The sequence below is a fragment of the Acidimicrobiia bacterium genome, from assembly GCA_035471805.1.
GTDB lineage: Bacteria > Actinomycetota > Acidimicrobiia > Spongiisociales > JAHEDJ01 > JAHEDJ01.
Genome location: DATIPS010000017.1, coordinates 1 through 48,581, shown reverse-complemented (window position 1 = coordinate 48,581; position 48,581 = coordinate 1). Strand labels below are relative to the sequence as shown.

52 protein-coding genes and 1 pseudogene are annotated in these 48,581 nt (G+C 63.9%); 25 read left to right on the top strand and 28 right to left on the bottom strand.

Annotated features, from left to right (window positions below):
* Positions 1–66: 66 nt before the first annotated feature.
* Entirely contained in the window at positions 67–741 is a 675-nt protein-coding gene (locus VLT15_04000; GenBank protein ID HSR44379.1) for a haloacid dehalogenase type II, read from the top strand.
* Positions 742–798: 57 nt separating this feature from the next.
* Here the strand turns inward: VLT15_04000 and VLT15_03995 are convergent, their stop codons facing one another.
* On the bottom strand, positions 799–927 hold the full coding sequence (locus tag VLT15_03995) for a hypothetical protein (protein ID HSR44378.1): 129 nt from the start codon (positions 925–927) through the stop codon (positions 799–801).
* A 43-nt stretch (positions 928–970) separates the two neighbouring features.
* Positions 971–2,335 (bottom strand): annotated as a pseudogene (locus tag VLT15_03990) (OFA family MFS transporter).
* Between the two features lie 214 nt (positions 2,336–2,549).
* Between VLT15_03990 and VLT15_03985 the strand changes: the two are divergent.
* The gene (locus tag VLT15_03985) at positions 2,550–2,987 is read left to right on the top strand and encodes a CoA-binding protein (GenBank protein ID HSR44377.1); all 438 of its coding nucleotides are present in this window, start codon (positions 2,550–2,552) and stop codon (positions 2,985–2,987) included.
* A gap of 66 nt (positions 2,988–3,053) precedes the next feature.
* Here VLT15_03985 and VLT15_03980 read toward each other — a convergent pair whose 3' ends face one another.
* The 3 genes from VLT15_03980 to VLT15_03970 form a co-directional block, all read right to left on the bottom strand.
* Entirely contained in the window at positions 3,054–4,037 is a 984-nt protein-coding gene (locus tag VLT15_03980; GenBank protein ID HSR44376.1) for a Gfo/Idh/MocA family oxidoreductase, read from the bottom strand.
* A gap of 153 nt (positions 4,038–4,190) precedes the next feature.
* Positions 4,191–4,370: a hypothetical protein gene (locus VLT15_03975; GenBank protein HSR44375.1), complete on the bottom strand. Its 180-nt coding sequence runs from the start codon at positions 4,368–4,370 to the stop codon at positions 4,191–4,193.
* Between the two features lie 52 nt (positions 4,371–4,422).
* Positions 4,423–7,401 carry a hypothetical protein gene (locus VLT15_03970; GenBank protein ID HSR44374.1) on the bottom strand — a complete coding sequence of 993 codons (2,979 nt, stop codon included), beginning with the start codon at positions 7,399–7,401 and terminating at the stop codon, positions 4,423–4,425.
* A 39-nt stretch (positions 7,402–7,440) separates the two neighbouring features.
* Here VLT15_03970 and VLT15_03965 point away from each other — a divergent pair, with 39 nt between their 5' ends.
* Positions 7,441–8,007: a hypothetical protein gene (locus VLT15_03965; GenBank protein ID HSR44373.1), complete on the top strand. Its 567-nt coding sequence runs from the start codon at positions 7,441–7,443 to the stop codon at positions 8,005–8,007.
* Positions 8,008–8,358: 351 nt separating this feature from the next.
* On the opposite strand, the gene VLT15_03960 is transcribed toward VLT15_03965, so the two are convergent.
* Positions 8,359–8,784, bottom strand: coding sequence for a VOC family protein (locus VLT15_03960; protein HSR44372.1), 426 nt, complete (start codon positions 8,782–8,784; stop codon positions 8,359–8,361).
* Between the two features lie 126 nt (positions 8,785–8,910).
* Here VLT15_03960 and VLT15_03955 point away from each other — a divergent pair, with 126 nt between their 5' ends.
* Positions 8,911–9,363, top strand: a complete 453-nt coding sequence (locus VLT15_03955) for a nitroreductase/quinone reductase family protein (protein HSR44371.1) — start codon at positions 8,911–8,913, stop codon at positions 9,361–9,363.
* A 71-nt stretch (positions 9,364–9,434) separates the two neighbouring features.
* Here the strand turns inward: VLT15_03955 and VLT15_03950 are convergent, their stop codons facing one another.
* Positions 9,435–10,607 (bottom strand): MFS transporter, encoded by a 1,173-nt coding sequence (locus tag VLT15_03950; GenBank protein ID HSR44370.1) that lies wholly within the window; start codon positions 10,605–10,607, stop codon positions 9,435–9,437.
* Between the two features lie 89 nt (positions 10,608–10,696).
* On the opposite strand from VLT15_03950, the gene VLT15_03945 reads away from it, so the two are divergent.
* A complete protein-coding gene (locus VLT15_03945) occupies positions 10,697–11,200 on the top strand; it encodes a hypothetical protein (protein HSR44369.1) in 504 nt (167 codons plus the stop codon).
* A 67-nt stretch (positions 11,201–11,267) separates the two neighbouring features.
* Here the strand turns inward: VLT15_03945 and VLT15_03940 are convergent, their stop codons facing one another.
* The gene (locus VLT15_03940; protein HSR44368.1) at positions 11,268–11,600 is read right to left on the bottom strand and encodes a hypothetical protein; all 333 of its coding nucleotides are present in this window, start codon (positions 11,598–11,600) and stop codon (positions 11,268–11,270) included.
* Between the two features lie 183 nt (positions 11,601–11,783).
* Here VLT15_03940 and VLT15_03935 point away from each other — a divergent pair, with 183 nt between their 5' ends.
* Entirely contained in the window at positions 11,784–12,611 is an 828-nt protein-coding gene (locus tag VLT15_03935; protein HSR44367.1) for a nickel-binding protein, read from the top strand.
* A gap of 63 nt (positions 12,612–12,674) precedes the next feature.
* Here VLT15_03935 and VLT15_03930 read toward each other — a convergent pair whose 3' ends face one another.
* Positions 12,675–13,235 carry a hypothetical protein gene (locus tag VLT15_03930; protein HSR44366.1) on the bottom strand — a complete coding sequence of 187 codons (561 nt, stop codon included), beginning with the start codon at positions 13,233–13,235 and terminating at the stop codon, positions 12,675–12,677.
* Between the two features lie 146 nt (positions 13,236–13,381).
* The gene (locus tag VLT15_03925) at positions 13,382–14,020 is read right to left on the bottom strand and encodes a hypothetical protein (protein ID HSR44365.1); all 639 of its coding nucleotides are present in this window, start codon (positions 14,018–14,020) and stop codon (positions 13,382–13,384) included.
* A gap of 152 nt (positions 14,021–14,172) precedes the next feature.
* Between VLT15_03925 and VLT15_03920 the strand changes: the two genes are divergently transcribed.
* The gene (locus tag VLT15_03920; protein HSR44364.1) at positions 14,173–15,312 is read left to right on the top strand and encodes an acyl-CoA dehydrogenase family protein; all 1,140 of its coding nucleotides are present in this window, start codon (positions 14,173–14,175) and stop codon (positions 15,310–15,312) included.
* A 70-nt stretch (positions 15,313–15,382) separates the two neighbouring features.
* A complete protein-coding gene (locus VLT15_03915; GenBank protein ID HSR44363.1) occupies positions 15,383–16,855 on the top strand; it encodes a DUF2867 domain-containing protein in 1,473 nt (490 codons plus the stop codon).
* 51 nt (positions 16,856–16,906) lie between these two features.
* Here the strand turns inward: VLT15_03915 and VLT15_03910 are convergent, their stop codons facing one another.
* The 4 genes from VLT15_03910 to VLT15_03895 form a co-directional block, all read right to left on the bottom strand.
* A complete protein-coding gene (locus VLT15_03910; protein HSR44362.1) occupies positions 16,907–17,563 on the bottom strand; it encodes a GerMN domain-containing protein in 657 nt (218 codons plus the stop codon).
* 333 nt (positions 17,564–17,896) lie between these two features.
* Positions 17,897–18,859, bottom strand: coding sequence for a succinylglutamate desuccinylase/aspartoacylase family protein (locus tag VLT15_03905; GenBank protein HSR44361.1), 963 nt, complete (start codon positions 18,857–18,859; stop codon positions 17,897–17,899).
* Positions 18,859–20,064 (bottom strand): RimK family alpha-L-glutamate ligase, encoded by a 1,206-nt coding sequence (locus VLT15_03900; GenBank protein ID HSR44360.1) that lies wholly within the window; start codon positions 20,062–20,064, stop codon positions 18,859–18,861. Before VLT15_03900 ends, VLT15_03905 begins: the two co-directional genes overlap by 1 nt.
* Positions 20,065–20,173: 109 nt before the next feature.
* Positions 20,174–20,995: a hypothetical protein gene (locus VLT15_03895; GenBank protein HSR44359.1), complete on the bottom strand. Its 822-nt coding sequence runs from the start codon at positions 20,993–20,995 to the stop codon at positions 20,174–20,176.
* A 211-nt stretch (positions 20,996–21,206) separates the two neighbouring features.
* Between VLT15_03895 and VLT15_03890 the strand changes: the two genes are divergently transcribed.
* Entirely contained in the window at positions 21,207–21,812 is a 606-nt protein-coding gene (locus tag VLT15_03890) for a LuxR C-terminal-related transcriptional regulator (protein ID HSR44358.1), read from the top strand.
* A gap of 46 nt (positions 21,813–21,858) precedes the next feature.
* Here VLT15_03890 and VLT15_03885 read toward each other — a convergent pair whose 3' ends face one another.
* Positions 21,859–22,878: a methionine synthase gene (locus tag VLT15_03885; protein ID HSR44357.1), complete on the bottom strand. Its 1,020-nt coding sequence runs from the start codon at positions 22,876–22,878 to the stop codon at positions 21,859–21,861.
* 182 nt (positions 22,879–23,060) lie between these two features.
* Here VLT15_03885 and VLT15_03880 point away from each other — a divergent pair, with 182 nt between their 5' ends.
* The 3 genes from VLT15_03880 (at position 23,061) to VLT15_03870 (ending at position 25,079) form a co-directional block, all read left to right on the top strand.
* The gene (locus VLT15_03880; protein HSR44356.1) at positions 23,061–24,038 is read left to right on the top strand and encodes a permease; all 978 of its coding nucleotides are present in this window, start codon (positions 23,061–23,063) and stop codon (positions 24,036–24,038) included.
* Between the two features lie 28 nt (positions 24,039–24,066).
* Entirely contained in the window at positions 24,067–24,387 is a 321-nt protein-coding gene (locus VLT15_03875) for a metalloregulator ArsR/SmtB family transcription factor (GenBank protein HSR44355.1), read from the top strand.
* Positions 24,388–24,605: 218 nt separating this feature from the next.
* Positions 24,606–25,079 (top strand): hypothetical protein, encoded by a 474-nt coding sequence (locus tag VLT15_03870; protein HSR44354.1) that lies wholly within the window; start codon positions 24,606–24,608, stop codon positions 25,077–25,079.
* A gap of 76 nt (positions 25,080–25,155) precedes the next feature.
* Here VLT15_03870 and VLT15_03865 read toward each other — a convergent pair whose 3' ends face one another.
* The gene (locus tag VLT15_03865; protein ID HSR44353.1) at positions 25,156–25,974 is read right to left on the bottom strand and encodes a siderophore-interacting protein; all 819 of its coding nucleotides are present in this window, start codon (positions 25,972–25,974) and stop codon (positions 25,156–25,158) included.
* A complete protein-coding gene (locus tag VLT15_03860) occupies positions 25,971–27,266 on the bottom strand; it encodes an acyltransferase (GenBank protein ID HSR44352.1) in 1,296 nt (431 codons plus the stop codon). Before VLT15_03860 ends, VLT15_03865 begins: the two co-directional genes overlap by 4 nt.
* 123 nt (positions 27,267–27,389) lie before the next feature.
* Between VLT15_03860 and VLT15_03855 the strand changes: the two genes are divergently transcribed.
* Together VLT15_03855 and VLT15_03850 are read left to right on the top strand one after the other, a co-directional pair.
* Complete coding sequence (locus tag VLT15_03855) at positions 27,390–28,166, top strand: dienelactone hydrolase family protein (GenBank protein ID HSR44351.1); 777 nt, start codon at positions 27,390–27,392, stop codon at positions 28,164–28,166.
* Positions 28,167–28,346: 180 nt separating this feature from the next.
* Positions 28,347–29,816, top strand: coding sequence for a glycosyltransferase family 39 protein (locus VLT15_03850; GenBank protein ID HSR44350.1), 1,470 nt, complete (start codon positions 28,347–28,349; stop codon positions 29,814–29,816).
* Positions 29,817–29,838: 22 nt separating this feature from the next.
* On the opposite strand, the gene VLT15_03845 is transcribed toward VLT15_03850, so the two are convergent.
* The 4 genes from VLT15_03845 to VLT15_03830 all read right to left on the bottom strand — a co-directional run bounded on the left by VLT15_03845 (position 29,839) and on the right by VLT15_03830 (position 31,793).
* Positions 29,839–30,123 (bottom strand): hypothetical protein, encoded by a 285-nt coding sequence (locus tag VLT15_03845; protein ID HSR44349.1) that lies wholly within the window; start codon positions 30,121–30,123, stop codon positions 29,839–29,841.
* A 339-nt stretch (positions 30,124–30,462) separates the two neighbouring features.
* A complete protein-coding gene (locus VLT15_03840; GenBank protein HSR44348.1) occupies positions 30,463–30,969 on the bottom strand; it encodes a hypothetical protein in 507 nt (168 codons plus the stop codon).
* A gap of 93 nt (positions 30,970–31,062) precedes the next feature.
* A complete protein-coding gene (locus VLT15_03835; GenBank protein HSR44347.1) occupies positions 31,063–31,239 on the bottom strand; it encodes a hypothetical protein in 177 nt (58 codons plus the stop codon).
* A gap of 185 nt (positions 31,240–31,424) precedes the next feature.
* Positions 31,425–31,793: a hypothetical protein gene (locus VLT15_03830; protein HSR44346.1), complete on the bottom strand. Its 369-nt coding sequence runs from the start codon at positions 31,791–31,793 to the stop codon at positions 31,425–31,427.
* Positions 31,794–31,981: 188 nt separating this feature from the next.
* On the opposite strand from VLT15_03830, the gene VLT15_03825 reads away from it, so the two are divergent.
* The 6 genes from VLT15_03825 (at position 31,982) to VLT15_03800 (ending at position 37,622) form a co-directional block, all read left to right on the top strand.
* On the top strand, positions 31,982–32,392 hold the full coding sequence (locus tag VLT15_03825) for a YccF domain-containing protein (protein HSR44345.1): 411 nt from the start codon (positions 31,982–31,984) through the stop codon (positions 32,390–32,392).
* Positions 32,393–32,578: 186 nt separating this feature from the next.
* The gene (locus tag VLT15_03820) at positions 32,579–32,908 is read left to right on the top strand and encodes a GYD domain-containing protein (protein HSR44344.1); all 330 of its coding nucleotides are present in this window, start codon (positions 32,579–32,581) and stop codon (positions 32,906–32,908) included.
* A 542-nt stretch (positions 32,909–33,450) separates the two neighbouring features.
* Positions 33,451–33,939 carry an RNA polymerase sigma factor gene (locus VLT15_03815; protein HSR44343.1) on the top strand — a complete coding sequence of 163 codons (489 nt, stop codon included), beginning with the start codon at positions 33,451–33,453 and terminating at the stop codon, positions 33,937–33,939.
* Positions 33,936–35,051 carry a zf-HC2 domain-containing protein gene (locus VLT15_03810; protein HSR44342.1) on the top strand — a complete coding sequence of 372 codons (1,116 nt, stop codon included), beginning with the start codon at positions 33,936–33,938 and terminating at the stop codon, positions 35,049–35,051. The genes VLT15_03815 and VLT15_03810 overlap by 4 nt, the downstream gene beginning before the upstream one ends.
* A 152-nt stretch (positions 35,052–35,203) precedes the next feature.
* Positions 35,204–36,334 carry an aminotransferase class V-fold PLP-dependent enzyme gene (locus VLT15_03805; GenBank protein HSR44341.1) on the top strand — a complete coding sequence of 377 codons (1,131 nt, stop codon included), beginning with the start codon at positions 35,204–35,206 and terminating at the stop codon, positions 36,332–36,334.
* A gap of 46 nt (positions 36,335–36,380) precedes the next feature.
* A complete protein-coding gene (locus VLT15_03800; GenBank protein HSR44340.1) occupies positions 36,381–37,622 on the top strand; it encodes an NAD(P)/FAD-dependent oxidoreductase in 1,242 nt (413 codons plus the stop codon).
* A gap of 85 nt (positions 37,623–37,707) precedes the next feature.
* Here the strand turns inward: VLT15_03800 and VLT15_03795 are convergent, their stop codons facing one another.
* From VLT15_03795 to VLT15_03780, 4 genes are read right to left on the bottom strand one after another with little or no spacing between them, the layout of a single operon-like run.
* Positions 37,708–38,106 (bottom strand): hypothetical protein, encoded by a 399-nt coding sequence (locus tag VLT15_03795; GenBank protein HSR44339.1) that lies wholly within the window; start codon positions 38,104–38,106, stop codon positions 37,708–37,710.
* Between the two features lie 5 nt (positions 38,107–38,111).
* A complete protein-coding gene (locus VLT15_03790) occupies positions 38,112–39,821 on the bottom strand; it encodes a VWA domain-containing protein (GenBank protein ID HSR44338.1) in 1,710 nt (569 codons plus the stop codon).
* Positions 39,818–41,017, bottom strand: a complete 1,200-nt coding sequence (locus tag VLT15_03785; protein ID HSR44337.1) for a toxic anion resistance protein — start codon at positions 41,015–41,017, stop codon at positions 39,818–39,820. Before VLT15_03785 ends, VLT15_03790 begins: the two co-directional genes overlap by 4 nt.
* 50 nt (positions 41,018–41,067) lie before the next feature.
* On the bottom strand, positions 41,068–41,823 hold the full coding sequence (locus tag VLT15_03780) for a hypothetical protein (GenBank protein ID HSR44336.1): 756 nt from the start codon (positions 41,821–41,823) through the stop codon (positions 41,068–41,070).
* A gap of 330 nt (positions 41,824–42,153) precedes the next feature.
* Between VLT15_03780 and VLT15_03775 the strand changes: the two genes are divergently transcribed.
* Positions 42,154–42,744: a YdeI/OmpD-associated family protein gene (locus VLT15_03775; protein ID HSR44335.1), complete on the top strand. Its 591-nt coding sequence runs from the start codon at positions 42,154–42,156 to the stop codon at positions 42,742–42,744.
* A 92-nt stretch (positions 42,745–42,836) separates the two neighbouring features.
* Here VLT15_03775 and VLT15_03770 read toward each other — a convergent pair whose 3' ends face one another.
* Complete coding sequence (locus VLT15_03770) at positions 42,837–43,322, bottom strand: pyridoxamine 5'-phosphate oxidase family protein (GenBank protein HSR44334.1); 486 nt, start codon at positions 43,320–43,322, stop codon at positions 42,837–42,839.
* Entirely contained in the window at positions 43,309–43,827 is a 519-nt protein-coding gene (locus VLT15_03765) for a hypothetical protein (GenBank protein ID HSR44333.1), read from the bottom strand. Before VLT15_03765 ends, VLT15_03770 begins: the two co-directional genes overlap by 14 nt.
* Positions 43,828–44,005: 178 nt before the next feature.
* Between VLT15_03765 and VLT15_03760 the strand changes: the two genes are divergently transcribed.
* Both VLT15_03760 and VLT15_03755 read left to right on the top strand, forming a co-directional pair.
* A complete protein-coding gene (locus VLT15_03760; protein ID HSR44332.1) occupies positions 44,006–45,841 on the top strand; it encodes a S8 family serine peptidase in 1,836 nt (611 codons plus the stop codon).
* A gap of 279 nt (positions 45,842–46,120) precedes the next feature.
* Positions 46,121–46,702: a hypothetical protein gene (locus VLT15_03755; protein HSR44331.1), complete on the top strand. Its 582-nt coding sequence runs from the start codon at positions 46,121–46,123 to the stop codon at positions 46,700–46,702.
* 32 nt (positions 46,703–46,734) lie between these two features.
* Here the strand turns inward: VLT15_03755 and VLT15_03750 are convergent, their stop codons facing one another.
* Positions 46,735–47,355 (bottom strand): site-specific integrase, encoded by a 621-nt coding sequence (locus VLT15_03750; protein ID HSR44330.1) that lies wholly within the window; start codon positions 47,353–47,355, stop codon positions 46,735–46,737.
* Positions 47,356–47,439: 84 nt separating this feature from the next.
* Between VLT15_03750 and VLT15_03745 the strand changes: the two genes are divergently transcribed.
* Entirely contained in the window at positions 47,440–47,646 is a 207-nt protein-coding gene (locus VLT15_03745) for a hypothetical protein (protein HSR44329.1), read from the top strand.
* Between the two features lie 196 nt (positions 47,647–47,842).
* The gene (locus tag VLT15_03740; GenBank protein HSR44328.1) at positions 47,843–48,343 is read left to right on the top strand and encodes a DUF805 domain-containing protein; all 501 of its coding nucleotides are present in this window, start codon (positions 47,843–47,845) and stop codon (positions 48,341–48,343) included.
* Positions 48,344–48,581 lie beyond the last annotated feature (238 nt).

Sequence of the window (48,581 nt, the reverse complement as noted above, 5' to 3'; positions counted from 1 at the left end):
GGTACCCATAGGGTCCGAATGTCGCGCGAAAACGGATAGAGGCGGGGGTCGTTACGATGGGGCCCAATGGCGCACACCCTTGTCTTCGACGTCAACGAGACACTGCTGGACTTGAGTTTTCTCGACGGCCCCTTCGAGGAGGTCTTCGGCGAGGCGAGCGTCCGGCGCGAATGGTTCACGCAGCTCCTCCAACTCAGCATGGTCGTCTCCACGACCGACACCTACCGGGACTTCCGGGTACTCGCCGGAGAGGCGCTCGAGGTCGTGGCAGGTCGGCGTGGGGTCAACCTGAACGACCGGTCCAGATCATCGATCCTGGGCATGATCGTGCAACTGCCCGCTCATCCCGACGTTGCGGCCTCGCTCGATAGGCTGAAATCCGCCGGAATCACGCTGGCCGCATTGACGAACTCTCCTCCGGACACGGTGCACGCCCAGCTCACCAACACGGGCCTCATCGACCGGTTCGATCGAGTGATGTCGGTCGAACCGACCCGGCGTTTCAAGCCGCACCCCGCACCGTACGAGATGGCAGCCGACGAGCTCGGCATAGGTCCGTCGAGGTTGTGGATGGTCGCCGCCCACGACTGGGATATCGCCGGAGCGATGCGCGTCGGATACAAAGGGGCTTTCTTGGCCAGGCCGGGTCAGTGGTTTTCACCGGGCCACCGCCCGCCCGATGTGACCGGGGCCGACCTGACCGAAGTCACGGACCGGCTGCTGGAGCGACTGGCGGACTGACGAAACCGACGAGGGCGGACCGGGGTTGGCAACCCGGGTCCGGACAGCATCAAACGGTCACTCGAAGAGCTGGGCGGCCGTCTTCAGGGTCTGGAATATCCCCCACAACAGGGGCGCCCCGACCGCCGTCCAGGCGAGGACCGCCACCCAGTTGCGGCACAACTTCGATCCCCACTCACGAAGCACCGCCGGTACCTCCTTCCGGATTGTCTGCAAGGAGAGCCGGAGATTCGTCTTCCACCATGAAATGGCGATCGGCCACCGGCTTGACGAACAGGTTGCAGATGAGGCCGATCACGAGCAACCCGGCGAGCACATACATCGTCTTGTTGTAGGCATCGGCGGCAGGAACGCCGGCGTCGATCTGACTCTGGCGCAAACGATTGATCAAGAGCGGGCCGATCACCCCGGCGGTCGACCAGGCGGTCAGAAGCCGCCCGTGAATGGCGCCGACGTACTGGGTCCCGAACAGGTCCGCCAGATAGGCCGGAATGGTCGCAAACCCGCCTCCGTACATCGTCAGGATGACGAAGAAGATCGCGACAAACAACGGCACGCTCTCGATTCGACCGGCCGCCGGAGCCGCGCAGTAGAGCGCTATGCCCAGGGCGAAGAACGTGAAGTAGGTCGGCTTGCGGCCTATCCGATCCGAAAGACTCGCCCACCCGATCCGGCCGCCGATGTTGGCCAGCGAGAGGATGCCCACGAACCCTGCCGCCGCCGAGGCGCCGACGCCCCCTTCGAACACTTCCTGGATCATCGGCGAGGCCTGCTCCAGCACCCCGATGCCGGCGCTGACATTCGTGCAGAGGACCACCCATAGGAGAGCGAACTGAGGGGTCTTCCAGGCTTCCCGAACGTGAACATTCCGTGTGGTGACCATGGCGGCTCGCTTCTCATCGGGCTTCCATCCGGGAGGCATCCAGCCGGGGGGCGGCACCCGATAGGCAAAGGCCCCGGCAAGCATGGCGAGGAAGTAGACCAAGCCCATCACCACGAAGGTTTGCCAGACTCCGACCGAGGTCGGTGTGGAGAATCTGTTCATCAATCCATCGGCCAGAGGCGCACCGATCAACGCCCCACCGCCGAATCCCATGATCGCCATACCCGTTGCCATGCCCCGTCGGTCGGGGAACCATTTGATGAGCGTCGAGACGGGCGAGATGTATCCGAGCCCCAGCCCGCAGCCACCGATTACGCCGTTGCCGAGATAGAGGAGCCACAACTGATGGGTCGCCACGCCGAGCGCCGCGATCAGGTACCCCCCACCCCAGCACATTGCCGCCACGACCCCCGCCCAGCGCGGACCCACCCTTTCGAGCCAGTGCCCGAAAACGGCGGCCGAGAGGCCCAGAAACACGATGAAGATCGTGAACACCACGGCGATCTGGGTCTGCGTCCAGTCGCCCGCCGCCGGTTCGGAAACTCCGATTGCCCTGGTGAGAGGCAGTTTGAACACGCTGTATGCGTACGCCTGGCCGATGGACAGATGAATCGCCAGAGCGGCCGGTGGCACCAGCCACCGGTTGAACCCGGGGCGGGCGACTATGTGCTCCCTATCGAGAAAGGCCAAGCGGCGGGACAAAGGCGGCATGATCGTTGGGGTTGAAGCCCCGGTCACCGGATACCTCCACTCCCGAATCTACTCTCCGGTAACCTCGTTTGATCTTGCCTCGAGACCGTGTCCCGCTCGGATGCAAACCACTCGACGATGAGCCCGGTGCTGAAGGCTGCAGCCCGCCCGCCGCCCCTTCAGATGGAGCCTGAGAGGCAGCGCCGGGACACGACTCACTAGGATCCGGCCCACTATGGCGACCCAGGCAACCCTCCGTGACCTTCAGCGAATCTATGCAGAGGCGAAGACAATCGCCGTCGTCGGCGCATCGCCCGACACCAACAAGGCGGCCGGGTTCGTCCCCAGATACCTGAAGGAACAGGGGTATCGAGTAATTCCCGTCAATCCGAACCGTCCCGAGGTACTCGGCGAGACCTCCTATGCCACACTGCGCGACATACCCGACCCGGTCGACGTGGTCGAAGTGTTCCGACCGTCGGAGGAAGCTCCGGACATCGCCCGCGACGCAGTTGCCGTTGGTGCAAGCGTCTTCTGGATGCAGATCGGCGTGATCTCGGAGGAAGCCGCCGCCGTGGCCGCCGGGGCCGGCATGACCGTCGTCATGGATCGTTGCATGGGACAGATGCACGCCAAACTCGGCTTGGGCCCGGGGCCGCGCCACGGAGACTGACCGCTGCGGCGAGAGCGCCGGCGCCTGCCGTCCGTTGTATCCGCTGCGACCGCTCCACCCAGCGCTCTAGCCGGCTGCCGCGAAGATCCGTTCGACCACCTTCATGTTCTCGACACCATCTTCGGGAGGGGTCGGAACCGATGAGTCGTCGAGGATCGCGCGGGCAAACAACTCAGCCTGGATCGTGTACTGATCGACTGCCGGGAATGTGATCGTTACGGTGTCGGGATCCGCCGGAGGATCGCCGCCCGCCGTTACGAAGATCCGCGTCTCGCGGTCCGGCGGGATGTTGAACGGTATCTCCACTTCGATACGTCCGGAGGTCCCCATCAAGTGGACCCGCTGATCGGGTTCTGCCTGGGTGGAAACGGTGAAAGCCGCCTGGCCGTCACCGAACTCGAGCAGTGCGGAAGTGACGATATCGACGCCGAGGCGAGGGTCGCGAAGGACGGCAGAGGAGACAGAGGTCGGCTCACTCCCGTAGAGCATGCGCGCCAGGTTCACCGCGTAACAGCCGATGTCCATCAGGGCACCGCCACCCGTCTCCAGCCGATTGCGGATGTTGGCAGCATCGTCGTTGAAGTAGGCGAAACGAGTTTGGATCGCCCGCAGGTCTCCGATCGCCCCGGAGGCCACCAGGTCCCTCACCTTCACCCAAGAGGGATGCAGCCGGTACATGAAGGCCTCCATGAACTTCACATCCGCAGCTGCGCACGCGTCGACCATCCGCCGGGCGTCGGCTGCGGTGAGCGCCAGCGGCTTCTCGCACAGGACATGCTTTCCCGCGCCGGCGGCGCGGATGGTCCACTCGAGATGGAGGTGGTTCGGGAGCGGTATGTAGACGGCATCGACGTCAGTCGCCCCGATCAGCTCCTCGTAGGAACCGTATGCCTGCGGAATCCCCAACTCGGAGGCGGCTGCCGTCGCCCGGCCCTGAGCGCGGGAGGCGATCGCCACCACCTCACTGTTGGCGGCCCGCTGGATGGCAGGAATGACCTTGCCGGTTCCGATGCGGGCGGTGCTGAGGATGCCCCAGCGCACTGTTTTCATGTCAACTCCTCATCCGGCCGCTCGGGACGGGAAGCCGCCGGCCCGCACTCTTTCGACGGGCGGCCACCGTCAGGGTCCGTCCCGGCACACCGAGGGTAAGTCGTGCAGGCGTTACACCGGTTGAGAGTCTACGTGTGCAGATTCCGGCAAGTTCTAGAGCCGATTGAAGAGGTTGCCGAGCAGCAGCAGAACCGACCCTGCCGCGGTCAACCAGAACGCCGCGTCGGGGGAGATTCCCATATCCAGTACGTCTACCCAGGCCAGAATTCCCAGGACGATGGCGGGCCCGGCAATCGCAAAAGTCTTCCTGGTTGGTGCGCTCAGGCGCAACATGTCTACTCCTTCTGTCTACTGATTCGATCAGGGGGAAAAGATCGTCGGCCTCTCAACTGCGACCTCGTCTCCGCACGACTGTGCTCGCCCAGACTGCGGCTGCCAGCAGGAGGGCGGCGAGGCCGGCAAGCAGCGGACCCAGTGCGGATCCGCCATCCGACCCGGTGGAGGCCAGGGGAACGATGACCGGATCAACACTCAGGTCGGGGTTCCCGTCGAATCCGGGACCGATATCGAGGCCACCACCGTCACCGGCGACGGGTTCCGAGCCGACGTCGATCGGGACAATGGGATCAAGTGCCGGAGGAGGGTCCAGGGTCGGATCGGGTTCAGACGGCGCCGAATCGATGGTCACTTGCGTTGAGTTGTCCCAGCTGGCATTGCCGAGAGCGTCGATAGCGGTGATCGAGAGGATGTAGGAGCCGGGAACGAATCCAAACGTGGGAACCACCGTCCCGGGTTCGACGACGAGGTCACCGAACGTTGCGTAGAGCACTTCCACACCGGAACCTGTTCCGTCGTCCGCCGAGAAATCGAAGGTCACCGTGGTGTCGGTGCCCAGAACGGCGCCGTCGACCGGATCGGCAACAGAGATCTGCGGTGGCGTATTGTCCAACCGATAGCCGAGAGTACGCGGCGACTCGGCATTGCAGAGGCCGCGGTCATCGACAGAGAAGAACTCGAGGGTCCACTCGAAGTCGCCGCCCAGAATGCTGAAGGGAACGGGACCCCGATCGGGTTCGTTTCCCGCCAGATGGAAGTCCGGCTTGTCTCCTGCGAGCGTATCGGCCGGGTACAGGCGCAGCCAGGTAACGATCTCACTCCCCGGATAGTGGTTATCGGAAGCGATCGGAACGAACTCGGTTCCGGACGTCACGTATACAACTCCATCCACGATGCGCTGCGGAGCGCCGTACAGGATCTCGGTTACGGGCGGGATCGCGTCAGCGATGCCCGTGGGCGGGTCCTCAACGCTCCACGGCGGAGGGGTATCGGGGGGCGGGCCGATGAAGTCCATGAATCCGGGGGCACCGGGAACCGGCTCGCGGAACAGTCGCCGGAACACGGCCTCTCTTGCCACACAGTCTTCCCACAGCCACATTTCACCCGTGCCGTATGAACGCCCATCGTTGGGCGACGTTGTGCGCCACTGATACTCGCCGTCGATGGACTTCGGCCAACCGAGCATCACGTTGCCTGGGATCCTCATGGGCGTTTCGAGCACCGGGTGATAGACGTCGGCCAGACTCTGATCGCCGGCCATGTCCCGGACGAGCTGGTTGAGGCCGACGTCGTCGAGCATACCGAGCTTGGCCAGCGTGATCGTGTTGGCCAGGGGACCGAACAGTGCGGGGTCGTAGTCACAGAACGCCTCTCGAGCGGTTCCCGCGCCGTCGAAGTCTGCGCACTTGGGGGCCAGATTCATCGCCTCATCGATCATCGCACGGGTGCCCACAACGAAAAGGGCGCGATCCTCGATGAACTCCTCCGGCTCGGAGAAGACCCTGAAGATCTCACTTGGAAGCAGTATCCCGTTTTGGTCGCCGTCCATTGCGTTGAAGACTTCATCCGAGAGACAGAATCGTGCCGGGTCTTGAACCAAACCGTATTCCTCCCCCAGCTCCGCAGCCGGACAGGCGATTCCGAGAGCACCGGTGACCAGGAGCCCGGTTATCCGATCGGCGACCTTGAGGAGGCCGTCCTTCAGCTTCTCGATTCCCAGGTTGATCTGCTCGCGCAACCAGTGAACGAGATCGCCGATGCCCGGGATCTTCTCGGCCTGGTCCCACAACCAGCCCATCACGGAGCTCCACAAACCTAAGAGGTACTCGACGCCTTTGATCCCCAGGTAGATACCGCCCCCCACGAAGTCGGGCAAGCCGATCATGGAGAGGAAGTGCTTGAACACCCACTCCTTGATGTGCTCTTTGACAACCCTGAACTCGGGTTTCTGACCGGCGAACGTTTCACGGGCTATATCGTCCCAGATACCCACCCATTCCTCGAGCCCGGTATGGATGTCTTTGAGCCAGGCTTTCGAATACTCGAGGCGCAGTTTGAGCGAGGCAAGTTCTATCAAGTCGATGGGAGCGTCCGTCGGGTCGGGAGCGCACGGTTGCCGCTTGCAGACGAATCCGGTTTCGCCGTCGCCACCCGGTATCTCTTCCTCGACGCAGTTCTCGCCCTCTTTGGTGAGCTTGATGCAGTCCTGGGTTCGAATGTCGTATTCGAAGCGTTCGATCCGGTTTTCGATCCTCTCGGCCATCTTCCCGAACATGCCGATCACCAGCATCGGGTCGGCATGTTCGCGTGCGAAGTCGGAGAAGATCAGCTGATCGGCAATGAACTTCTCAGGAGCGTCCACACCGAACCCCGCATCTGATTCGAACCCCGGCCGGTGTTTGTCGGTGTAGCCCTCGACGATGACGTGCCGGATCGAGATGTCCGCGTTGCCCAGATCGGTGAAGTCGGGAAACACACCGCCGGCAAGGGAGTTGACCCAGGTGTGGGCCCACACGTCACCGTTGTAATGCCCGGCTGCGTAACCGAGCGCGAAGGCGATATTGGTGAGGGCGCTCGTCCGAGCTTGCTCTGTTCGGGCCGACTCGAAGGAGACCCAGGCCGCTTTCCAGAGATGGTCGGCCCACATGTAGCTCTGAGAAGTCTGCGGTGGTGGGGCAGCTTCGAGTTGGGGGTGATCGCCGTTGTGGGTGAGAGTGTCGGGGTGAATGAGGCCCTGACCGAAGAGCATGTCTGGATAGGCGTCCGGGCCGATCGCGCCGGCGTAGAACGCCGGGAGATTCGCCTTCAGGGCTTCCTCGATCACCGGGTTGGCGGGGATTGTGTACACGGCGCCGTCGGAGGCTTGCAGATCGAGCGCTCCGTCGTCGAGCAGATCCTGAACCGCCAGCCATACCCCGTACAGGTGAGTCGGTGGTTTCCAGGCTTCTGCGGGCGCCGGCGTCACGACCACGAAACCGGACGCCATGATGAGCACGGCCAAGAAGGCCGTAGCGAATCTGCTCGCCAAAGTTCCTCCCGAGGTTGTCCTCCGGCGGGAATACTCACATTGACTTTTCGCGGTCGGCAGGGCCGAAAGCCCTATATGCGCTCGGATCATCTGGACGTCAGGGCAAGCCTGTGCGATCGTGAGTTCGTGCCCGGCAGATGGACCCTGGAGAGGGACGGCGAGATCCCACGACGTGCGATCCTGACGGTTTGGGTTGTCGTGAACCTGGTGAACCTCCTTCAGGCGGTCGGCTTCGTCAGTCGTGTTCAGGGCAATGAGATACAGCGGGCCGCCGGCATCGCGATCGCCGGCCTTGCTGTTCCTGCCACATTTGCACTGGTCGAGTTCGCCCGCCGCGGTACCGACCGGCGCTTTCTGATCGGCCCGGCCGTCTTCGACGCCTTCGTGGTCATGCAGCTCGTGGTGGAGTACTGGCTCGAAGTTGAGTTTCGATCTCCTGCGGTGCCCGCCGTCCTTGTTCCGTACGTGAGTCTTTTCTTCGGCAGCATCATCCTGATGGGGGCGCCGATGTTCCGAATCAATCGCCGTTTGTGGTTGGTGACGGTCGCGACCAGTGCAGCTCTGCTTTCTGCGATGCTGTTCGCCATGGGCCGGGGGGTCGGCTGACGGCCGAGACCGTGACCGGCCCGCCCGCCCGATTGTCGCCTATATCCAGTTTCGTCGTAGCATTTCCCGGGTACAACCGAAGCCGAGTGAGTAGCTCACGTCTGGTCTTGTCCGCATCGAAAGACGGGACCTTTCATCCGGGAACCTCCCGGTTCGGCGTGAATCGAAGGAAGTAACCGTGAACGGGATAGAGATAGTTGCCGCAGTCTTTGCCGCCGCCGCAGGCGGAGCAGGCGGATTCTTGGTGCTCCGTCGCCTGGGACGTCGATAGCCACGGACATGTTCGGCCGTTGAGCCCCTCCCGCCCGGGAGGGGCTCAACCATATTCAAACCCCGTCTGAAAAGGGGGGCTCAGGTCGATCGGTACTGCGAGTCCGGCGGCAGCGGGATCTCCTCGTAGAGTTCGACGCGATTGCCGTCCAGGTCCCGCATCCAGCCGTGCTTGCCGCCTTCCCACACCACAGTCCGGTCTTCCACATCCAGCCCTGCAGCAGTCAGCCGCTCCAGGACCGCCTCGAGGTCGCCGACCCGGAGGTTGAAAGTGAGTCCGCGCTCCTCCGGTGGAGCGAGCCGGCCCGCCGCCGGTTCAATGGCGAATACCGGATTCTCTCTCACCTCCCCGGACTGGACGTCACGCGTCTGAAACACGACGTAGTAGGAGCCTCCATCAGGATGCTCTTCGAACTGAATCCCCAGGTGGCTTTCATACCAGTGGGCGAGCGCTCCCGGGTCCGCACTCTGAATGAACAAACCTCCGAGTCCCTCAACGATCGACAAGAGACACCTCCCTTTCGCTCGAGTCTGTCAGACTCATCCCCGAAAGTGGCGACACGGGGTGGCTGTGGATTCGGTAGGGAATCAAAGCACCCCGGCTTGCCTTGATACAGCCAACGAGGAGAGTCAATGCACGATATCGAGTCGCAGGCCGTCGACAGCCCGTCAGAGTACGTTGCCAACCAGGCACAGCGATATGTTGCCAGTGACGGATCCGATGTGGAGCACCCGTTCGCCGACAACCTGATCATTCTCTACGTGCGCGGGAGGAGATCCGGACGAATCAGGAGAGTTCCCCTCGTATCGGTGCGCGACGGTGGCAACCTTCTCATTGTCGGTTCGAAAGGGGGTGCTGCTTCCCACCCCGCCTGGTATTCGAACCTGGCAGCCGACCCGAACGTCTGGGTGCGGGACAAGGCCGAGTTCCACGCCGCGACCGCCGTGACACTCGAAGGCGAGGAACGATCGGCAGCCTGGTCCAAGCTGGTCGCCGCAATGCCGTTCTTTGGTGAGTATGAACGGAAGACCGACAGGGTCATGCCGGTCATCCGCCTGGTACCAGATGGCAACTTGGAGCCGTAGAGCTCGAACGGGGGCCTGATCGTCAGGGACGTGGCCGAACGAGCGCCGGGACTCTCCGGGACCTGCGACGCCTAGGCTCGGTCCCGGGGCAGGAGCCAGATCAGCGGGACTCCTCCAAAGACGGCGATCGCGGCGACGACCATGGCGGTGGAGAGTCCGAAAGCATCGCCAACTGCTCCGTAGACGACGGCGGCAACGGACCGAATGGCGAAGTTCACCGACAGGAACACGCCGTTCGCCAGCGCTCTCGAATCGGGGAACTGTTCCTGCACCAGAGCCATCAGAACCGGCGGAATCGCCAGCAGCGTGAACCCGATGATGGGCAGCAACGCGATCCGCACCCAGCCCTCCGCGACGAGAAACAGCAGCAAGGCGGCCGGTGCGGCCAGGTGCCCGAATAGGAGGATGGTCCTCCTGCCGAGCCGATCGCTCATCCATCCGCCGGCAAAGGCGCCGGCCACACCCGCCCCTTCGACGATGGACAGGGCGGCGCCGGCCAGCCACAGGTTCGTTCCTTCATCCGTGAGGAAAACGGGCAGGAAGATCGTGACCGCCATCATCATCATGCTGCGAACTGCGACGAGGGCTGCCAGGAGCCCCATCACACCCCGCATCGCCAGCACGGCCGTCTTCCAATGGATCTGCTCACCGTCGCTCTTGGTGCGGAGCGGCACATCACGGAGACGGAAGTGGAGGATCGCCGAAGTTGCAACACCGGCGATCGCCAGAAACGCCATCGATTGGAGGGACATCAAAGCGAGGGCGCTGACCACCACGATCGGCCCGAGAGTGCGGCCCAACTCGCCACCCACCATCCAGAGCCCCATGCCGCGCCCGAGTTTCGTTCCGGACAGATAGCCCACGGCAACGGGCGCAGTGGCATGGAAAGCGGCAACGCTAAGCCCGGCGACCAGGAGAAGGAGGGCAAGCAGGGTGTAACCGGGCGCCCAGCCGAGAATGCTCATGGCGGTCGCGGTGACTCCGGGGGCCAGAACCACGATCCACCGCAAGGTCGTCCGGTCGGCGAGATGCCCGATGAACGGCTGGAGAAGTGAAGGGATCTGCAGAAACGCCGACAGCGCCCCGGCAGCTGTGTTTGAGATAGAGAGCTTTTCGATGAAGCGGGGAAGCAACGGTGGCAGAAAAGCAGTGAAAGTGTCGTGGAGGGCGTGCCCGGCGGCGATCGTCACGACCCGGCCGGTCTGGAACTCGTCGTCATCCGTTGTGGCTGGTTCAACGGTCACCATCCGACGCTAACCGGCCGTGGCTCGATCCGTGGGAACCTGGAGTGGGGCCCGTACGTCTCAAGACCATGAGATACCTTCTTTTGGCAGTGACATTTTCCCTGTTCGCTGCCGCATGCGGCTCCGGCGAGTCCGATGCTCGCCCGGACGAGAGCCCTCAGATCCTCGCCGCGGCGGTACACGAACTGATAACCGAGAACCACACGTTCGGGGACGGTCCCCCGCCGTTCACGGAATACCTGATCCAATCGAGCCTCGACCCGTTCGCCGGTAACCCGACCGCGGACGGCGGTGCAGAGGCCCGCCAACTGACCGACGAAGAACGGGCGGCGGTCGAGCTTGCGGTCGAGCCATTCGGTCCGGTCCGCTGGATCGACGACCCCCGCGACTTCCAGACCGAAGACCTCTCTCCGACGATCGAAGGCGCAGTGATCATCGGTGTCGGCGAGGTGTCGTTCGACGGTGACGACGCACTGGTGCCCGTCTCGCTCTGGTGCGGTGGCGTGTGCGGAACCTGGCTGACCTACCGGCTCACTTTGTCCGATGCCGGTTGGGCGGTCACCGGCACTGAGGGTCCCATCGCCGTCTCATAACGACGATGACGGGCAGGTCGACGGCTGAAGCGAAACCCGAGTCTCGGCACGCCGGACTCTCAGAGGTCTAGTGACCCAGGCCCATCGACCGGTTGATGGCGAGCTGCGCGGTCGTCAGACCCTCCAGAAAAGTCGCATACAGAGGCAGCCGGACCGGCGTGCAACATCCCACCTGGAGTCTCCCCACCTGCGCGCCGGCATCCTCGAGGTGAGCCAACGTGCCGTCCATGTCGGCGCCGGGATCATCGAGGCCGGCGCGTGCCGCCGCCAGCGTCCTCGCAAGAGCCTTCATGCTCGGACTGCGGCCCGGTTCACAACAAAGCTTGTCGAGTTTGCCGAGCGCCGCGTCACAATCGTCAAGGGCTTTGACGGCGGCGTCGAACAGATTTCCGGAGGTCATGGGGCAACAGATTACAGCCTGGTCGAGGTTGATCGTCGGCCCTCGACGGTGCGTCCCCCAAGGGGGGCGCCTCCGCAGCCGGCGGCGGCAACCAGCTTGCGTCGAGCCGTGCCCGGCCACCGTTGCCTCCCCCGTTCGACTGCCGGCGGGCCGGTAGGGCTGCCCACCTCCTAGAATCGCCGCATGCCGATATACATGGATGTCCACCCCGGCCTGGGCGACGCGACGCCCGAGGATGTTGCGGAAGCTCATCGACACGACCTGCAGGTGCAGGACGAGTTCGGTGTTCGGTTCCTGAGTTACTGGTTCTCGGATCCTCAAGGGAAAGCCTTCTGTCTCGCTGAGTCACCGGACGTCGATTCGCTGGTCGCTTGCCACAAGGCTGCGCACGGTCTCATGCCCCATGAGGTCATCGAGGTCGGCGCACCGACCCTGTCTCAGTTCATGGGCGGCACCGAAACGGACGGTAACGACCGTGTTCTCATCGACGGGCGTCCGGATTCAGCCCTCCGGGCGATCATGTTCACCGACATCCAGGGCTCGACCAACGTCAGCACGACCCTGGGCGACGAGGCGGTTTTCGGCCTGATCCAGCGCCACAACGACCTCGTCCGAACCGCCCTTGGGCGGTTCGGCGGTCGAGAGGTGAAACATACGGGCGACGGGATTCTCGCCAGCTTTGTATCGGTATCGAGAGCAGTAGAAGCCTCGAACAACATCCAGCGCAACTGCGCCGAGCAGTCGGCGGAAGGACCACCGATGTCGATCAAGATCGGTATAAGCGCAGGTGAACCGGTCGAAGACAGCGAGGACCTGTTCGGCGCATCCGTCAACCTGGCCGCCCGTATCTGCGCTCACGCGGCCGGAGGGCAGACCCTCGTATCGGGACCGGTGCGGGATCTCGCCATCGGGAAGACCCACCGGTTCGTGGCGCAGGGCTCCATCGGGCTGAAGGGTTTTCCGGACCCCGTCCCGTTGTACGAGGTGGACTGGCAGGCCGAGGGCGCCTAGAGACCGTCTCTCCGTGATGCAGCCGTCGCAAGTGACGGCCGCATCACGGAGAAGAATCGGGGCTCAGCCGGCGACGGTCGGGTCTACGACGAGGACGCCCTCGACGATTTCCCCGAACAACGTCACGCGATCATCCGTCCACGTCACGCCCGAAGCGTTGGCGAGCGGAACATCGATGGCCTCTTCGTAGCCGGTGACCGGGATCGAAGCGCCTCCACACTGGGGTGGATACGACTCGGCCAGGGCTTCGCACAGCAGGGCGCCGGTGCCGTCATCGAGCAGGTAGCCCTGCACGGCGATGATGCCGACCGCGTCGGTCGCCAGAGCCTCGGATACCTCGAGTCCACCGTTGACGGTCATACCGCCGGAGACTGCGCCTCCGCCGGAAACGACATTCGGCTCCTCGTCTTCGAGGGGAAGCGGTGGAGCGTTCACGACGCCGGTATCGACGCAATCGGGTTCGCCTTCTAGACAGGCCCCAGAGGCGGCGGGTGGTTGATCGTCACCGGTGGCAGGCGGCAACGAAGCGGTCGGTGCTTCGTCGACCGTACCGTCGCCACAAGCAACCAGAGCAAGAGAAAGCACCGCCAGCAGGGCGAGTGCTCGAATCCAACGAGTATTCATGTCTGATCCCTTCGTTTATGTCTGATCCCCCCTTTGACGCAGCCCATGGGCGAGAGGTTCCGCACCGATCATTTTCTCAGCAATGCTGATGCGCGTGGAGAACCACAGTATTGCCGAGAAAACGGAGAGCGTTGGGCTCACCGGTCTCAGCCGGTGAGTTTCTCCAGCGCCTTCGCAACGATCCCCAGGAACTCCTCGTCGCCCAGGGACGGCGGTGTTTGAGCACTGTCGTGCACCTCCGAGACGGTTATCTCGATCAAGATGTCTCCCGATCGGACGATCACGCCTCGATCGTCGTCGTGCCGCCCGTCGAACGGTGGGTCGCCGCGCACGGCGTGAACCGCGATTCGATCATCGCCGACTTCCGGGATCATCAAGGGTTCGACCATCCGGGTGTCGCCGTAGTCGGTCCACACCACGCCAAAGCATGCCTCGTAGGCGTCTCTCATTCCGACGAACAGACGGTCGAGTTCCCCCTGCTCTGCCACCCGGAGCACCTGGTCCAGCCCAATCTCATCCCGGCCGGACCCTCGAACGAATGCGACTCGAACGACTCCCACATCCGCTGTTTCGAAGTCCGCCTCGGGACAGATCATTCCCCCGCTCACCCCGGCCCGGCCCCGGCTCTCCTCAGCGAAGCCGCTCCCGACGTCCGCCTCGGTCAGCAAACGCCCCTCCAGGGCGACCGTCGCCGCCGAGGGCGGGGGAGGCGGAGTACAGGCAACGGCGAGGCCGACGAGGAGGGCGCCCAAGCCAACCTTGCGAGCACCTCGAATGCGGCTCACCTCTGACTCCTTCTGCATCAATTGCATCACGATCCGGCGCAGATGAATAGAGGCGAACCGAGGGCCGGCTCAGGTCCACAGAGCCGATTTGTGTCCAAAGAGCGGCAGAGCGCGGTCGAGACTCCTCCGGATCTGCGAGGATCAGACTCATGCTGTCGCGCACGATCTTCACCGACGAACACGATCTCTACCGGGCTGCCGCCCGGGAGTTCTTCGAGAAGGAAGTGGCGCCGTTTCACGATGAATGGGACAAGGCCGGAATGGTGCCCAGGGAGTTGTGGGAGAAGGCCGGCGCCCAGGGTCACCTCGCACACACCGTTCCCGAGGAGTTCGGTGGGCCGGCCGTCGATGACTTCCGCTTCCCGGCGGTTCTCATCGAGGAGCAGGCCCGGGTGCTGGCCAGCGGACCCGGTTTCAGTGTTCACTCCGACATAGTGGTTCCATATCTGACCGCGCTCGGTACCGAGGAGCAGATGGGACGCTGGCTCCCGGCGATGGTGGCAGGCACGACGATCGGAGCGATCGCCATGACGGAGCCGGGCACCGGCTCCGATCTGGCCGCCATCCGCACGAGAGCCGTGCGAGACGGCGACGACTACGTCATCAACGGGGCAAAGACCTTCATCACCAACGGTCAACTCGCCGATCTGGTCATCGTCGTTGCCCGCACGTCTGATGATCCGCACGGCGGGTTGAGCCTGCTCGTGGTCGAACGCGGAATGGAAGGTTTCGAGAGGGGCCGCAACCTCGAAAAGCTCGGCCTCAAAGCACAGGACACGTCCGAGTTGTTCTTCACGGATGTGCGGGTACCGGCCCGCAACTTGCTGGGCGCCGAGGGCGCCGGGTTCTTCTATCTGGTTCAGAACCTTCCGCAGGAACGGCTCGTGATCGCCGTGATGGCGATGGCCGCGGTGCGGCGAGGTTTCGAGGTGACGATGGACTACATAAAGGAGCGCCGGGCGTTCGGGCGGCCCATCGGGAAGTTCCAGCACAACCGGTTCATGATGGCCGAGATGGCCACCGAGCTCGAGATCGGGCAGAACTTCGTCGACCGCTGTATCACCGAACTCAACGAAGGCAGGCTTGGTGCAGACACCGCCGCAATGGCCAAATGGTGGACAACCGAACTGCAGGTGAAGGTGATGGACCGGTGCCTGCAACTCCACGGCGGCTACGGCTACATGACGGAGTATCCGATCAGCAGGATGTTCGCCGACAGCCGTGTTCAGACGATCTACGGCGGCACGACCGAGATCATGAAGGAGCTGATCGGGCGGTCCCTGGGTCTTTAGCCGACGGCCATCGGAGAGGAATCCCGGCGGACAGGGTGCCGGGAGTCTGTGCTCCCGGTAGTTTCCTTTCATGAAGGTTCTGGTCACCGGTGCGACCGGCTACATCGGCGGTCGGTTGGTCCCCCGGCTCCTCGACGGAGGGTTCGAGGTCCGCTGCATGACCCGCGACCCGGACCAGCTGACCCTCGACCCCTGGCGGGATCGGGTCGAGGTCGTGGCGGCGGATGCGCTTGCTCCCCACACCCTCGAATCTGCTCTTGCAGGATGTGATGCGGCCTTCTACCTCATTCACGCCATGGGCATTTCGGCCGGCCGGTTCGCCGAGCTGGACCGGCAGGCGGCCCGGAACTTCGCTGAGGCGGCGGAAACGGCCGGCCTGAAAAGGATCGTCTATCTGGGGGGCCTCGGCTCCGACGCGGACATACTGTCGGCCCATCTCGCCAGCCGCCAGGAAGTAGGGCAGATACTCGCTTCCGGGGGTACGCCGGTAACCGAGATTCGTGCAGCGGTGATCATCGGCTCCGGATCGGTCTCGTTCGAAATGATCCGGCATCTCACGGAGATCCTTCCTGTGATCATGCGACCTCGCTGGATGCGGTCGCGCTGTCAGCCGATCGCAGTCCGCAACGTTCTCGAAATACTGGTCTCGGTGATCGACGAGCCGGAGCCGGTCGACCGTGTCTACGACGTGGGCGGACCGGACATCCTCACCTACGAGGAACTGATGCAGGGATACGCAGTAGTTGCGGGTCTGAGGAAGCGCGTTGTGATTCCGCTCCCCATCTTCAGTGCCCGCCTCTCCTCACTGTTCGTTGCTCTCGCGACTCCGCTTCCCTCCGGGATCAGCAGCTCGCTCATCGATAGCCTGCTGAACAACGTGGTGGTTACGCATGACTCGCCGCCCGGATTCGAGCCGTCCACGCTTCTCCCCTATCGAGAAGCAGTCCGGCGGGCATTGGAGAGAGTCTCGCATGCCGAGGTCGAGACTCGCTGGTCGGATGCTGTGACCACTCCGGCCGCGCCGATGCCGAACGATCCGGCCTGGTCCGGAGCAAGGATGGAAATCGATCGGCGAGTCGTTGCGTCGACGGCTTCCAAAGCCGATCTGTTCTGGGCGGTCAGCCGTATCGGTGGAGATGTGGGCTATTACACGATGAACTGGGCTTGGACGATTCGTGGTTGGTTCGACCAGCTGATCGGAGGCGTCGGCTTGCGGCGGGGTCGCCGCGATCCGGAGGAGCTTCGACCGGCGGAGACGGTCGACTTCTTTCGGGTAGCGGAAGTCGACGCCGAGCGAGGCAGGCTCCTGCTGCAAGCCGAAATGAAAGTGCCCGGCACCGCCTGGCTCGGATGGTCGATCGAAGAGACACCGGAAGGCTCGAGTCTGATCCAGTCCGCCCGATTCGCTCCGCGTGGTGTCACCGGCCGGCTGTACTGGTATTCGATGTTGCCGTTTCACTCGACGATCTTCAGGCAGATGGCACGAAAGATCGCCCGCGCTGCTGAGCAGCGAGGAAAAGAGCAGCTGCCCGACTCCGGCTAGGACCTTCTCCCGGCCCGGCGCGGATGACCGTTCCGGGACGTCATCCGGGCTTCAGGCCTCCGGCGGATCCCTTTGCAGCCACTCGTAGAAGGGAGCGGGGTCGCCGCCGAACGAGTAGACGACCTCATCGACGGTCGGGAACTGCAGTGCCGTCGAGTCCAGCTGGGCCAGGAAGCCTGCGCTCCCGCAGGAGGTCGAGGCGTTGTTGATGAGTGGGGAATCCTCGCTGAAGTCGATCCGGGCAACACCGTCCACGATCGTCACCGACCCGAGCGACCAGCCCGTGTCGGAGGAGAACCAGCTGTCGTAGCCCGCCTCCCGCTCCTCGTCGGTCGGTCCGGCAAGGAGGGCTTCGAAGGCCCCCCTCAGCAACGCCGGCGGGCGGACGTTGCGCACGACGGGAGAGACGGCCGCGCAGTCGAAGCCGTCCGGGTCGGCGTCGGGTCCTCCGAGCAGGTAGACCAGCACTTCGACCGTGGCTACTTGTCCGGGCGGTGGCGACGTCGTCACGGCCACGCCGTCGGCGGGATCGGATGCCCGGGTAGTCGTAGTCACCGATGACTCGACGACGGTGGTCGTGAGCGCAGTGGAAGTCGTCGAGGCCGGCAACACGGTCCCGGACGCCCCTGTGTCCGCATCCGGCGCCGATGAACACCCGGCAACCACGAGGGCGACCGTCATTACGAGAGCAGACCGGGTTTTCTTCATGGCAGGTCTCTTTCCATCGCCTATGAGATGCAACCCCATCATCTCTCCACGGGGTCTCGTGGAGGTCACGGGCGGGTAACGAAACCGTTACATTCGAATGTCCGAACGGCCCGGGCAACCTCAATCCGGGTGCAGTCGCCGCAAGGAGTCCCGCCCATCGCCGTGGGGCGCATGAGGCCACCCTGATTCCGGATGCCGGGGAGGACGGTGGTTCGGGCAGGCCGAACATTGCCGGGGCAGCGGTGTCGCGACGGAAGATGGCGTTGCGAATGCGTCGCGGGCCGGCGGCGTGAACCCGCGAGAGGCGGTTTCACACGGATCGACGGGCCTGGTTCACGCCGGTTCGACCTCCGCCACATGCACGATCGCGTCTCCGCGATTGACGAGCGGGTGCTGCGTGTGACCGATCACCAATCCGGTGGTTCCCGACTTGACTTCCCCCAGCTTCTTTCCGAAGGTGTCATGAATGCGGGCGACAACCTCGCCCGCTGTTACCCGCTCCCCGAGCTCGACATCGCGCTGAATGATGCCGCTCCGCCCGCAACGGATCCACTTCGACGATCTCGCCACGAGCGAAGGCTCGACATCGGGAGCGACGGGATCGATGAATCCGGTGGCGGCCAGTACCCGCAGGACCCCGGCGGCGCCTGCCTTGATCGAGTTGTCGTCGAATCGCCACGCCTCCCCACCTTCGTAGAGGAGTACCTTGGCGCCTCTCTCGGTGGCGGCCTGGCGCAGCGAACCATCCCTCGTCATCGAGTGCAGCGCGATCGGTGCACCGAAGGCCTGGGCAAGCCGGAGGGTCACGGAGTCGTCGAGGTCCGCACGGATCTGCGGGAGATTCGTGCGGTGATCCGATCCGGTGTGAAGATCGATCCCGTAGTCGCACCGACTCACGACCTGATCCATCACGAGGTGAGCGAGGCGGGAGGCGAGCGACCCGCGTCTGGAACCGGGGAAGGAGCGGTTGAGGTCTCGACGATCCGGCAAGTAGCGATCTCCGGTGTTGAAACCGTGCACGTTGACTACCGGGATCGCGATGACGGTTCCCCGCATCCGCTGGGCGCTTATCCGATTGGCGACCCTGCGGATGATCTCGACACCTTCGATCTCGTCTCCGTGGACGGCGGCACTGATCCAGGCAGTCGGCCCCTTGGTCTTCCCGTGCCAGACGATTATCGGCAGCGAGACCGAAGTACCCGACATCAGCTTGGCGATCGGAATCTCGATCTTCTTCCGACGACCGCCGCTCACCTGGTGACCGGCGATCTTGAAGGGTGCTCGTTTCGGAGGCATCAGACTGCTTCGTGCTCGTGCAGCGGATCGTCCGGCAACGGCTGCACCTTCGGCTGGGAGCGGCGGCGGCGCCGGGCGGGGACCAGTTCCTTCATCGACTCGAGCTTCCCGAAGCAAAGCAATCGGTCGTCTGCTTCCAGCACGCGCTCGCCTCGCGGATTCGGAATCACCCTCGTTCCCTTCGTCAGTGTGAGGATCACAATGTCTCTCTCACGCAGACCCGAGTCGTTGATGGCCTTGCCGAGGATGTCGGCGCCCTCTCTCACGTGTATCTCGGACACCCCGTACCCGGTGGAAACGGTGAGCCTCTGGCGAATGTCGAGTTCGGGGAAGTTCACCTGGGTGGATATGTAGTCGACGATGGCACCTGCGATATCAAGCCCGGTCGAGCCCTCGATCCCTTCGAGGCCGGGGGACGAGTTGACCTCCATCACCAGCGGTCCGTCTTTGCTCTCCAGCATGTCCACTCCGGCCACCCGCAGTCCCATGATCTGGGCGGCCTGAACCGCGACCCGCTCGTACTCTGGATCGATCTCGATGGCCCGAGCCGTTCCACCGCGGTGAACGTTGGAACGAAACTCATCACCGATGGCGGTGCGTCGCATTGCGCCGACAACGCGGTCGCCCACCACGAGAGCCCGGATGTCCCGGCCCTTGCTCTCTGAGACGAACCGCTGGATGAGTACGTTCTGCTTGGCGCTCTGCAGCGTCTCGATGACTGCCTCGGCGACCCTCTTGTCCGGGGCGAGGATCACCCCGATCCCCTGCGTGCCTTCGAGGAGCTTGATCACCACCGGGGCACCGCCGACACGATCGATCGCCGCCAGCACATCGGCGCGGTCCCGGACGAACGTCGTGGCCGGGATGCCGATGTCGTGACGGGAGAGAATCTGAATGGACCGGAGCTTGTCACGTGAATTGGCGATGCCGTGCGCAGTGTTCGGCGTATAGACGTCCATCTGCTCGAACTGCCTCACTACCGCCAGTCCGAAGAAAGTGATCGAGGCACCTATCCGGGGGAGCACCGCGTCGTAGTCGCTGATTGGTTTGCCGCGGTACTGGAGGTCGGGTTCGTCGCCTGCGAGGTCGATGGCAAACCGCAGTGTGTTCAACACCCTGACCTCATGTCCCCGGTCCTCGGCAGCGGCCACGAGGCGCTGCGTGCTGTAGGCGCCCGGCGCCCGGGAGAGGATGGCGAGTTTCATCTGGCTCCTAAGTGGGTCATTGCCGCCAGCGGCGGTTTTGTGCAATCGCGGATGGATCCCCCACTGTAGGAGGATCCATCCCGATCGGCGTTCCGGGTGGCCGGACTACCTACGCTTCCGAACCGCCCTTGAGAATGTTCTTCACGCCGCCGACACCGCCGGCTGCAACATCGGTGACTGCGTGAACCGCCTTTTCGCCGATTTCCTCAGCAGCTTCGAGGGCACCTGCGGCGGCTGCCTGAGCGGCTTCCTCAGCACTGATGCCGATGGACTTGGCCCCTTCGATGGCGCCGGTGATTGCGCCGGTCGTGACGTCGACAACGTCGGCCCCAACTTCGCCCGCACCCTGGACCAGGCCTCTGGCCGTGCTGCGGACTGCATCGAGTACGTCGCCTCCGACCTCGGCTGCGCCGGTCACTGCGCCGGACACCGTTCCCTTGGCGGTGGCAATGACGTCTCCGCCTATCTCCTTGACGCCTCCGATGGCCGAACGGCCGAGGGCGACCGCACCCTCCGCGAGCCCTACACCGGTGTCTTTGGTGGCGGTGATCACGCCTTCGGCGATTGCCGAGGCTGTTCTGGCGACATCCGAGCCTATGGCGCCTGTTCCCTTGATGGCAGCCCGCACAGTGTCGGAGACCACACCGACTGTGACCGTTGCCACTTCACCGACACCCTGAACGACGCCGACGACGACACCCTTCACCGTACGAACCAGCCCGGTGCCTACTTCGCCGACGGCATCGAGTGCGCCGCCGAGTACCTGGCCGACGGTCCCGGAGAGACTTCCACCGATGTCTCCAACACCCTTGACGGTGGTCACGATTGCATCCCGCGCCACATCCGCGGCACCCTTGACGATGCTTCCCGTTCCATTCAGCAACCCGGTGATACCGTTCTGCACCCGGGATCCAAGACCTTGATCGGACATGTTGCTCCTCCTCTATTCGAGCATGCGGGGTTACGACTATCGAACCCGCGTGACCTCCCGGTCACCAGCCCCGACTCGTCGAGGCGCTGACGGGATCATCCCCTGCGCGGAGTCCGCCGGTCCACGACAGACGATCGGGGTGGCCTGCCCACATTTGGCAGGGTCCCGCCTTTCGCCCGGCAGGGCCCTGCTGCGCAGGTACGCTGCCTCCATGCAGAAGCGAATCGGAGTAGTAGCGAGAACCCCGACGGTTCAGCGAGGGCTCATCTCCGTTCTGGAGGACGCCGGCTTCAAGCCGGTCCCGATCGATGACCTGGAGGCGTGGACGCCCGGAGTCGGTGGTGCCGGTATCGTCGTGGTCGTTCGGGACGACGCTATGAAGGATGCAGTGCGGACGTTCTGCGATGAGCACCCCCACATCCCCGTCGTCGGCATTTCGCCGGATCCCGACGTTGGAGCAATCGCCGAGGTGATCCGTCTCGGCGCGATAACGGCGGTGGGAGAGGAGGATCCAACGGAGCACCTCGTCAACGCCCTGGAGGGGGCCATGGAGGGGCTGGCGGTGCTTCCCGCGGAGATAGCCAGGGCCATGGCGGCCCGGGTTCCACCACCGACCGATCCGGGGGCATGGGTTGACGAAGCCGAACTGGGATGGCTGCGCGCCCTGACGGAGGGGGTCACCGTTCCCGAGATCGCAAGCCGGGCCGGCTACTCGGAGCGCGAGATGTTTCGAATACTCGCGCGGATGTACCAGCGGATCGGCGTCACGAGTCGGACCGAGGCAATCGTCTGGGCAACCAGGAACGGACTGCTGTAGACGCCCTCCGGCAATCGTCTACCCCCATCGGCAGACACAGTGGTCTTCAGCCGTTGAGTTCTCGGCGCACGATCCCGGCGCCGGCGCCGAGTGCCCGGAGCTTGCCGCGGGAAACCTCACGGCTCAGCGGGACCATCCCACAGTTGGTGCACGGGAAGATCCGGTCCGGCGGCGCGTACTGCAAGGCGGTGCGGATGACTGCCGCCACCTGGTCCGGCGTCTCGATCACATCCGTCGCAACATCGATAACACCGACGAGCAGGTCCTTGCCTTCGAGCAGTCCGAGGAGTTCGACGGGGACGTGCGAGTTGGCAACCTCCAGAGAGACCTGGTCGATGGCCGAAGCGGCGAGCACCGGGAATATGTCCTCATACTGGCGCCACTCCTCGCCCAGGGAGCCCTTCCAGTCGATGTTGGCCTTTATCCCGTATCCGTAACAGATGTGCACCGCCGTTTTCGCCTCTATCCCGGCGGCGGCGCGCTCGAGTGCCGCCACTCCCCATGCCTGCACATCATCCATGTATACGTTGAAGGCGGGTTCGTCGAACTGGACCACGTCGACGCCGGCCGCTTCCAGCTCGAGGGCCTCAGCATTGAGGATCTCTGCAAACGCCATGGCCAGCTGCTCACGGTCCCGGTAGTACTCGTCGGCCAGGGTATCGACCATGGTCATCGGGCCGGGAAGCGTGAACTTGATCGGCCGTTCGGTCTGCGTTCGAAGAAACCGGGCATCCTCCACGTAGACCGGTGCGGTCCTGGCGACCGGGGCCACCACTCTCGGAACGGACGCGTCGTACCGTTGGCGGATCTTCACGGTGGCCCGATGCTCGAAATCCACTCCATCCAGGCCCTCGATGAAGGTCGTGACGAAGTGGCGACGGGTCTGCTCTCCATCGCTGACGATGTCGATCCCTGCCTGTTCTTGATCGCGGACGACGATGCTCACGGCGTCGTGCTGTCCCTCGGTTAGCTCGTGACCTTCGAGGCGCCACGGCGCCCACAGTTCCCGGGGTGGGGCGAGCCAGGAGGGTTTTGGAAGGCTTCCTGCGATGGTGGTGGTAAGCATGCCCTAGATCGTACGCCACCGACGGGACGGCGTCATCCCTTCACCGCTGGTACGCCGACCCGTCCTCGGGCTCTCATTGGGGCATCACTGAGGGGGTTCGGTCCGCAGAACAACATATTGACATCTATCTATATATGTGGGATGATCGCATCGATAGCCATCAATATATAAAGGACGTCATGATGAACTGGTTGCCCGAACTCTTAGGACGTGTGCTGGGCGATGTCTTGACCACGCTCGGTCGCGTGTGGCCGTTTCTGGCGATCTCCGTGATCGCTGCGGCGATGATCTCCGTGTACGTCGGTACCGATCGCGCCTCCCGGATGCTGAGCCGACGCACCGCCATCGCGGTCGGTGGAGCAGTGCTGGTGGCGACCCTGACCCCGTTCTGCTCCTGCGGCACAACCGCCGTGTTGTTGGGGATGCTGGCCAGTTCGGCACCGTGGGCGCCGCTGGTGGCATTCATGGTCGCCTCCCCTCTGACCAGCCCTTCGGAACTGTTTTTCTCTGCAGGCCTCCTCGGATGGCCCTTCGCGATTCTGTTCTTCACAGGAACCATCGTGCTCGGCTTCGCCTCCGGCGGCGTCGCAGCAGTCCTCGACAAAGCCGGTTGGCTGAAGGGCCAGGCCCGCGTCCGGGCAGCAGACGGAGAAGCCTGCACGTCCAGCTCTTGCGCGATCACGGAACCGGTCGCTGCGAGCATCGGACCGGGGGCAGCCTCCACAATGGAGTTCCCCTCGCTGCGCCGGCGCTGGAAACTCGATGAACTGCTCCTCGAGTTGCGCACGGTCGGCCGCAAACTCCTCATCTTCTTCCTCGGGTTCACGGCCGCCGGATATCTCGTCATCGAAGCGATCCCCACCGAGTGGATCACCGAATACCTCGGCGGAGACTCGCTGCTGGCCGTGCCGCTGGCCGCGTTGATCGGCATCCCGGCCTACCTCAGCACCGAAGCGTCGCTGCCCTTGCTGACTGCTCTGATGGACGGTGGCATGGGGGCCGGCCCGGCTCTTGCCTTCCTCGTCACCGGAGCCGGCACCAGCCTGGGGGCGATCAGCGGATTGTTCATCATCGCCCGCAAGCGGGTAGTCGGTCTGGTGGTGGCACTACTGTTCGCGGGAGCACTCGCAATGGGATGGCTCGGTCAGCTCCTGCTCTGATTAGGCGCAAACTCGAAAGGACCCCGACATGCAAACCGTCATCGAATGCTGCGCCCCTCTACTCGACGAGCCTCTGGCACCGGAGGAAGCGGGGATGCTTGCCGAATGGTTCGGTGTACTCGCCGACCCGACCAGGCTCAGGCTGCTCAGCCTGATCGCGGCGACCGGCGAAGCCTGCGCTGCGTGTGATCTGGTCGACCCTCTCGGGGTTTCCCAACCCACTGTGAGTCACCATTTGAAAGTCCTGCGCTCGGCAGGACTCGTCGAGAGTGAGAAACGTGGCAGGTGGGTCTACTACCGGCCGATCCCGGCGCGGCTCGGCATTCTGAGTCGCGCCCTGGGCGCGTGATCGCCTCAAGAGATCATCCTGGTTGACCGAGGGCGGATCGACGGAACCGTGCAGCAAATCAGGACGAGAAACCCGCTTTGTCCGGCCCGACGGAGGGAGGTCCGGGTCCGCCAGAGCAGAAATCGTCGTCGATCCGCTCAGATCGCCCGGCCGGATCGGGGAAGGAGTTATCCCTCGTTTGACGCGAGGATGGCCGACAGCACCTCGTCGATGTCGGCATGGTCGCCGGCGTGGTCTTCGTAGTCGGCGTAGAGGAGCTGATTCCCGGGGCCGATGACGAGCGTTGCGCCGAGTTGAAACGGCCGGCGGCCCGTGCGCCCCTGACGATGTCCCTTGGCGAAGCTCCTCGCCGCCGATGCCCAGGCCGACGGGGAGACGATCGTTCCGACTCCCAGCTTCTTCGTGCCCGCTATTTCGGCCGCGGTTCCCTCTTCGTCGAGCAGGACACGGAACGGAACCTGTTCGTCTTCGATGAAAGCCTGGGCGTAGCGCCGACCGCCGGTGCCGATGGCGGTGACACCCGCACCGGTGTCGAGAATCTCGTCGTATCTCTCACGGACCTGACCGGCCCGCTCCCGACAAGTCAGTCAGCCGAAGTGGCGGAGAAACAGGATCACCTCGGGATGCTCGGCCCAGAGGTCCCCGAGACGGTGCTCGTCACCGTCTGGGCCAGCGAGGAGCTGATCAGCTAGGGCGTCGACGTCGAACTTCATGGATGGGAGTCTGGCGCGGATTCTCGACTATGGACAATTCCTGCCGATAGGAACATCACGGAGCAGGCGGAGCAAGGCCGGCGTCGTCGCCGGTGTGTTTCCAGTAGCCCCGGACCGTTGCCTGCGAGCGGGGGATCCCGCGCTGCTCGAATAGGTTGCGACGAATGCGGTGGACGGCCGCTGCTTCACCCGCTACCCAGATGCGGGTTCCCGGAGCGATCCCGGTGCCTTCGATTGCCGCGACGAGAGCATCTCCCGGGCGCCCACCGGTGACCGCCGGGTGCCAGGACACCGATACCTTCGGATGGTCGGGCAGCGCCAGCCGGGCATCCGGATCGACGATCTCGATGTGCACTACGACCGGTGTCCGTTGCGGGATGGCCTCGAGCAGCTGACTGATCGCCGGGATGGCGCTCTCGTCGCCGCCGAGTAGGAAAGACTCTGCCTCTTCATCGGGGACGTAGCCACGGCCGGGACCGGATATCGCGGCGGGGGCACCCGCCGTCGCCGATTCTGCCCACCCCGACGCGATTCCACCTTCGTGCAATACGATGTCGAGGTCCAGTTCGAGGTTCACGGGATCAACGCGCCGCGGCGTGAAGGTTCTGATCACCGGCCGAATACCGTCGGGAAGGAGGAACTCGTTGCCGTTCCATTCCGGAATGATCAGCTCTCCCTTTCCCGGCGAAGGTAGCAACAGGCGAACGCTCGCTCCCGGCTCGTCTACGACCAGGCCGTCGAGTTCCGACCCGCCCAAGGTGACCCGGACCATCCGCGGCGACAGAGATTCCGTCCGTCTCACCGTCACCCGGCGGAACGGGGGCGGCGGGCGACGGACCGGCCCCTGGCGCCCGGCGGGACCCGACGCGGTCATCTCCGGCCACCCTTCCTGGCGGCCGGCAGCGCTCCCAGCATCAGCGCGCCGGCAATAGCCGCTCCGGGGATGCTCCACCGCACGACGGCTTCAGACGTGGCGATCCCGATCTGGGCCACCGCCGCCGCCGAACCGGCCAGCAGCAAAACGCCGATGGTCACCACCCGTCGCGTGTGGGGGAACGGTGCGTCGCTGATCCGCCACTCGAACCGGGCGAACACCGCCACCAGGACCAGTGCAACTGCGGCCAGGATCATCAGCCAGACCGGGCGCGTGATCCACCAGAGCCCGGTTCCCGGTTCGATCTTGAAAATCGCCCCGTCGAAGGTGAACAACCCGGCGGCTGCTACCAGAGACATCGCCGAAAGGTGCCACAGATAGAGCGTCATTATCACGCCTGAGACGGCCACAACGGCGTGCCAGGCCCTGGCCCGGGCGGTGAGGCGGCGCACGGCCGGCTGAGCGCCGAGGATGATCCCCAGCTGAATCATGCCCAGCATGGCGATGGCGAACGTGGGTGGCGTCATGTTGGTGACCCCGGCTCCGGGCACACCGACCATCGCCACCGGATACCAACCGGCCCAGGTGACGGCGATCAGGGCGGCGAGCACCGCCCCTGCCATCGTCCAACCGGTGCGAGCCGGTACTCCCCCGGCCTCATCCTTGGCCGCCCACCAGTAGCCGATCTGATGAACGGTCGCCCACACGAACAGGAAGTTGACCCAGGCGACACCCGGCACCTCGAATCTGAACCGGGCCACGTCGACCCCGATCGCGGCGACCGCCGGAACCAGAATTGTGACCGGCCCGAACCGGCGCCACCAGGCATGGGTGAGCGGAGCCATGGCGGTGAGGGTGATGTAGACGGCCAGGAACCAGAGCGGCACCGTGGCCGACATCGCCCCGGCGTACACGACCTCCGGTGGGGCGAAGGTTCGCATGGCCGTTATCAACGCCACCCACACAATCAGCAGGGGTATGACCGGTGTGAACATGCGCCGGGCGCGTGCCGTGATCCAGTCACGGCCGAGCTCCTCGCCGGCGATTACCTTGCGAAGGCCCCGGGCGTTGGCGTAGCCGCCGGCCAGGAAGAAGATCGGCATGACCTGAACCACCCAGGTGACCCAGCCGGAGTAGGGAATCCACTCGAGAGAGTTGAGGAGGGCAATCTCACCGTCCGGTCGCAACCAGATCGAGGCGGCCAGCCAGTGACCGAACATGACAACCAGAATCGCCAGAGCGCGCCAGAAATCGACCGTCCGGTTCCGGCTGGCCGGAGTCCCGGCCGCCAGGCGCGCCGTGTAGGCGAGATACTTCTTCGTGTCCGTCTCCTCCGGGATGTATCCCCATTATCGGGCAGCCGGAACGTGCGGGCGGGTATCGTTGCGCAATCAGACGAAGGGGAGCCCTGCCTCATGTGTGTCGATGCCAACGCCACGCCTCCAATTCGCCCTGTGTCGGGCGCATCCGTCAACCATCGGGACCTGGTCCTGGAGTCCTCGGACGGGAACCGGTTTGCCGCATTCGAGGCATATGCCGACGAACCCGGCGATGCAGCAGTGATCGTGCTGCCCGATGTTCGAGGACTCTTCGGCTTCTATCAGGAACTGGCCGAACGGTTCGCCGAGGTCGGCTACGACTCGATCGCCATCGACTATTTCGGCCGGACCGCCGGAGTCGGGGTACGCGACGAGGCTTTCGATTACATGGAGCACATTCCCCGCACTACGGCCGATGGGGTGAGAAGAGATGTTGCGGCGGCTGTGGCTCACCTTCGGGCCGGGAATCCCGACCGGAAACTATTCACGGTCGGGTTTTGTTTCGGAGGCGGCAACTCCTGGCATCAGGCGGCCAACGGCCACGGTTTGTCCGGCGCGATCGGCTTCTACGGGGTCCCGAACCGGGAGTTCCCCGCCGGTGCAGGGACGGTGATCGACCGCGTCCCCGAAATGAGCTGCCCGGTGCTCGGGCTGATGGGTGGCGATGATCCGGGGATTCCGGCAGAGTCGATCGCCGCCTTCCAGGAAGCTCTGGCTGCGGCGGGCGTCGAGCATGAAGTGATCACCTATCCGGCAGCACCACATTCGTTCTTCGACCGGAGCCAGGAAGAGTTCGCCGCCGAGTCGGCCGATGCCTGGCAACGCGTGCTCGAGTTCATTCTGAGAAATTCCGCCCGAGGAGCAACGAGGTAGGTCGAATAGCTCCCCCTCTTCCGGTCGGTGGTCGGTAGGCCGGGGGTTTGAAACCTGGGCCCCGGGCAACTGCGAGCCCGGAACGACGGCGACCGTCCGGCGGCCGCGCTACTGTCGAACCGGCCGCGGTGGCATTCGATGTTCCTGTTCGCGGCGGCCCTGTCGAAGGGATCAGAGCTGATGGAATACCGACCGCCGTCCGATGCGCCCTCCAGCCGGCTGCCGCGTCCGCTGTGGTGGACATCCGGCGGTGTGATCGTCTTGTTGCTGTCCATGGCCGGTCGCTACGGGTTCCACCGCGACGAGCTGTACTTCATCGTCGCCGGGCGAAGGCTCGACTGGGGATTCGTCGATCAGCCGCCGCTCACTCCGGCGATCGCCCGACTGGCCGAGACCGTCGGCGGGACGTCCCCATTCGCCCTCCGTTTCCTGTCGGCCCTGGCCATCGGCGGTGTGGTGCTCCTGGCCGGATCGATGGCCCGGCGGTTCGGTGGCGGACCGGTTGCTCAGATCTTCGCCGGAGTGACCGCCGGCGGTGCCGGGGTGGCATTGGCGGTCGGGCACTTGCTGAGCACTGCCACGTTCGACTACTTCCTCTGGACGCTCGCCGTCTGGATGCTCATCCGATTGTTGGACGGCGGAGATCAACGCGAGTGGCTGGTTCTCGGGCTGGTCGTGGGTATCGGCCTGCAGAACAAGCATCTGATCGGATTGCTCGCAGTGGCCGTCCTGATCGCCGTCGTGGCTTCGAAACAGCGCAGGCTGCTGGCCGGCCGGTGGCCGTGGATGGGTGCCGGTGCGGCGGCACTGCTGGCGTTGCCCAATCTGATCTGGCAGGCAGCCAACGACTGGCCGCAGTTGGAGATGGCTCGTGCACTCGCAAACCGCAGCGACGGCCCGGTGGCGTTCGTGCTCGAGCAGGTCGGCATTCTGTCGATAACGCTGGCGGTGCCGGCGGCCGTCGGACTGTGGCGCCTGGCCCGTTCACCAGACCTGCGCCGGTGGCAGCCGCTTGCATCGACATTCGGACTGCTCTTCGTGTTCTTTCTCCTCACCGGCGGCAAGTCGTACTACGTCGCTCCCCTGTTCCCGGCTCTGCTGGCCGCCGGTGCTCTGTGGTTCGAGCAGTTGCAGGGGACGGGCAAGCGGGTGATGGCGGGCGCCGGTGCAGCCGGCATCATCATCGGTTTGTTCATTGCCTTGCCGCTGCTCCCGCCCTCCTCTATGTCGGCACTCGACGCGACGGGAGAACTGGGGGAAACGATCGGCTGGCCCGAGCTGGTCGACCAGGTAGCAGCCGTCCACCGGTCGATCCCGGCCGAACAGCGCGGCGAGGTTGCGATCTTCACCGGGTCGTATGGTGAAGCCGGTGCCGTCGACGTCCTGGGGCCGGACGCGGGGCTTCCGCCGGCGGTGAGCGGCCACAACAACTACTGGCTGTGGGGCCCTCCCGACCGGCACGGCCCGGTGATCGGGGTCGGCTGGGTCGGGGACGTGCTGCGGCGCATCTGCCCGGACACGGCCGAGGTAGGCAAGATTTCGAATCCGTACGGAGTCGAGAACGAAGAAGCCGGGTTACCGCTGTTTCTCTGCCTGGCTCCCGAGCGGCAGTTGGCGGAAATCTGGGAAGACGTCCGTCACTTCGAATAGACCGGGCCTGAACCGTGAGTGCTCAGGCGCCGATTGATCCCATCACCCTCATAACGACATGATGCGGATCTGCTCCGGCGGCTTCGAAAACCTGGAATGCCGGATGGGTCTTCTCCTCGTTGAGAGCCCTGTCGTGGTCTTCAATGGTTTTCCAGACTGCCGCAACACGCAGGTAGTCGCCGTCCGTCAACAGGTAGGCCGCCACCAGACCGGCGGGGCGGTCTCCGACCACGAGATCGGACCATTCCCCGACGAGATTGTCATGATCGGCCTTCGGGATCTCCGCATGGGCCATGGAGAGAATCATCTGCAGTCCTCCTCGTCTCGCCGCAGAGTAACCATGCGGGAGAGGCTAGGTAGTGGCGTTTCGCAGAGATTCTGCCGTGTGACTCTTTTCCGGGACCGGCCCCATAAGCCGGCCGTTCCGCGGCGACGAAGCCAGGGGGTTGATGCCCGGACCGGCGGGTCCGGGCACTACCTATGCGGTAGCCGGGTACCCGGATCCCGCATCCCCGCCCGTGACACCGGTTCGGGGGGTGGCTCGTTCGGGACCAACGTCCAGGGGGCCGGCACCCCCGCAAAGGGGGTTTCAATCAGAAAGGGCGATCGCCAAGCCCCATCCGACAAGACCTCATGGCGCGGCAAGTCACCCTGATTCCTCGGCGAAGTCGATCACCCAGGCGCCCTCCGCGAGAAGGAACCCCATTCGTATCGTCCTCTTGCCGAGCGGTTCGCTCATCTCGAGGTACATCTCGGCACGGTCGGATGCCAGCATTTCTGGTGGGCTCAGCTCACTGATCCCGAGCTTCACTCCGAATGTGCTCAGCCGGCCGATGTCGTCCCGGATCTCACCTTCCCGTTCGAGCCGGTAGCCGGTCTCCAGGTAGGCGAGCACGCTCTCGGTGTCGTAGGCGTTGAAAGCTTCCCAATAGGCGAAAGCCAGATCCCGGAGGTCGGCAAGTGGTCCGTCCAGAGACACTGAGGCCGATGATGTCGTCGGTGCAGCGGTCGACGTGGTCGTCGGCGCAGCGGGGGACGTGGTCGTCGGGCCGTTGGCGTCGACAGGGGCGGACCCGGGATTGCCGGGTTGGTTCGCCGAAGCCTGGCAGCCGGTTAGGAGGACGAACCCGATCATCAAAGCCACGCTCTTCATCAACCCTCCTCCAGCTGGTTCTGTCGAGCCTACGCTCTGGTTTCCCAACCGCGCCCGTCCAGTGCAACCCCGGCCCGACACGCGGCGACGGGTTCAGCCCGTTTTCGACTTCTCACGAGGGACGAGCAGTGCGCCCGAGAGAGAAGATCGATGCCCATCGTCCCATTGCACCTCTACCGAGTCGTGATGGAATCCGACCACCTTGCCGGTTCTCGGCTTCTGCCCGGTCTTCTTGGTGAGTTCCTTGACCCTGGTGCCCTTGCGTAACAACTCCTCCTCCTGAGCCTGGTACGGCTAAACCTACACCGGCCGCGGAATCGCCGGGATCTGCCGGTCCGGGGTTTGTGGTCCCGTCCTGCGCGGCGGCCGCAAACAGAATCGACGCACCCTCTCCAAGAGCTCTCGTGACCCGGTTGGACGGTTCTACAGGTGCTCGCCACGAGGAGCCGTCCGTGTCAACCTGAACAGATCTGAAAGGCTTCAATCAAGAGCGTTCTGCGCGGGAAACCGACGTCGTAGATCGTGTCTCCCCAGAAACAGCCCGAATCGTCGCTCTCGAGGAATGCCTGCACGTCGTAGCTCCCGGCCGCTGGATCGACAGAGGCTCGACCGTCGTCGTCGAGCCTCACCTCCAGCACCAGAACGTCGCCATCGAACAACCGGACGATCCCACCTGCCAGGGGGTCTCCCGGCGCGAGAGAGTGGCCGGCCTCCTGGTCGCCGGCAACCACGACTCGAACAGACGACTCACCGGGTGAGCCGGCGCATGCCGAGACGGCCAAGGCAACTGCAAGCAACATCATCTGCGAGCTCTTCTCGCGCATGTTCAGCCTTCCGGGCACCGCGCTGCGTCCTCACCGTACAGGCCCCGGACACCTCACGTCGAGGTTGGGGAGCGGTCGCCAAAGCCCGGGACCACGATGGACGCGGCGGAGGTACTGAATCGAGAGTCGGCCGGGCGATCGACCACAGCTCCCCGGTAGCCTGGGATCGAGATTCCGGAGGAGCACAAGTGAAACTCATCGGCAACATACTGTGGCTGCTACTCGGCGGTGTGGAGCTTGCCATCGGCTACGCACTGGCCGGTCTCATTTCTTTCGCATTGATCTTCACCATCCCGTTCGGAGTGGCGTCATTCCGTTTGGCCGGATACGCGTTGTGGCCGTTCGGACGGGTGCTGGTCCGCAAACCGGGCGCCGGGGTCGGGTCCGGGCTCGCCAATCTGGTCTGGATGCTGATCGCAGGAGTCTGGCTGGCACTCGGCCACCTTCTCGCCGCGCTCATCAACGCCATAACGATCATTGGAATCCCCTTCTCCGTCGCACATCTGAAGCTGGCAGGTGCCGCCCTGACCCCGTTCGGACACGAGGTGGCGCCGATCGGGTCGGCCGGGGTGGTTGCCGAGGTGAGGCAAATCGGGTGAAACCCGCCGTGACACTCCCGATCACAGGTGGATTGATCAAGACGGCTCGCGCCGACCGAACGATCGGCACGACCGCCCCGGCAGCTCCAAGAAGACCCCCGCCGACATCTCCCACCGGTCGCCCGGCACATCCCGTGGAGACCGCATAGAATCGATGTTGCGCTGACTAGAAAAGGGGACGCACCAGTGGCGAAGTACATCACGTTCTTCTCGTACTCGGCAGATGCCGTAAAGGCCATGATCCACCATCCCAGCGATCGGTCTGCTGCTGCAACAGCATTGATCGAGGCATTGGATGGAACCGTAGAGGCGTTCTACTGGATGCAGGGGGATCACGATGGGTTCGTCGTCAGTGACCTTCCGGACAGTGTGAGCGCAAGCGCGCTGGCTGCGGCCGTAGCGAGCACCGGAGCCATCACCAAAATCGAATCGCATGAGATCTTCGACCACGGCCAGCAGGCCGCAATAATTGCGGCGGCCAAGACGGCGCTGGAGGCCTACGTCCCGCCCAACTAACGTCGGCCGATCCTCGACGCCCGGGACGCGATGCGGTTGTCGCCGTCCTCATCCGAAGCCGAACGGGCCGCGAGGCAGACTGCCCTGTTGGTGAGGCAGCGGCCGAGCAGCCTCCGGTGTCGAAACGTCCGCCTCAGAAGCAAACCGATCCGACCGCCGGGAAGGACCGTGCCGGCCTCGGTAGCACTTGCCGCGTCCTGACCGGAGCGGAGCCCCCCGAACTACTGCGCTGAGTCTCCGCGCCGGAACCGCGGGAGTGAGCTCGACGGTGATATAGGCAGGGCTTCCTGGCAGGACTGCCGAATGTGGGGAAATGGTCCTGCCGGATCACGAAAAGCATTCTTCTCTGCGGGAGCGGCAATCCGTTTGATCATGGACGGCCCCAGGGCCTGATCTCGCCTTCCGACCGGGCCAATCGCCGAACTCGAATGGCCCGACCCTTCCCCCGCCGCCGGAAAGTTCCGCCCGCCACCGAAACTCTGGTGCCTCCTATCTCGTCTCCCTCGAGAAGATCGAGACTTTCAAAGGAGACCAGGAAACGTGTGGCTACTGTCAATCCAATCGAACTCAACCCAATCGAAGGCTTCTACCGGGCTCACTCGAACGCGGTATACGCGTTCCTGGTATCCCTGTGCCGCGACCCGGTCTGGGCGGAGGACCTGATGCAGGACACTTTCGTCAAGGCCACCAGGTCTATGGGCGGCTATCGGGGCGGGAATCCCCGGTCGTGGCTGTTCTCGATTGCCCGGTCGGTCTTCATCGATGACACGCGGCGCCGTCGCCCCGTACCGGTCGAGGAGATCGACGATCCGGCAACCAGGGACACCGACGTTACCGAACTCATGCTCATCGACAGGTCCCTATCGAGACTTCCGGAACGACAGCGCACGGCGCTCCTCCTGACCGACCTCTCGGGGCTCAGCTACGCCGAGGTGGCCGATGTGCTCGGCTGCTCGATCGCGGCCGTCAAAGTACTGATCCATCGGGCCAGGATGTCATTCCGGGCCCATTACACGGAGACCAGCCAATGAATCACGAAGAAGCCCAGGAACTCCTCGAGAGCTACGCCGATGGGCAACTCGACCCACCCGCACGCGACCAACTCGAGAATCATCTCCAAGAATGTCCCGACTGCCGGGCGATCATGGACGGAGTCGCACCCGTGAATCTGGAAGCGTTGGGTACCGCCGATGTCGACGAACGGACTCTGCGCCGCTCGGTCCGGCGGGCGCTCTGGCGCACCGTGATCGACGCGGCCGTCATGCTCATCGCCCTCGGTCTGAGCCTGTTCATAATCTCGAACTTCGTGGTTCATCCCCTTCTCATGAACAGGGGCGACCGGGCGGAAGCAGTTGCCCGTGCAACATTCGACGTTGCCGGCATGTTCAACCCGGGGGCATTCGTGGACAAGTTCACCGTCGATTCCGGGGTCCTGGACCGGACCTTCACCGCCACAGTCCAGATGCCGATCGGCGCGGCCCAGGCCGACCTCGGCACCGTCTCGTCGCGAATCGGTCTCTTCGGATCCGAAGGGGAGACGATCTGGCCATTCGCCGAATCCGACCCGAGGGTGGGGTCCGCGCAAGAACTGCTCGGCCGATTGGGTGGCGGAACGGTCGCCACCGTATCAGTCGACTTCTACCCGGCCATCCCGATAGACCAGGCACAGCTTCTGGCAGACTCTCCGGGCGCGGACGTGAGCGTGGTGTGGGCGGGATTCCTGGTCACCGAGGCCGCTCCGGAAGTTGCCGCTTCCGATCCGCTTCGCATGCTCGGATACTCGACCTGCGTCGGGACCGACCGCATCCCCCGTAGTGTCTTCGGCGGCTCCTCGGGCAGTGCGGGCGGTGACTTCGGGATCAGCGGCCCATCGGTACGCAACGCTCTGCAAGAGGTGCGGCGCTCGGTCGACCATCTCGCCGAGAACCCGGACGTGGCAGCCCGCCTCCTCGAAGGTGGAGTTGAAGAATCGGTGCAGCGGGTTGCCGCCTACCTGGCCGACAACGACCCGCAAGTGGAGAGCCTGGTAGTCACCGGACCGACAGATGAGATCCTCAAGTTCATCGACCGGTCCGACAGCAAGGACGGGCGGGTCCTGGCAGTCGACTTCTATAACTGGCTGCGGCCGGTGTGCGGAAGGTGACGGAACGGCGAGTGAGCCGGCACTCGAGCTGCGCGTGACACGACGGGTGAGGGAGTCGGGCCGATCGTGCTTTGCGCTCGCACAACCGGCGAGCGCAAAGCACGGTGTAGCTTGACTCTCACCGCGCGGCCCACTCTCCGATCGAGGTACCAATGGCATCCGTCTTCGACCGCTCCGATTACCAGACGCTCTCGGAAGGCATCTATCTCAACCAGGCGGCCCTCGGCCTGCTGAGCAACACGACGGTCGCCTCTATGCATTCGTTTCTCGACGATGTTGGACGCCACGGCAACCTGCACATGTCCGATGACGATGAGGCAGCCTTCCTCAGTGTTCTGCGTGCGCGGGCCGCACGGCTGTGGCGAACCGAACCGGGCCGGATCGCCATTCTCTCCAGCGCCGGCGAACTGCTCGGTCAGATTCCATACCTGCTGCCGCCGCCCGCCGGGGCCGAAGTGATAGTGGTTGGCAGTGACTTTCCGGCTGTGACACGCCCCTGGCTGCGCCTGGTCGAGCGGGACGAGTGCCGGCTCCGGTTCGTCGAAGACGACCCGGCCACAGATCTGACTGCAGACATCGTTGCGGCGATCAACGACCGAACGTCGCTGGTGGCCGTCGGTTCCGTCCAGTATGCGACCGGCAGCCTGGTCGATGTTCCCCGGCTCCGATTGGCAACCAGAGCGGTCGGGGCGAGGCTCGTCGTCGACGCTACTCAGGGCGCCGGTGCGATAGAGACAAACGTCGCAGACTGGGATGCCGACATCGTGGTCGGCAGCGGATACAAGTGGCTGGGCGGTCATGGGGGCGTTGCGATCGGAGCCATTGAGCCTTCGATACTGGAGCGGACCCCGCCGCTACCGGGTTGGATGGGCGCTCCCGATCCATTCGACTTCGACGCCAGACGAATGCCCCTCGCCGACGACGCCCGGCGGTATACGCAGTCGACCATGTCCTACGTCTCGGTGGTGGGCCTCTCGACTGCACTGGATCAGTTGCTTCCGCTCGGCCGTGAAGCTGTGGGCGAACACGCAAGCCGGCTGGCCCGGCGGCTCGTTGGGACCGTCGCAGCTCACGGCTGGCGGCCCTTTCGGGATCTGGACGATCCGTCCGCCTCTTCTCACATAATCTCATTGGGCCATCCGGACCGACCGGTCGCCGGGAGCGTGGCCCGGCTGCGAGCGGCCGGCATCGTGTGCGGAACACGTGGAGGGCGGATTCGGGTGTCGCTGGCCGGCTACAACGACGAGGGGGACGTCGATGCCCTGGCGCGGGTCCTCGCATGACCTGGGAGCGACGAACGAGAGTTGCCTGATAAGTAGCCTCAGGCTGATGGAGAAACCCCGGGTGGTGATAGTCGGTGGCGGTTTCGGTGGCCTCCACGCCGCCAAGGCGCTGGCAACGGCCCCGGTCGAAGTTGTGCTGATCGACCGCCGCAACCACCACACGTTCCAACCGCTGCTCTACCAGGTCGCTACGGCCGGTTTGAGCGCCATCGAGATCGCCGAACCGATCCGGCGGGTCCTGCGAAAGCAGGGCAACGCCACGGTGCTGATGGGCGAGGTGAGTGGTATCGACCTGGAGCGGCGGGTCGTGATGGCAACCGGCCAGCAGTCGGTGCCGTTCGACTTCCTGATCCTGGCGACCGGCGTGCGGGATGCCTACTTCGGGCATGAGGAGTGGGCGGAACACGCGCCGGGTTTGAAGAGTGTCGACGACGCCCTTGCCATCCGCCATCGCCTCCTCACGGCTTTCGAACGGGCAGAGGTGGAGCCGGACGAAACTAGGCGAGCGGCTCTGCTGACCTTCGTGATCATCGGTGGCGGCGCTACCGGGGCGGAGTTGGCCGGGGCGATAGCCGAGATTTCCCGGCACACCTTCATGGGCGAGTTCCGCAGAATCGATCCCGGCCGGGCCAGGGTCATGCTGATCGAGGGTTCCGATCGGATTCTCTCGTCCTACCGGCCGGCCCTGTCCGCCAAGGCCCGTACTCAGCTCGAGAAGCTGGGTGTCGAGGTCCTCACAGGTAGTCCGGTGACCGACATCGACGAGCACGGCGTGTCGATAGGCGATCGGCGGATAGATGCCGGCACCGTCCTGTGGGCGGCGGGGGTTGAGGCGTCACCGCTCGGAGCGAAGCTGGATGTGCCCGTCGACGAGATGGGAAGAGTGCTGGTGACCGACGATCTTTCTATTCCGGGTCATCCGCACGTCTTCGTCATCGGAGACCTGGCCAACGTCGAACAGGACGGCCGGCCGGTGGCCGGAGTGGCGCCGGCTGCCATACAGATGGGGCGCCACGCCGCCCGGTCCGTCACCGCCCGGCTCAACGGGGACACTCCGGGACCGTTCCGATACGTCGATCGGGGGACTATGGCGACACTGGGGCGGAGCGCCGCCATCGCCCAGATCCACCGGATCAGCTTGTCGGGTTTCCCCGCCTGGCTCGCCTGGCTGTTCGTTCACCTCGTGTTCCTCATCGGATTCCGCAACCGGTTGGTGGTGCTGCTCGAATGGGCCAGGTCGTATCTCACTCACGGGCGAAGCGCACGGCTCATCGTCGGCGACGACTGAAGGAGCACGGCTCCCGGAGACCCGGCCCGGGCTGATCGTCATGCCGGACCGCTCTCGAACTCGGCAGGGAACCGGCGTTATACGCTCAGGGCGAGAGCTTGATGACGGTCCAGTCGCCTGCCAGCGACTGGGTCTCGCACGATCCCTCTGTTGTGATCAGGACGAGTTCGTCCGCCTCGGCGAACTCCGGATAGCCTTCTATCCGTCCGAATCCACACGGTGCGAACGGGTTGATTCCGGCGAGCGACAGGCCGGAACTCCACGTGTGCACAAGGTTCTTCTCGGTGGCGAGGGCAAACTCCGTGAACCGCTCATCGTCCAGGGCATCCAGCTCGGCAGGAACCCGATTCCACACCGGGGTCATAGAGAACGAGCTGTCGACGACGACGAACACGCGGTCGGTTCCGCGAGTTGAGTTCGTGATGAGCGCGAAAGCACCGAACACGACGACGAACCCGGCCAGCCAGATGGCGAGCGGCTTCACTTCTCCTAGATCCCGGCGTTGAACAACGAAGCGATCTTGAATTCCACATCATCCTCGCTGGCATTGATGCTGGCCGCTTCGACCAGCGACGCCAGTTTACCGAGCTCATCGAGATCGGCTTCGAAACCGACCGTGTAGATCGGGATTCTCAGGCCGCCGATCATCTCTTCTGTTTCGCCGAGTGTCAGACCTTCGTTGGTAGCACCGTCGGTGAGGACGATGAGAAGCAGTTTCGAGTCGGGGTTGGAGGCTTTGTGGTCGAGGAGCATCGACAGGCCGAGGGTGATGCCGTCGTACATCGCGGTCCCACCGGCCGGGTTCATGTCTTCGACGGCTGCCACGAACCGCCCTTGTTGGTTGAGATCAAATGGCGCGATCGGGAGCCGTAGCGTGGTCACGTCACTGAACTCGACCATGCCGACCGAGCTCTCAGGGCTGATGAACTCCCGTGCAGAGCGCAGCGCCCTCCGCACCGCCGAGAGGCGGCTGCCGGCCATCGACCCGCTCACGTCCGTGACGAAGACGGCAGCTACGGGTTTGCCTCCGTCCTTCTTGTCCTTCCAGAGTTTCTGTGCCTGGATCAACGTCGCTCCAGAAGGAATCGCAACCGTCGAGTCGTACGCTGGAGGATCGAAACCGAAGTCCGCCGCTTCCTTCATGAACTCAGACTCACCGGCGAAGTCCGCAAACAGCTCCAGAACCTCGAGCTGCTCGGGTGGAAGATCGCCGACGGCGTAGAGCGGATTGTCGTGGCCGACGCCGAACGGGATGAACTCGAAACCGCTCTTCAACGAATCCGTGTTGACGAAGGTTTGATACTCCATGACGAACGCATCGAGGGTTCCCGCCTCCTTTTCGACCGATTCGCGAATCTGCAGCGTGGTCAGCGCCACAAATGGCACCTGTTGTTGGAATTGTTCGAACACGCTTGCAACGTCGGGGGCAACGAGCCGATCCTCCTGCCCACCGGCGAACTCATCGAGAACAGTCAGCAAGAAGTTGAGGCCCGTGCTGGAGGCGAAGGGATCCGTGTAGCCCATCACCACGTCGCCGGCTATCACCGCATCGATCAGGTTCGAAGCGGTCAGATCCCCGTAGGTCGAACGGAGCTCCTCGGCGGTTTCCGACTTCATGACAATCCCGGCTACGTTCGGAACCAGCCGGTCGCTGACGGCCGTCATCGGGCGATGGACCTTCGCCATCTCGATCCAGAGATGGTTGGAGGGGCTGAAACCGGCTGGAAGATTCCGTCCGGCCGAGATGAACTGATAACCCGTACCGGAGGCGATCTTGCGGATTTCGACGCGGGCGACTCTCCCGTCCGCCAGAGCCAGGCTGGCATCGTTGAACGACTCGGCGACCTCGACCATCCACCTGTCCGTACCGTCTCCGGATTTCTCGGTCGACGCGAAGATCTCCGCAACGACTCTGTCCGAACCCCGGGCGGCCGTTACGACCAGCGGAAACTCGTCGATCGGCGGAAGAGTGTCTTCGAGTTCGAGGGTCGGTGGCGGGACGTTGGCTTTGCGGGTGACAGGGGAGTTCTGCCAGCCGATCTCGCCGACCAGTTCTTGCAGTCTGTCCGCCGCCTCGATCGGATCGAGTGGTTCGGCGTCACCGCCACACGATGCGACCAGCATCATGAGTGCGGAAATGACTGCGAGGATTCGCCTCGCCCTCCGGTCCCGCACCTTGCGCGGTTGTGGAGTTCTCATCCGCCGGCCTCGAGTTCGATCGAGGGACTCGCTGATTGCCCTTCCTCCAGGCGACCGATGGCGGCCTCGCCCTCAGCGGTCAGCCGGTCGAGCTCGAGAATGGTATTGGCCATCTGCGGCAGAGCCTCCTTGCGATACCTGGAGATCTCACCAAGAGCGATATTGATGTCCTCGAACGCGGAGCGAAGAGAATCCATATCGAGCATGGTTCCTGCCGCCTGCCGATGTATCTCCGTCCCCTGGGTCTTCAAACGTTCGGCGGTTCCTGCGATCAGGTCGGATGTGGTCCGGTTGATCGCCTCGACCTTGTCGAGGACTATCTTCTGATGGGCCAGGGCGAGGGCCACCGTGACGGCAACCTGGAGTGCGCTCACCGTAACGTCGACCGCACGATCCACGCCCCGAATCAGCTCGCGGTTGTTGCGCACAATGAGTTCGGTTGCCAGGACACCCTGCTGATTGACGGCGAGTTGCTGTTGCAGGTCCATAGTGCGTTGTCGAAGGCCGAACAGAATCTCTTCCTCTATGAACTGACGGCGTGGATCGTCGGGCGAGATTTCACGGCTGAGCTTGTACTGGATTGCCTCGTCCAACGCCTGCCCGAGAGCCGCCTGCTCCGCCAATGACAAGGTGAGTTCTCTCATCTGCTTCTGATCTTCGCTGAGAGTCACGTTGTCCCGTTTGAGCTCATCTCGGCCCTTCTCCAGAGAGTTGATGATCGAATCGATCACCGTCTGTGTGCTCTCGTAGCGCATGAAGTAGCGCTTCAAGGGTGTTCCGATGCCGGGGATGCTGCCCAAGACCCTTGTGAACCATCCGGGGCTGAAGTCAACCGAGGCCGGGTCGAGCTTTTCGACTTCGATTCGAAGATCGGCCAGCGAGTTGGCGATCGGCCCGCCGTCCTCGGTTCCTCTTACGAGGTCCTTGACCGGAGCCTGGAGCATGCGACTTCTGGTGGCGGCTCGACGCTGGAGGTCGCGACCCATGACGTCGACGGCTGTCCGGTTCGTATCACGCGATGACTGGTCTGCGGGGTCGAACGCGACGAGCTGGTCGGCAAACTGCCGTGCGCGCTCTCGGAGTTCTTCGGTGGGATCCGGTTCGGGCAGCGCCAACTCTGCCTTGGTGGCCTCGACATTCAGATCGAGGCTGAGGGCTGAACGCAGTTCAGCGGCTTTGTGGTCCGAGTCGCTCATGGTTCTCCTCCTCCTGGCGGTTGCCGGGTTCCGCCTGCCCTCCGCTGGTTCTAACCGGTCGCGTACTTCGAGGCCCGCTGGGCCAGTTCCTCCAATGCCGCCATGGAGGCTTCTGCGTCCTCGGGTGTCCTTCCGATCGGGGCGTCCGCCAGTGCAGTAGCGGTCTTGTCCATTGCGGTCATGGCCGACTCGTTCTGGCTGAGCAGGTCGGCCACCTTCCTCACCTGGGCCTGGCGGAGAGCTCTTCTGCCCTCCAGCGAGGACCGTTCTCTTTCGGTTGACTCGCCGCTGCCGTTCAGGACGAGTTCCTCGAGCCGGCTCTCGATGTAGCCGTCATCGATGGTGCTGATGCTCTTCAGGCTGATTGCGACTTCTCGGAGGTTGTCGAGCGCCGACAGATAGACCTGCTGCGCCGTCGTCAGATAGCGGGCATACGTCAACTCTCCGGAGTCGAGTCGCCGGCCGAGTACCTCGGCCAGATTGTCACGCTTCTCCTGGAGGGCCCTCAGTTGATAGCCCGGTCTGGTGTCCTCGAGCGCGGCGAGCTCCTTCTCGAGTTTTGCCATCTCCATTTGGTCGACTTCGCTGAGCTTGGGAATCTCAAACTGGAGTCGGGAGAGGGTTCCGGTTGCCGACATCGTGATGGGCCACACCATGATCGCCACAACTCCCAGCGCTATCAGTATTCCGACGAGCACTGCCGGGGGTTGAAACCAGCTGAAGATCGCCCATTCGGCGACGAGAACGGCGACGATGGCCACCCAAGTGGGTGGGTAGGCCAGCACAGCCTTCCACCAGCTCTTCACGAGCGCACTCCCCTCACAGCGCCGCTTCTGGAGCGATGCCTCGCCTCGGCACCGCCCACCGCGGGAGGTTGTCATGAGTCTCCTCATCCCCCGAGGCGCCTCGAGTTTGACTATACATGACACAAGGGAGGCTCGTCCCGACCGTCCATTCCGGCGCAATGAAGCTGAACGGTCGGAGTCGCCTGCCGGCGCGCCGGAGGACTCTCCGTGCGTTCCGGATCCTCGGCCGGCGCGACGCAGCAGCCCGACGGGCCGGGCGACGCACGGTTCTCGAGGGTCGAACCACTCGCCGACTGTATTGTTGCGCCGGGCGCCGCAGACGGTGGCACGCTGACGGGAGTATTGGTGAACCCAAAGGTCGACGACTACATCAGCCGGTCGGAGAAGTGGCCGGAGGAGATGTTGGGCCTGCGGTCGATCCTGCTGGGTTGCGGGCTGACCGAGGAGTTCAAGTGGGGCAAACCCTGCTACAGCCATGAGGGCAGCAACATCGTCATCCTCCAGGAGATGAAGGAGTTCCTCGCCCTCATGTTCTTCAAGGGTGCCTTGCTGAGAGACTCAGAAGGTGTGCTCGAGCAGCAGGGACCGAACTCGAGGTCGGCTCGCCGCATTCCTTTCACTTCGGCAGAGGATGTGGCCCGGCTCGGCGATACCGTCGAGGCCTTTATCCGCGAGGCCATCGAGGTCGAGGAGGCGGGCCTGGAGATGGGTCCGGCACCCGAACTTGTCGTTGCCGAGGAGCTTCAGGATCGCCTCGACCAGGACCCGGCGTTCAAGGCTGCTTTCGAGTCGCTGACCCCCGGCCGGCAGCGCGAGTACAACCTCTACTTCTCGGATGCCAGGCAATCTCAGACGCGCGCGGCACGGGTGGAGAAGTACGCGGGGAAGATACTGGACGGAAAGGGCTTCCGCGACCGCTGATCTGCCGGTTGCCCGGACCCGGCCGGCCGGCGGAGAGCGCTACCGGGAGCTTGGTGGCGAACGGTCATCCGGGTTGATCTGCCGGCCCGGTGTCACGATCCGGTGGAATGGCGGGTGCCGCGGTCCAGTATCTCGATTCCGGTCGGTTCGACTTCGATGACACAGTGACGACTGGCCGGGTCGGCGGTGGACAGGTACCTGCTCGTCAGGAACAACCGGTGCAGGTGTCTGAGGCTCATGAGCAGTCCCGGCAGTGAGCGGAAGTACTTGCGGGCATCACGACGCTTGTACTCCGAGAGCAGGTCGGGCTCGGTTCTGATCGACGCGGTACCGGTGATCCTCACCAGCCGGGAGTCGGTCGGGTTCTGCTCGATCTCGAACAGCAGCTGAACAGCCGGGTTCACCGCCACATTGCGAGCGGCCAGTGTCCCTGTCATCGTCCCCAGCCAGAGACGCGAACCATCGACTACGAAGTAGTTGGGGTTGACGTGGGGCCGGCCCGACCGCGATACGGTGGCCATGCGGGCAACCATGGCACGCTCCAACAGGTGCTGGACGACCCGATCAGCCGCTATCACGTTTCCACCTCATGCGCCCGTAGTTCCAGCTCGACACCAGAGACGGGTCCACTTCAAACCAGTGCAGGTTCTCCCGTGAAGACGGCGGGAGCGGACGCGCAATGCCCCGCACATACACGGCACGAAGCTCGAAGAACAGCACACCATCGTCAACGATCAACACCACCTCGGTGGACGGATCAGGGGCCTGGTTGTCCGGTTCGATGCCGATCAGGTACCGGCCGTCTTCGTATCGCAGGCGAGCCGGCTCGATCCGAGGGCCTCCCCCGCTGATGAAGCCGACGCAAGCGCGGGCAGGGCGTTCGAGCAGATCCAGCGACTCGTTCAGCGGAACTCGAACCGTTACCTCGCGCGACAAGACCACTCCCCATGCCTGGTTCTCGACGTCCGTGAGCGGCGGAGCCGGTTGCCCGCCGCCGAAGGGGTCTCCGTGTGGCAGCAACGCTAGCCAACGCGCCGGGCGCGCGTCCCGTCCGGTGTGCGACCGCCGGGCCTGACGGAGCATGCCTCGAACCTCCGAGCGGCTCCTCAAACCACCCTTTCTCGAAGCCGGATCGGACTATCCGCCGGTGGCTCGATTTCGACGGTTCTGGCAGATTTCTTGGAGACATAGGTCTGATTCCGTGGTCTAATAGCGGCCGACCACTCGAGTCGTGGTCTCAATGTTGGGGGAGGACAAACGAATGAAAGCTACTTACTCACTGCGGCTGTCCGCAGCGGCTCTTGCAACGCTCCTTCTTGCTCTGGTGTTTGCCGCGCCGGTAGGCGCAGATCAGCAGACTCGGATTGTCGACGCGCAGGGTCGGATTGTCGACGCGATCGTGCTGTTGGATCACACCCCCAACGCGAGCGACGAAGCGCTTGTCGCCGGCCTCGGCGGTCAGGTCGGGAGAAGGCTGGAGAACATCAACGTCCTCACCGTGTCGCTCCCCGAGCCGGCGCTGGCGGCCTTGAGTAACCGCCCGGGAGTGGTCAGCGTCGAGCGGGCTCGCGATGACATCTCCTTCCACGATCACGCCACAACAGGCCCGGCCGACGAGTTGCAATGGGGTGTCAACCGGGTAGACGCGGAAATCGCACACGTGGCCGGTACGACGTCGACCGGTGCGACGTGGAGCGGTGAGAAGGGCGACGGCGTCGTGGTGGCGGTGGTCGACACGGGCATCGATCTCGACCACCCCGAGTTCACCGGCCGTATCGACGACCGGCGGATGTCCTTTGCGGGGCGTAACCCGTCGAGCGACGTCAGCGACAAGAACGGCCACGGCACCCACACCGCAGGAATCGTGGGCGCCGCGGATGACGGCACTGGTGTCGTAGGTGTCGCACCCGATGCGACGATCCTCCCGATTCAGGTTTCAAAGGGCAGCCGCATCACCGACGAGGCGATCCTTGCCGCCTTCGACTATCTCCTCGGTCTCGAGACGGGTTCGGTCGACGTTGTGAGCATGAGCTTCGGCAGCAGCCAGTCATCGACCGCTGAAAGTAGTGCCCTCCTGTTGTTGAAGAACAAGGGAATGACCCTCGTGGCCTCGGCAGGAAACGACAGCGGCGGTCCGGTGGGCTATCCCGCCGCATACCCGCACGTGATCGCCGTGTCCTCGACGACGGTAGACGACACGCTTTCGAGCTTCAGCAGCGTCGGGTTGACCGCAAGTGACCTGGCGGCTCCCGGCAGCAGCATCTACTCGACGAGCAAGGACGGCGGCTACGTCCACATGAGCGGCACGTCGATGTCTGCTCCGCACGTCGCCGGGGCGGCTGCTCTGGTCATCGGGGCTTCGCCGTCCGCCGACGCCAGAGCGGTACTGACGGGCAGCGCCGAGGATATCGGGCTAACGACGGCCCAGATGGGCGCCGGCCTTCTCGACGTCGCCTTCTCCCTGGGTCTTCCATCAGGCAACAATATGGGGAATCTGCCGCCGGTGGTCGATGCGGGCGCCGACCAGACGGTTGTGCTTCCCGTATCCGTGAACTTGAGCGGAACCGCCACCGATGCAAACGGCGACCTACTCGAATTCTCATGGACGGTGCAGAATGCTCCCGTCGGGTCGGGCGCGACACTGATTGCGTCCACCGCGGACACAACCTTTACTCCGGACCTAGCGGGCACCTACACGCTGCAGCTGACTGTCACGGAGAGGGACACGACCGACCAGTACTCCGCAAGTGACACCATCGTCATAACGGCGCTTGCCGAGGGTGCAGAGTTTGTAACTTACGGCGTTACGTCGATCACCGTTGAAAGGACATCCCAGGGACGCTGGGAGAACGTGGTCTTCACGGCAACCATCAAGACCGCCGCCGGGGCGCCGGTGGAAGGTGCGTCCGTCACTGCCTCGATCTCCCGGCCCGGCCGTGTCTTTGCCGACCTCACCGACACAACCGACGCTTCGGGCCAAACATCGTTCACGATCCGACGGGCGGTAAGTGAGACCTACAGCATCGTCATCAAGAACGTGACCGACAGCGACCCGCTGCTGGTGTGGGACGGTATAGAGGCGTCGACGTCGGAATAGGCCGGATACCGGCCCTCGTCGAACAAGCCGTGTCGATAGAGCACACGGGTGCACGCCGGCAACGGTAGGGAGCGGCTTTTCTGCTGGTGACGCTTTGCCATCAAAGCGTCACCAGCAAAACCCCTGGTCAGAGCATGTTTCCGACCGCACAGGTTGCGCAACGGGCGGGAAGCGTCACCAGTTCCCCGGCCGAATATGTGATAATGCTGCCAAGTAAACGAGTGCCCAGAGCGCCCGGCCGGCGAGCCAGGCGCTCGCCTCGTTTTGAGGAGGTTGCGCATGAGCGACCGCAAAGAGGGCACATTCGTGCCGGCACCGCAATCGCGCTGTGTGATGTGCGGACACCCGGACCGGCAGCAGTTGGACGACGATCTGATCTGTCGGCGTCGTACTCAGTCGGCGATCGCAGCATCGCTGGGGATCCACCCGTCGGCTGTGTCACGGCACCTGAACAACCACACGATCCCCAACTTGGCCAACAAGATCGTCACAGATGGTGCCGCCGTGACTCAGGTTGGAGACGAACTCGACCGCCTCTACAACCAGGCACGGCTATTGATGGGTCTCGCGTTGGGGGCCGGTGATCTGCGGATGGCTCGAGATTTCTTCCGTGAACAGCTCAATGTTCTGGAACTGGAACTCAAATTCGCCGAGCGAATGCCCGAGCACGGGCTCAAGCGGATCATCGATCAAACGGCTGAAGGCCGCGACCGCAGCGCCGAGCAGCTTCGAGAGGACCTCTACGCCCGTTTCGCATCCCTTGATGAGAAACGGAAGATCCGGGAGGCCGCAGCTGTGGCTGAGATGGAGCGGCAGCAGGAGGAGAAGAGGCTGATGAGAGAACAACGAGGAGGCCGATGACCCGAACTCGAATCGGCATTATCGGGACCCAGCTATACCGACCACTGACGTTCTCTGATTCTGTTTATCACGTCGATCGGAGCGAAGTGCGACAAATAGGTGTCGGTGGTCTGAAGGGACAAATGTCCGAGCTGGCGCTGGATGATCGGCAGCGGAACCCCCTCGTGCAATAGCTCAAATGCGTGGGTGTGCCGCAAACCATGCGGATGAACTCGCTTCGCGATGCCGGCTGCTTCGGCCAGCCGGGGAAGCAGAGTACGCACATAGGAACCGGCCAATGGCCGCCCCTTGAGACTGCAGAACAGAGGTGCGTGCCCGTTCACGCCGAGCGCCGCACGTTGGACGTTCCACTCCTCGAGGACTTCAAGCGCTCCCCCGTCGATGCCGACGGTCCGACGGCGATCACCCTTGCCGTGAAGTACAGAAACTGCGCCCATCCAGCGGTCGACATCCTTCGGGATCAATTGGAGGGCCTCTGAGCAGCGGAGGCCCGTGCGGTAGAGCAGAGTGATGAGCGCACGATTCCGTATCCCTGTGGCGGTGGATTCCGGACATGCTCGGATCAGCGCCTTGACCTCGTCCGGCGTCAGGATCTCGACCGGATAGCGTTTTCCCTTGTTGGCAGGAGGTTTCGACATTCCGGTCGCACTCATGTGACAATCATAATCCAGTTTGCATACATGTGTATGCACACGGAGATCCGCCGATCGCTTCAACACTGGCTCTAGGGTGTGCCGATGGGCCGCAAAGTCGATGCCTCGCTGCTGGTCGGCGCAGCCGAAATCGCAGAACGATTCGGGCTCGCACAGGCCCAAACCGTCCACGCATGGCGCCGCCGGTACTCCAACTTCCCTGAACCGGTTGTCCGGCTCCAGAAGGCCTTCATCTGGTACTGGCCCGACGTACAGAAATGGGGAAGAGCAAGCGGCCGGTTGCCGTCCTGAACCTTCCGGTTCGATCGACCCCGTGATACGTTGTGAGCACAACAGGCGAGCGCTACAACGAGCGTCTTTCCAGACGGAAGGGCGCTCGTGCTATTTGTCAGGTCCCGAGCCGACCCAGTTGAGACGCGACGGTCCTAACAGGCAGCTCGTTCAACCCCTATCCTCGCTCCGGTCCGTCCTGAGAGGATTCACTGAAATGCCCGAACGCCCACTCCCGCCGGCCGGCTGGTACGACGATCCGCAACAGCCGGGCAAGTTGCGCTGGTGGGACGGGCAGACCTGGCTGGCCGAATGGCAGGACAAGGCGGCACATCTGAACGGTGGGTCGATCCGGCCCACTCCTGTCAGAGATTTCAAGTGGTACTTCTCGTTCTCCGGACGGATCAGGCGAAGTGAATGGTGGACCATCTACTCGATGGCCATCGGCGGCGTGATCCTGCTCAGCATCATCGCGAGCCCGGCCCTGGAGACGCAGGGCCTCTTCGCCGGCATCTTCATGATGTTGTGGCTCGCCACGATGTGGATCGTTCTGGCATCCAACGTGAAGCGCCTCCACGACCGAGGCAGATCGGGATGGTTCCTGCTGATCGCCCTGATCCCATTTGCCGGGTTCTGGGTATTGATCGAGGTTGGATTCCTGCGCGGAACGGTCGGACCGAATGTCTACGGATCCGACCCGCTCACTGTGGCTGCGTAGCCGTCTGGGTCAGTGTCCGACGGATGTCTTCCGGGCGCGGCGGCCATCGATCGCTCGGCCACATCCTCGATGATGTCGCTTTGGTCTGGTCCAATCGGTAGATAGCCCTACGGCGGGGGTCGTAGCCGGAAGGCGTCCATGTCTCCGTCGTTCCACTCCTCGTAGGGGGACCATCCCGGCACGAAGTCGGCTTTGTGACTGAAGTGCGGTCCGAGATGGTCGGGTACGTCCTCGCACA

Coding starts and splice junctions, on each gene's coding strand:
- VLT15_04000 (HSR44379.1), top strand. CDS start 67: ATGGCGCACACCCTTGTCTTCGACGTCAACGAGACACTGCTGGACTTG.
- VLT15_03985 (HSR44377.1), top strand. CDS start 2,550: ATGGCGACCCAGGCAACCCTCCGTGACCTTCAGCGAATCTATGCAGAG.
- VLT15_03980 (HSR44376.1), bottom strand. CDS start 4,037: ATGAAAACAGTGCGCTGGGGCATCCTCAGCACCGCCCGCATCGGAACC.
- VLT15_03975 (HSR44375.1), bottom strand. CDS start 4,370: ATGTTGCGCCTGAGCGCACCAACCAGGAAGACTTTTGCGATTGCCGGG.
- VLT15_03955 (HSR44371.1), top strand. CDS start 8,911: ATGCACGATATCGAGTCGCAGGCCGTCGACAGCCCGTCAGAGTACGTT.
- VLT15_03940 (HSR44368.1), bottom strand. CDS start 11,600: ATGACCTCCGGAAATCTGTTCGACGCCGCCGTCAAAGCCCTTGACGAT.
- VLT15_03935 (HSR44367.1), top strand. CDS start 11,784: ATGCCGATATACATGGATGTCCACCCCGGCCTGGGCGACGCGACGCCC.
- VLT15_03930 (HSR44366.1), bottom strand. CDS start 13,235: ATGAATACTCGTTGGATTCGAGCACTCGCCCTGCTGGCGGTGCTTTCT.
- VLT15_03915 (HSR44363.1), top strand. CDS start 15,383: ATGAAGGTTCTGGTCACCGGTGCGACCGGCTACATCGGCGGTCGGTTG.
- VLT15_03910 (HSR44362.1), bottom strand. CDS start 17,563: ATGAAGAAAACCCGGTCTGCTCTCGTAATGACGGTCGCCCTCGTGGTT.
- VLT15_03905 (HSR44361.1), bottom strand. CDS start 18,859: ATGCCTCCGAAACGAGCACCCTTCAAGATCGCCGGTCACCAGGTGAGC.
- VLT15_03900 (HSR44360.1), bottom strand. CDS start 20,064: ATGAAACTCGCCATCCTCTCCCGGGCGCCGGGCGCCTACAGCACGCAG.
- VLT15_03895 (HSR44359.1), bottom strand. CDS start 20,995: ATGTCCGATCAAGGTCTTGGATCCCGGGTGCAGAACGGTATCACCGGG.
- VLT15_03890 (HSR44358.1), top strand. CDS start 21,207: ATGCAGAAGCGAATCGGAGTAGTAGCGAGAACCCCGACGGTTCAGCGA.
- VLT15_03885 (HSR44357.1), bottom strand. CDS start 22,878: ATGCTTACCACCACCATCGCAGGAAGCCTTCCAAAACCCTCCTGGCTC.
- VLT15_03880 (HSR44356.1), top strand. CDS start 23,061: ATGAACTGGTTGCCCGAACTCTTAGGACGTGTGCTGGGCGATGTCTTG.
- VLT15_03875 (HSR44355.1), top strand. CDS start 24,067: ATGCAAACCGTCATCGAATGCTGCGCCCCTCTACTCGACGAGCCTCTG.
- VLT15_03870 (HSR44354.1), top strand. CDS start 24,606: ATGGTCGCCGGCGTGGTCTTCGTAGTCGGCGTAGAGGAGCTGATTCCC.
- VLT15_03865 (HSR44353.1), bottom strand. CDS start 25,974: ATGACCGCGTCGGGTCCCGCCGGGCGCCAGGGGCCGGTCCGTCGCCCG.
- VLT15_03855 (HSR44351.1), top strand. CDS start 27,390: ATGTGTGTCGATGCCAACGCCACGCCTCCAATTCGCCCTGTGTCGGGC.
- VLT15_03850 (HSR44350.1), top strand. CDS start 28,347: ATGGAATACCGACCGCCGTCCGATGCGCCCTCCAGCCGGCTGCCGCGT.
- VLT15_03845 (HSR44349.1), bottom strand. CDS start 30,123: ATGATTCTCTCCATGGCCCATGCGGAGATCCCGAAGGCCGATCATGAC.
- VLT15_03840 (HSR44348.1), bottom strand. CDS start 30,969: ATGAAGAGCGTGGCTTTGATGATCGGGTTCGTCCTCCTAACCGGCTGC.
- VLT15_03830 (HSR44346.1), bottom strand. CDS start 31,793: ATGCGCGAGAAGAGCTCGCAGATGATGTTGCTTGCAGTTGCCTTGGCC.
- VLT15_03810 (HSR44342.1), top strand. CDS start 33,936: ATGAATCACGAAGAAGCCCAGGAACTCCTCGAGAGCTACGCCGATGGG.
- VLT15_03805 (HSR44341.1), top strand. CDS start 35,204: ATGGCATCCGTCTTCGACCGCTCCGATTACCAGACGCTCTCGGAAGGC.
- VLT15_03800 (HSR44340.1), top strand. CDS start 36,381: ATGGAGAAACCCCGGGTGGTGATAGTCGGTGGCGGTTTCGGTGGCCTC.
- VLT15_03790 (HSR44338.1), bottom strand. CDS start 39,821: ATGAGAACTCCACAACCGCGCAAGGTGCGGGACCGGAGGGCGAGGCGA.
- VLT15_03785 (HSR44337.1), bottom strand. CDS start 41,017: ATGAGCGACTCGGACCACAAAGCCGCTGAACTGCGTTCAGCCCTCAGC.
- VLT15_03765 (HSR44333.1), bottom strand. CDS start 43,827: ATGCTCCGTCAGGCCCGGCGGTCGCACACCGGACGGGACGCGCGCCCG.
- VLT15_03760 (HSR44332.1), top strand. CDS start 44,006: ATGAAAGCTACTTACTCACTGCGGCTGTCCGCAGCGGCTCTTGCAACG.
- VLT15_03755 (HSR44331.1), top strand. CDS start 46,121: ATGAGCGACCGCAAAGAGGGCACATTCGTGCCGGCACCGCAATCGCGC.
- VLT15_03750 (HSR44330.1), bottom strand. CDS start 47,355: ATGAGTGCGACCGGAATGTCGAAACCTCCTGCCAACAAGGGAAAACGC.
- VLT15_03745 (HSR44329.1), top strand. CDS start 47,440: ATGGGCCGCAAAGTCGATGCCTCGCTGCTGGTCGGCGCAGCCGAAATC.
- VLT15_03740 (HSR44328.1), top strand. CDS start 47,843: ATGCCCGAACGCCCACTCCCGCCGGCCGGCTGGTACGACGATCCGCAA.